Origin of the sequence: Chitinophaga varians (assembly GCF_014529945.1) — a bacterium.
Classification (GTDB): domain Bacteria; phylum Bacteroidota; class Bacteroidia; order Chitinophagales; family Chitinophagaceae; genus Chitinophaga; species Chitinophaga varians.
On sequence record NZ_JACVFB010000006.1, the window covers coordinates 173,015 to 230,685 of the forward strand.

Sequence of the window (57,671 nt, forward strand, 5' to 3'; positions counted from 1 at the left end):
GGGCGTTGCGATGATCAACGCCCAGAAAGCAGACCTGATCCTGTTTACCGGCGATCTGGTCAACGACCGCGCGGATGAAATGACCCAATGGATGGAAGTGTTTAGCCAGATCAAAGCCCCGATGGGCGTATACTCTACGCTGGGCAACCACGACTACGGCGATTATTACCCCTGGCCGGATAAAACGCCCGCCGGTCACAGCGAAATGCAACAGAAAAACCTGGAACGCCTGAAAGCGGTGCACGGTGAGCTGGGCTGGAAGCTGATGATGAACGAAAGCGTAGTGCTGGAAAAAGACGGTGGCCAGATCGCCCTGCTCGGAGTAGAGAACTGGAGCGCGATCAAACGTTTCCCCCGCCATGGCGACCTCCGCCGGGCGTATGACGGGGTGAACCACATCCCCTTCAAAATACTCATGTCGCATGATCCCACCCACTGGGATGCCCAAATCCGTCCTGAATATCCGGACATTGACCTCACCCTCGCCGGCCATACCCATGGTATGCAGTTCGGGGTGGAAATACCGGGCCTCAAATGGAGCCCGGCACAATACTTCTACAAGGAATGGGCTGGGCTGTACAAAGCTGGTGAACAACGCCTGTATGTCAACAGAGGCTTCGGTTTCCTCGGTTATCCGGGCAGGGTAGGCGTATTGCCGGAAATCACGGTGATAGATCTCGTGTAAGGCCCGGTCAGTTTAATCAGGAAGTATTGGAAATCAGGCCGTTTTTTCCGGCCACCAGCGGCCTGGAAGCACTCATCGCCATAAATAGCCCGGTCACCGAATATCCAAATGGGCGAATGTCAAAATATGCTATATTGTGGGCTGTATCTCCTTTTCAATGCGCGTATTCCTGACATGTCTGCTACTGTTTTGCAGTGTTTTCGCTGAGGGCCAGTCCCTGGCGGATCTCGAAAGACAGTTGGATTCACTGTTGAGCAAACAACAGAAGAGTGAAGTAGTGGCGGCGCTGAGTTATGGCAACAATCCTGCTTATGGCAGTAAAACGGTCAACCTGGAGCAGCCTATCGTGATGAAGGCTTACCTTTCCCCGTCGCTGACCTGGTATCACAAAAGCGGCCTGTTCGCGGGCGCCAGCGGTTATTACCTGTTGGATACCGACAAAAATCACTGGTTCGAATGGGACTTCACTGCCGGTTATGACTATACGAAGAAAAGGAACTTCATCACCGGCATTTCGTATACCCGTTACCTTTTTGCCGACTCCACAGATGTTCCGGCCACTCCCATCACCAATGAATTGTTCTCCTATTTTTATTACCGTAAATGGTGGCTGCATATGGGCGTCAGCGTGGATTACGGCTGGGGGAACTATACCAACAACACGCCGCGGCTGAGAGAGCATGTGACCGGCAGTGATTTTAATGTGATTGCCACGGTGAGACATCCTTTTATTTTCGATGGATTGCTTTGTTCCCGTGATGCCTTGCTGTTACAACCTTCTCTGTCGCTGACATTAGGCACAGCTAATTATTACAGTCAGCTGGCGGCTTTCCGTTACCTGACGCGCTCCTCTAAAATGAAACTGGATAAAGTTCGTCCGGGCAAAGTGCTGAATTACGAAGATCATACTGATTTTGAGCCACGTGCCCTCGATTGCACCATCAATACTTCTTACCTGTTCAACCATTTTACTTTTTCTCCTTCCTTCACCATCTTTAAGCCGTTAACCGGCCCGGATACGCAGCTGATGGGCTATTTCACCGCCCGTCTGTCTTACAGTTTCTGATTTCTTTAACAAATAGCACGGAATTTGTATTTAGGGAATCTCCCTGATAAAGTAGGGGTATTTTACTGTTCGGGCGTCTATAATTTTAACCATTACTAACAACAATACAATTATGAAAAAACTGTTTCTCGCCGTTGCAATGCTTGCAATGACCGCTGTTACCACCACTGTTAGTGCGCAAAAATTACTGCGCTTCGGTATTAAGGGTGGCGCCAACCTTGGAAAATTGGATGGTTCCGGATTTCAGGATGGATTTAAATTAGGCTACCACCTGGGTGGTTTCGCACAGTTAAACCTGGTAAAAGGTTTTGGTGTGCAGGGTGAAGTGATCTTCTCTTCTACAAAAACAGAAACCACTGATAATTTCAAAGATATCTACGAAGGCGTAAGCACTTCCGACAACCGTAAAAAAATAAACCTGAACTACCTGAGCATTCCCTTGCTCGCAAATATCGACCTGGGAACTCCCCGTCTCAAACTGCAGGTAGGTCCTCAGTTTGGCGCTATGGTGAGCGACAGAAAAGTTTTTGGTGCTGCCAATACTGCCTTTAAAGGCGGCGAGATTTCCGGTGTGGCCGGCCTGTGGCTGCAGCTGCCTATCGTGAATGTCAGCGCCCGTTACATCATTGGCTTCAATGACGTAAAAGGTCTTAACAGCGTAACCAACACCAGCAACTGGAAAAACCAGAGCATTCAGCTGGGCGTAGGTGTGACCCTGTAATCACGCAAAGACGCAAAGCAGCAAAGACGCAAAGAACATTTAAGCAAAGGAGCGGAGATCACAGCTGGTCTTCGCTCCTTTGCTTTCTTTTTTCTGTTTATTTTCTTTGCGTCTTTGCTGCTTTGCTCCTTTGCGTGAAAGTGACAACTCGTCACTTGGCACCAAACTTGACAAGGTAGATGTGCATAAAAAAACGGAGGCTTCAGCAGCATTTTCTGCCAGAATGTCCTCCGGGCATTAAATATCTCAGATGAACAGATTTTACTTAGGAAATTCGGAAGATGAAATGGAGTTTATGCCTATTATCCCTTTGAATGAAGACGGGGAAGGTCAGGAGGAAGATAATATTCCTGATCAACTGGCATTATTACCATTGCGCAATACCGTCCTGTTTCCCGGTGTGGTTTTACCGATCACCGTGGGAAGGGATAAATCCATAAAGGCAGTTAACGACGCATACAAGGCTGACAAATTGATCGGCGTGGTGGCACAGAAAGACAGTACCATCGAAGATCCCAATGTGGCCGATCTGAGCGAGGTGGGCACCGTGGCCCGCATCGTTAAGCTGATCAAAATGCCGGACGGCGGCACCACCATCATTATTCAGGGCCGCAAGCGCTTCAAAATAAAAGAGATTGTTTCGGAAGATCCATACTTCAAAGCCCAGGTAGAGCTGTTGCAGGATGAAGCCGCGGATGATGACTCCGAATTCGAGGCCTATATCTCCTCTATCAAGGACCTGGCAGGACAGATCATCCAGCTGTCTCCCAATCTGCCTTCGGAGGCGAGCATTATCCTCAAAAACATTGAAAATGCGTCCTTCCTGGTGCATTTTGTGTCATCCAATCTCAACTCCGACCTGAAAGACAAACAGCAACTGCTGGAAATCAACAACCTGCGTACCCGCGCTGAGTTGTTGATGAAACTATTGCAGACAGAACTGCAGCTGGCGGAACTGAAAAATAAAATCACCAATAAGACCAAGGCGGACCTCGATAAGCAGCAGCGGGATTACTTCCTGCAACAGCAGATGAAGTCCATCAAGGAAGAACTGGGTGGCGACGCCAACGACCGTGAGCTGAAAGAAATGAAGCGCAAAGCGGAAGAGAAGAAATGGTCGGCAGCCGCTGCGGAAGCCTTCGCCAAAGGCATCGAGAAACTGGAACGTATGCATCCCAGCACACCGGACTACAGCGTGGTGTACAACCACCTCGACCTGATGCTGGACCTGCCCTGGGGCGAATTCACCACTGACAGCTACGACCTGAAAAAGGCGAAGAAAATACTGGACCATGACCATTATGGCATGGAGAAAATCAAGGAGAGAATACTGGAATACCTGGCCGTACTGAAACTGAAAGGAGATATGAAATCACCTATTCTGTGTTTCGTTGGACCTCCGGGTATCGGTAAAACCTCTCTGGGCCGTTCTATTGCCAATGCGGTTGGCCGTAAGTACGTGCGGTTGAGCCTCGGCGGTTTGCATGATGAAAGTGAGATCAGAGGCCACCGTAAAACCTATATCGGTGCCATGCCTGGCCGGGTGATACAATCTATCCGCAAAATCAAGTCTGCCAATCCTGTCATGATCCTCGATGAAATTGACAAGATCGGCAACGACCTGCGTGGCGATCCAAGTTCAGCGCTGCTGGAGGTGCTGGACCCTGAGCAGAACAGCACTTTCTATGATAACTACCTGGAGCTGGAATTTGACCTGAGCAAGGTGTTATTCATTGCTACTGCCAACAATATCAGTGCTATTCATCCTGCGCTGCGCGACAGGCTGGAGATCATTGACCTGAGCGGTTATTCTATCGAGGAAAAAACCGAGATCGCCAAACGCCACCTGCTGCCCAAACAGAAAGAGGCGCACGGTCTGCAGGATATCAAGTTCAAACTGGGCAACGGTGTCATTGAACATATCATCGCGGACTACACCCGCGAAAGCGGTGTGAGGGAGCTGGACAGGCTTTTCGCGGCGATCATGCGTAACCTGGCCAAAGAAGTGGCCATGGAGCGTAAGGTGCCTGAAAATATCACCGATGCAGATGTAGAGCGGATACTGGGGAGACCCCGCTATTCCAACGAGATCTATAAGGTAGGCAACCCTCCGGGCGTAGCCGTGGGGCTTGCGTGGACATATGTGGGCGGAGAGATCCTGTTTATCGAAAGCAGCCTGAGTGAGGGCAAAGGAGAACTGAAGTTGACCGGTAACCTGGGGAATGTGATGAAAGAATCGGCAGTTACTGCGCTGACCTATATTCAGTCCCATGCTGCTGAGTTGAAGCTGGACCCGAAAATCTTCCATACGAAGAATGTGCACGTGCATATACCGGAAGGCGCCGTGCCGAAAGACGGTCCCAGTGCCGGTATTACCATGCTGACGGCGCTGACTTCGTTATTCACCGGGCGTAAGGTAAGATCATATCTGGCCATGAGCGGAGAGATTACCCTGAGGGGACAGGTGCTGCCGGTGGGTGGTCTGAAAGAAAAAATTCTGGCCGCCAAAAGGGCAGGTATCAAGGAAATCATCTTATGTTGGCAGAATGAGAAGGATATAAAAGAAATAAATCCTTCATATATCAAAGGCATGAAGTTTCATTATGTAAGAGAAATGAACCAAGTGCTGGAAATAGCGTTATTAAAGAAGTAGGGCGGGAAAGGCAGTGACTACTGGTTGGAACTGCCGGCTCCGTTTTTATAAAAACAGACTTATTTTAGTTTTACTATAAAGTCATTTTGTTGCCATTCCTGGCAGCAATTTTTTAAAAGTTCATATCGGTTTTGTTGTGACCCCGGTATGAGCATCATGTTGATTGTTTTAAGGGTTCTTAAAGCCATTCCTCTCAGCGGAATGGCTTTAATATTTTGGCCCCGGGGCTGAAGCCCTGGGCGACGTTTGGAATTCAAATCCGATCATGGTTCAATTATCAATAGAAAAGCCCATAAATCTGATAGCATCAAGCTACGGGATTTATGGGCTTTTATTTTAGTATCTCATGGGAGACAACTGAACACAACGTAGCCCGGGGCTTCAGCCCTGGGAAATTAATTAGTGGTCGGCGAGTTGTCTTTTATAGAGTTGAATGGTGTTTTCGAGGCCATAATACAGGGCATCTGCCACGAGGGCATGACCGATAGACACTTCTTTCAGTTGCGGTATATGCAGTTTGAAGAAGCGGAGATTGTCCAGGTTCAGGTCATGGCCGGCATTCAGTTCCAGTCCGATATTGGTGGCTTCGCGGGCCGTGTTTTTATAGTCGTTGAATAGCTGGAGGTTCTGCGGCTGTGTACGTGCTTTCGTATATTCTTCCGCGTAAGGGCCGGTATACAGTTCGATGCGGTCGGCACCGGCTGTTTTGGCGCCTTCCACCTTATCGGGTTCGGCGTTGAGGAATATAGAAACGCGGATACCGGCATTTTTCAGCTCACTGATCACTTCCTTCAGTTGGGATTGGTGTTGGATGGTGTCCCAGCCGGTGTTGGAGGTGATCGCATCTGGCGGGTCCGGTACCAGGGTGCACTGATGAGGTTTTACGGCCAGTACAAGGTCCATGAAATCTCTGGAAGGGTATCCTTCGATATTAAATTCGGTCGTGACAAGGGGTTTAAGGTCTCTTACGTCCTGGTAGCGGATATGACGCTCGTCCGGGCGGGGGTGGACGGTAATACCGTCAGCGCCGAACCGTTCGCAATCCTGTGCCACTTTAAGAATGTCCGGAAGGTTGCCGCCCCGTGCATTGCGCAGGGTAGCAAACTTGTTGATATTTACGCTCAGCTTTGTCATGCTACAAAAGTACTAATCAATTACGAATTACGGGTTACGAATTACGAAGGGAGAGCGGTTTTATCACAGTGTGCATAAATAATAGCTGCAAATAAAAAGACCTGAGCAAATGTATATTCGCTCAGGTCTTTGCTTTTTTCAATTCGTAATTCGTAATTCGTAATCCGTAATTCGTAATTGAAAATCGACTAGTATCTGTAGTAGTCTGGTTTGAACGGACCTTCTGCAGGAATGCCGAGGTATTCGGATTGAGCAGCAGTGAGTACGTCCAGTTCCACACCGATTTTTTTCAGGTGTAAGCGGGCAACTTTTTCATCCAGGTGTTTAGGCAGTACGTAAACTTTGTTTTCGTACTTGTCTGAATTCAGCCACAGTTCCAGTTGAGCCAGTGTCTGGTTGGTGAAAGAGTTACTCATAACGAAGGAAGGGTGTCCTGTAGCGCAGCCCAGGTTCACCAGACGGCCTTCAGCCAGCAGGATGATGTCTTTACCATCGATGGTGTATTTATCTACCTGAGGTTTGATTTCCACTTTGGTATGACCGTAGTTTTTGTTCAGCCATGCCACATCGATTTCGATATCGAAGTGACCGATATTGGAAACGATGCATTTATCCTTCATCAGTTTGAAGTGTTCGCCGTTGATGATATCGCGGCAACCGGTGGTGGTTACGATGATGTCAGCTTCTTTTACGGCATCGTTCATTTTTTTCACTTCATAACCTTCCATCGCAGCCTGTAAAGCACAGATCGGATCGATTTCGGTAACGATTACACGGGCGCCTGCACCTCTCAGGGATTCAGCAGAACCTTTACCTACGTCACCGAAACCAGCAACAACCGCCACTTTACCGGCGATCATCACGTCAGTAGCGCGACGGATAGCGTCTACGCAGGATTCGCGGCAACCATATTTGTTGTCAAATTTGGATTTGGTAACAGAGTCGTTGATATTGATGGCAGGCATTGGCAAAGTACCGTTTTTCATGCGCTCGTACAGGCGGTGAACACCGGTAGTGGTTTCTTCGCTCAGGCCTTTGATATGCTGGATCAGTTCAGTGTATTTGTCGAATACCATGTTGGTCAGGTCACCACCGTCGTCCAGGATCATGTTCAACGGACGGTCAACGCTACCGAAGAACAGGGTCTGTTCAATGCACCAGTCAAAGTCCTGTTCGTTCAGGCCTTTCCAGGCAAAAACAGGCACACCGGCAGCGGCTACAGCAGCAGCAGCGTGATCTTGTGTAGAGAAGATATTGCAGGAGCTCCAGCGTACTTCCGCACCCAGGTGTACCAGGGTTTCGATCAGTACGGCAGTCTGGATGGTCATGTGCAGACAACCGGCAATACGAGCGCCTTTCAGCGGTTTTTTATCACCATATTCTTCTCTCAATGACATCAGACCGGGCATTTCGGCTTCTGCCAGCTCTATCTCTTTACGACCCCAGGCCGCAAGTGACATATCTTTTACCTTGTAGGGAAGGCTAAAGTCGATGTTGGATTTCGCAATTGTAGACATTAAATAAAGTTTTGTGCAAATCTAGGCTTATTTTAACTTTTAACATAATGACACCCCCCTCTATATCGCAGTGAGCCCCTAAATTTTTGTTAATCATCTCGTTAGAGCGATCTCATCCCCGCTAAAACAAATTAAATTTGATTTAATATAAATTATGTTATAAGTTTGTGAATTAAAATATATGATTTAATATTTAATTGTTTAGTGGTAAAGAACAGTAAGTAGGGTATGAGCAATTATTTACCATCATAGTAAGCGCAATTAGTGTGTCTTATTCTTCCCCGATCCCTGGGTATTGATATCAGATAATTGCCGGCAGCGCAAGGTTTTTCAGCTTCAGCTTATGAAGTATTTAGGTTATAGTTTGCCGGGAGAGCCAATTTACGAGGCATATAGGTTTTACAAAGGACTGTTTTTTACATTTTGAATGAATCTATATGTATAAATAGAAATTTACATACGCATATGTTAGTCCTGTCCCATTCTATGAAAACGAAGCAGCAGCTATTGCCGGAAGGCAAAACCATGCTAAGGCGTTGCGTAACATTACTGCTCCTGTTCCTGCTGATATGCACCGGCACACAGGCCCAGACACCACTCCCCGCTACCCGCGTGATCAATTCCACCGGCGGCAACACAGCCAGCGACGGCCTCCGGCTCGAAATGGACGCTAAAGGCAGAATACAGGTGTTCCGCAATGGTAAAACAGATTCTTACGCAGCCAACGGCGAAAAAGGATACGGCGACTACATCCGGGTGAAACACAGCACCAGTCCCATGACGGACCTGCAAAGCCTCGATACCACCGTTTGTTATATTTCTCCCGTGATCGGAAATGGTACCCCGGCTTCCCCTTACCGGGTTTTCGTATTTAATAGAATATATGATAAGAAGCCAACACCCGACAACCAATTACAAATTGACGTTACCCGCGCTTACACTTATATCGCACCGAATAAATACTTTACAGTTGACTACTCTTTCAACGGGGCTAACTATGGGTATGACCTGATGATTTATCAGGAAGAACGGCTGGCCATGCAACAGGACCCCGGTTTTGTGTATGATCCGGGAAATGACTACCAGGTGGGTATTCCGGGGTATTGTAACATGGGATTCAGAAAGGTCATTGACGTTACTACCCAAACAGCCCAATATGTAGGCGCTTACCATAATCCCGCGAATTGTGGTGTATCGCAGCCTTATACCCATGCATTTATTTCTGCAGAGCCTACAGGATTTATCAGTCATACCTTGTCTCTTCAACCAGACCTTCCGGGAGCGTATCAGGGAACGAGCCCTTTGAATACCTATCCCTACGATAATAAAATCCCCAATCCCTACTTTGATGGATCTGACAGGATGTTGTGTGTGCAGACGGCATTAAGAAATAAAATCACCAACAAGACATTTGGTACCCGCATTGCTGTAGGTTATGGCGATCTTAACGCTACCCCGCCCGCCACTTATCCGGACTACGACGCTATGTCCACCGCCATTCAGGGCGCGACCTCCAATAATAGTACAGCCGTGACCGTAGAATTTGCCGGCGATGCCGGAGACAACGAAGGCAACGCGGGCAACAACCACGCGCCACAAAGCCTGAAACTGAAAGTAACCGGCGGTATCCTCTATACACCTGTGTACGCAGAAATGAAAGTGGTGGCCGTTGCCGGAGAACAACACCCGGCAGTGGAAAACCAGGACTTCACCTATGAGATGGGGTTCATCATTCCGGCTGGCGACTATACAAAAACGGCTAATCAGCTGGTACCGGTCACCAACGTAATCATCAAAGGCAATAATAAACTGGAATACAGCCGCAAGCTCACTCTCCAGCTGCAGAATATCACTTGTAACGCCTCGGTAAACCTGGGTGCCACCCAACAAGCGACCTACACCATCATCGATGATGAAGACCGTACGCTGACCATCAACTTCTCACAAACGACCGTCAAAGAAGGTGATCCTAAACTGGTAGGCACCATCTCCCTGCCGGGCAGTACTACCGTAACAGAAGATACTTATGTAGACCTTTCTGTTCTCAGTGGCAACACCGCTACACCGGACCTGGACTTTACCATGGATAAAAAAGTGCTGATCGCCAACGGTACAGGCAGCGCTAATATTGAGATTGTGGCGAAACCGGACCTGATACTGGAAGCCAGTGAGACGTTCAAAATACAAGGTGACGCCAGTGTGCTGGGCATCGCTAAAACAGCCACCGGACCGGTGATCACTATTACAGACGATACCCGTAATCACGATGAGAATATTACGTTAGGCGTTACCGTTACTCCGGCAGACCCTGATCCGGCCTATCCCGCACTGACATTTAAGGAAGGATACACTAACGGCACATTCAGGATTAGCCTGCCGGCGGGCGTATCTACAGATATACCCATTACCGTTACCCTGGCAAAAAGCGGCACCGCTACCGATAATACTGATTATACGCTTACCGTGCCAGCCAATGTTATCAATGGCAATACGCCCATCAGCGGCACCCTTAACCTGACAGACGATGGCAGGATAGAAGGAGATGAAACCATCGTGCTGACGGCTACTGCCACCGACGGCAGCGCTACCGTGTTTAAGATGACACCGGCCACGATCACTATTAAAGATGCGCAGTTGCCACTCCCGTCACCGGCTACACTCCATCTTTCCACCAATGATATTAATGAAGGCGATCCTACCGGCGCTAACTGCTGGATAGAGCTGCCTGCCGGTATTGTGGCCACCGACATAGCCCTGAATTTCGATATCTCCACCGCTGCCGGCACCACGGCACAAGCGGGTTCCTATTCCGGGTTACCTGTTTCCATGACGATTCTGGCCGGTTCAAAAGCGTCTGTACCGCAGACCATCACCGCCGCTACCAATCTCATACTGGAAGATGACCGCGCGCTGGTGATCCACGCTGCCCCGGCTGCCAGCACCATACCGGGCATTACTACCGGCGCAGATGTGACACTCAATATCCACGATAAAACGGACGCCTCTGGCGTGACCTTAACGGTAGCGCCGGTTACCACTCCGCTGACAGAAGGGCAAGCCACACCGTTTACCATCAAAATGTCCGGCGGATACAGCTCCGCTAAAAGTATCAGGATCGCCCTGGCTGCCAACCCTACGGGTACAGAAGCCAGCGCAACAGATTATACACTCGTTAATGAGATAGAGCTGCCGGCATACACTACCGGTACTTATACCACACCGGCCAATGTGCTGACAGCCGCGACAGATATGGTGATCGAGAAAGACGAAGCGCTGGTGATCACCGGTACTAACGCCATTTATAGTCATATTACCGGTGCTACCGTTACCATCAATGACGCTACCAGAAGGAACACTGACAATACAAAAGTGACCCTTACTGTTCCGCAGACCACCATCGCGGAAAACACTGCTACCACCATCACGGCTACACTGCCGGCCGGTGTCACCACTGAAATTCCTATCAACGTAGACCTGAGCGCCATTACCGGCACGGCTACCGTTGATGACTATACGTTAACCGGACCGCTGCAGATCACCGCCGCTACTCCGGCACCAGTCGCTACCCTGAACATCATCAAGGATGATCTGGTGGAGAATCAGGAAACCCTGACCATCACACCGGCCATCACGGACGCTTATAGCACTTCCTACGGCATCGACCCGGCTACCCTGACCTTCACGATCAATGACCTGGAATATCCGCTGCTGGCCACTCATCCGATCCTACTCAGCAGTACGCCTGCTACCATCAAAGAAGGCGACCTGACCGGCGCCACACTGACAGCCACGCTGCCAAACGGCTGGAAATCAGCCATACCATTGACCGTACAGCTGGTGAAGAACAGCGGCTCCACTGCTACCGACGACCGTCATACTGCTATCCTTAATAAACAACTCATCATCCAGTCCACCGGCACGGCCTCCATGCAGGTGCTGGCTACCGACAACGATGTCCTGGATGACGATGCTGATCTGATTGTTGACGGTAACCCTGGTAACACCACGTTACCTGTTACCAGCACCACTATTCATATCGCAGACGGCACCATCGACAAACCCGATGCCCGGAAAATTACCCTCACCGCCAACAAAACATTGATACCGGAAGGCGAGAAGCTGAGCGTAACCGTGACCCGTCTGTATACCTCCGCCAAAAAAGTAGCGGTACAATTATCAGTAGATCCCGCTTCAGAAGCTAGCCTTGCTAAAAACGACTACGCCATCATCAATACCCTGCTGGAACTGGACAAAACCGATAAAACACACACCTTCGATGTTATCCAGACCCATACAGATCAGATACTGGAGAAAGATGAATCGCTGAAGATGATCGCCACGCTGGCTGGTTATGATGTGAACAACCTGGACCTGCAAATACAGGACCTGACCCGCACCATTGCTGCCAACAGGGTGCTGACGCTTACTCCGTATAAAACACAACATGCCAAAGAAGGCGAGGATGGCAGTGTGCATATCGCGCTACCGGCAGGCGTTACCACAGAAGTGCCTATTAGTCTCACGCTGGCGCAGACCAATGGCGCCGCCGAAGCAGGCGCAGATTACCTCCTGGGCAATGCCTTCTCCTTTAATAACGCCAACGATACTACGGTGGCCCTGAAGATACAGGCGGATAATCTGGTGGAAGGTCCTGAGAAATTTGAGATCACGACTACCGCTACAGACGCTATCAGCACGTATACCACGAATGTTTTTGAAGTGAATATCGACGATGCGCAGTATCCGCTGACAGCACCGATCAAAATTACCCGCTCTCTGGCGGCCATCGATGAAGGCGGCGCCGGAGCAGCTATCGGCGTGGAACTGCCGAATGGCTGGCAGGCCGGTCAACCGATCGTGGTGACCATCAACAAAGATGCAGCGTCTACTGCCGATGCCATCGACTATAAACCGCTGTCCTTCCCGCTTACCATTACCATTCCGAAACTGGCCACCGGAGCTACACATCCGGTACTGCTGGAAGCTGTGAAAGACCTGATCCTGGAAGATGATGAAACGGTTATATTCACTGGTTCCACCGGTGATGTGAACATGCCGGTGAAAGGCGATACTGTGGTGATCCTCGACAGGACCCACGACGACCCCGCTACCGGTTATATCCACATTATTCCGGTAACACCTGGTACGGCTGTGAAAGAAGGCGATACCTATACCGCCAAAGTATCACTGGCGCCTGGCGTTACTTCCAGCAAACCGATCACCGTATCGTTGTATGCCGGCGCCGGCACACAGGCGAAAACAACCGACTACAGCGGGCTGCCGTCACAGGTGACCATCCCGGCACTGCAACCGGACGTAAACTTCACCGTAAAAGCGGAAAGTGATAATATCATCGAGAAAGACGAGCTGTTGCAGCTGGTAGCCGCACCGAAAAATATGAACGGCATGAAGGGTGATACCCTCCCCCTGATCATACAGGATGTGACCCGTCTGGACCCGAACAACCTGAAAGTACAGGTGAAGATTGATTCTACTATCCTGCACGAAGGCAGCACTTCTGCTGTAACAGTAGGATTTGTGAACAGCCTGATTTCCTCCGAAGAAGACATCACGATCAATATCAACCGTGATGCCGCTTCCACCGCAGATGATGCCGATTATAGCGGCGTACCGTCTGCCGTAACACTGCCGGCGCTGACTAACAATAAGGTATATACGTTGCAGATGATCAATGATAATGTGCTGGAAGGAGATGAAACCCTGCAACTGAGCGCCCAGCTGGTGACACCGGGTTATACCCTTATTCAGCCCACCCCGGTATTGATTCCGGAAACCGGTGATATGAGCGTGCACCTGGTAAAAGATAAAGATGCCGCAGAACCAGCCACCAATGGTGGTTATATCATCAAGTTGCCAGGCACCAGCACCGCTGCCGCCGATGTGAAAGTAGTATTCTATGTAAGCAGCATTGCCGGAACTACCAACATTGCACCGATACAGACATCTGCTACCATCTTACAGGGACAAAACAGTGTAACCGTTCCCGTGAACGTGATCGACAACCGCGTGATCGAAGGAGACGAGCAGGTGAAAGCGGCCCTTATGCTGGCACAGATGAAACGGTTCAATAAAAACATCGGATTGGATGTGAATGACCTGGACACGGTACGCCTGACAGTATTCGATGATGAAAGTTATGCTACCGGCCCCAAAGCTACTGCCCGTGAAATGATGGTAGAGAAAACAGCCGATGCGTCTGAACCGAGTACACCAGGTTATTTCAGGGTACATTTCACCGATACGCAACTGACCGCCGTAAAAGACGTGACCGTAACTTATCAGGTGAGTGGTAACGCCACACCGGATGCCCGTTACCGTAAACTCAGCGGTACCACCGTAATTCAGGCCGGTAAAAACTTTGCTGATATTCAGGTGGACCCGATTGACAATACCATTGTGGAAGGCGATGAAAATGTACAGGTACAACTGAAAACCGTTACCGGTAATATCCCGGGCGTCACCTGGCCATTGTCTGCCCAATCTCAGGCCGATGTGCTGATACATGACAACGATACGCTGGTGGTATCTATTATTAACGACGGCCTGCCGGTAGATGAAGGTAAACCGGTTACTTTCAGTATCCGTGCTGTGAACACCGCCGCGCGTGATCTGCCTGTCCGCTTCCAGGTGGAACAGGATGCCGCACGTAGCTTCACCGCTGCCGGCGCCACCGTAAATGGTAATACCATCACGGTGGTGTTACCTGCGCTTCGCACTTCGCAGGACTTTACCCTGACCGCGGTAGATAATGATACCAACGACGATGACGGCTTCCTGAAAGCGACCATCCTGCCATATGTAGGCGGCAGCGGAACACCGATCTACAAAGCAGGGGCTAACGCTTCCGCACAAACGGTTATCCACGACAACGACCCGCTGACACTGGCCTTTGCCGCAGAAAAATTCAGTGTGAAAGAAGGAAACAAAGGCGAGAACACGCCACTCAAATTTGTGGTGAAAATGAACCGCAGAAGCTCCAGGGATATCACCATTAACTATGATTTTGAAGAATCCACGGAGGGCGTAAGTTACCCTTACCTGGACTTCAAAGCCACGCCTGGGACAGACTTCGACAATACGGTTAAACAGGCGAAAATACCTGCGTTCCAGTCAGAAGGAGCCGTGGTAGTGAACATCATCGGGGATGATGCATTTGAGCAGAACGAAACGTTTATCGTGAAGATGCAGACCGTGTCTGTGGCTTCCGGTCAGAATACACCAGTGATGGGTGATCCGGTTAAAGCCACCGGTGTAATCCTTAACGATGATCCGATGTGTAAAACCTGTGATACGGACGGCGATGGCCTGACAGATGAACAGGAAGACATCAACGGCAACGGTGATCCGTTTGACGACGATACCGATGGCGATGGTATCCCCAACTTCCTGGACCTTGATTCTGATGGCGATGGTGTTCCGGATTCCGTGAGCCGCTTCCATCTCGACAACAACCGGAAGATCGACTACCTCGACGGGCGTGACGGTAAGATCAAAGTGCATCCGGCCATCTCTCCGAACAACGACGGACAGGGCAATGACCTGATGTATGTCCAGAACATTGAGAAGTTCCCGAAAAACGAAGTAGTGGTATTTAATCGTTGGGGCGGTACCGTGTATAAGACAAGTAATTACGATAATAAATCCAATAGTTTCAAAGGCAAGTCCAATACCGGCGGCCAGTCAGGCGCCGATGTGCCGGATGGCTCTTACTTCTACCAGATCCAGATCTGGGTAGATGGCAGGGTAGAACGGTATACCGGATTTATTGTCATCAAACGTTGAGATCATTATTGGTAAAAATATTCAAGCTGATACCTATGAACAAGCGACTTATGAAAGCTTTAGGGATTGCTGTACTTTGCTGTTGCTGCTGCCTGAAAGGGTGGGCGCAGCAACAGCCGATCTACTCCCAGTATATGTTTAACGGGATGATCATTAACCCGGCATACCCTTCCATGGATGAATCCTCCAGCCTTACGGCGGTGGGCCGCAACCAGTGGGTGGGTGTGAATGGCGCGCCTAAAACAGCCACCGCCTCTTTTTATACGCCGCTGAAAGCTACCAATACCAGCCTGGGTGTGTCGCTGATGAATGAGAAGATTACCGTTAACTCTCAGACAGGGGTGCATTTCAACGTGTCCCAACGGGTAAAGCTAAACGAAAAGCTCTACCTCGCTATGGGTATCAAGGCCGGTATGTCTCAATTCCGGGAAGACAATGCCTCTCTGTCTACCTCCGATCCGGTATTTGCCCAGAACCAGAGTTACTGGAAAACAGATGTGGGCTTCGGCTTCATGCTGTTCACCGATCACTTCTTTGTAGGCTTGTCTTCTCCCACTTTTAAAAGTTTTGACCTAGGTAACAGTGTCAACAAAGTGGTGGTGCAATCACATTACTTTATTCAATCCGGATACCTTCTGACCATTAACGACAACGTAAAACTCAAACCCAATGTGCTATTGAGGATCGTAAAAGGCACCGGCGTGCAGTACGACCTCAATGCAAATATTCTCTTAAAAAATCTGGTATGGCTGGGCGCATCCTGGCGTTCCGAAAAAACGATGACCGGTCTTGTACAAGTGCAGCTGAACAAGAACCTGCAGCTGGGTTATTCTTACGATACCCCGATGCAGTCAAACCTGAAAGGCGCACAAACAGTTTCCCACGAAGTAATGATCAATTATCGTTTTTCCTGGTCCAAATGGAAAGTGGTGGCCCCGCGGTACTTCTAAAAAAAATGTTATGAAAACCCGATTCACGGAACGATTGCGAAATGACCAGGTTGGCCGCCTGGCATTTTTCCTGGGTATGCTGATCATGACTGGCTCCTGCTCTTTTGTTAAAGACCATACTTCCGGTAGTATGGGCAGCATGTCTAAAGTAAGAAGGGCAGAACGGTCATTCAAAAGACAGGAATATGAAAGGGCGATATCACTCTGCAATGATGTGATTAACAATGGTGGCAATGACGATGCCCGCAGGCAGGCAAAATTTCAGTTGGCCCGCATTTATTTTGAGACGCGGCAGTTTGAAAAAACGGTTAGCCTTTATGATGAACTGCTCTATAAACCCAGCGACGATGTGCTGGTAACTGATGTGACCACTTATATAGACCTGCTGAAACGTACGGGCAGAGTGGAAAAAGCCCGCCAGATCAGTGAAGTGTATGCTAAAAACTATAAAAACAACGCCCGCTTCACCAACCTCCAGGAATCACTGGTGAATTATTATACCTTCTTTAACCGCGATTCCCTCCGGAATGTAAAGGTAGACAGCCTCCGGCTTAGCCTGCCCGGATATCAGTACGGACTGGCCCTGTACAAAGACAATATTGTTTTTCTTTCCAATGATTTTAAGAAGAATGAAGCGCAGTCTTTCTACACCAATTCCAAACTGTACATGATTTCGGAGGATGGTATTGAGCCGTTCAACAATAGCCTGAAAGGCATCTTACAGGTAGGGCCGGCATCTTTCTACGACCAGGGAAACAGGGTGATTTACACCTCCAACCGGTTTACCGACGTAAAAAACGATAAAAATTCTTTCATCAATTATAATAACGGCACACAGCTGTTGTCTGCCACCTATCAGGAAAACCACGATGCGTGGAGCAAGCCGGTGCCGGTAAAACTGGGTAAATCTTCAGAATCATCGTCTTTCCTGCATCCATCAGTTGCTTCAAACGGTAAACGTTTGTACTTTGCGTCCGATATGCCTGGCGGTCAGGGTGGTACAGATATCTACTATGCTGACTGGGACAAAGCGGAAAAACGCTGGAAAGCGCCTGTGAACATGGGCCCGAAGGTAAATACCAACGGCAACGAACTCTATCCGTTTATTGTGGGAGACAAATTGTTCTTTGCTTCCAACGGTTTACGGGGTTTCGGCGGACTGGACATATTCATGATCGACCTGAAGAAGCCTGATGAAGGGCCGGTACACCTGCCTTATCCTGTGAATACACAGTTCGACGATCTGAATGCGGTGCTGGACGAATCCAAATTGTTATTATACTTTACATCAGATCGTTCCGGTGTACATGATAATGACCATATCTATGTGCTGAATCTGAAGAAGAATCCTTTGAAACAACTGGGACTGCCTTATCCCGGCAAGCCGGTAAATGACGAAGACAAAGTGCCTTATACCATGACGCAGACGGACAACCGTCAACAGCTGACTTTAGTAGGGAATAAATCCTATGATAACCTGGCTCCCGTTGTAAAAGCGGAAGACAAGCCTGCTGCACCCGCAGTAGCCAGTACAGCCGTTCCCGTTAGTGTGCCTGCCCGTGAGGTAAAAGACTATACCGAGCAGGTGGTGGACAGTTCTCCCGAGATGATACCCTGGCAGAACCTGGCCCATCCCGCGCCTGCTGTAACGCCTGCCAATGCAACGGCCACAGTGGCCACCGCGCCTAACTACGGACAAAAGACCGTTGGCGGCCAGCCGGAGCAGCTTAACTGGCAGTCGTCAGCTGCTGCGCAGCGGCATCCTTCATCTCCCGAAAAGAATAACGTGCAAACAGACAGTGCGGTCATTCACGTGAGCGCCTATACGTTATCTACTGATAGTGCCAGCGGGGCACATGCATCGCTGTGGAGAGTGCCCGGAGCCGTTTATTTTGATCTTAATTCCTATATACCGCAGGATAAGGAATGGAGAAAGCTCGATTCCATCTTCTATATCTGGAGGGCTCAGCCTAAGCGGATGATCATCGTGAATGGACACGCAGATATTATTGGCACGGAAAAATACAACCTTGCCCTGTCCAAAAACCGGGCGGTGTATATCCAGGAATGCCTGCTCAGTCGTGGTGTGGAAGCCGGTCGTATCCGTATCAACTATTTCGGGTCTACCCGGCCGGTACTGGTTGCCAGTCAGTATAAGCTGGATGCAGACCGGGAGAAGTTTATCCTGCAACAGGGGGTAAACAGACGGTGTGAGATCACCATACAGTAAACCGATTTTTTTATTGCGTATATCAAACTAACAAAATGAACAAGATTGCATCACTAATGCTGTTACTGGGAATAGGCTCACAGGCCTTTGCCCAGGAAATGCCAGTTGTGTTCAACAAAAGCATGGGTGCTCCCAGGAACCAGTATCGTAAGCTGGCCATTGCGGAGAACAATGCCATTGTTGCTATCGGCGGTGGATTGGATAACGGATGTATCACCAAATTATCCTCCACGGGAAATCCTATTTACAATACCCGTTTGAACAAAGGCGGGCTGGTAGCGTACCAGGACTTATTACTGCTGCCTAAAAATGAGCTGGTGGCAGTGGGTGGCGGCACTATTGCTTATGGCAATGCCCGTATCACCAAACTGAGCGCCACGGGAGAAGTGGTATTTGATAAGAGCATTGGCAACGGCCAGGGTGGCTACTTCACCAAAATCATTGCCGACCGTCACGGTAACTACATCACGGTAGGCGTAGACGGCAGCAAGCCTGCACAGGCCCGCATCACCAAAATGAGTGCTGATGGAAAGATCGAGTTTGACAAAGGTTTTGGCGCACACAACGTATTTACAAACGTATTGATCGACGAAGACGAAAATATTGTGGCTGTTGGTGGAGACGTAGGAGATGGCCAGGGTAAAGCCTTTATGGTAAAAGTAGACGGTAAAGGGGAAAAACAATTTGACCTCAGCTTCGGTAAACCCGGCGCCGTATTTGAAAAAATGCTACTGCTGGAAGACGGTTCTATTCTGGCGATGGGCGGTGGTGCCTACGGCACCGGCAATGCCAGCCGTATTGCTAAAGTAAACGCCGAAGGCCAGGTAGTATTCGATAAAGAATACAGCACCGTAGATGGTAAGTTCAACGCCATGAAAGTGAATGATCTGGGCCAGATCTTTGCCTGCGCGGAAGAAAAAGACAAAGGCCGTATCGTAAAACTGCGTCCGGATGGTACTGAGCTGTTCAACAAAGAAGTGGACGCGGCGCTCTATGCCCTGGAAGTGGGTAAAAACGGCAAAGTAGTGGCTGCTGGTGGTAACATTGGCATGAACACCGGCAAAATCGTGAAATTACTGCCCGACGGTACACAGGTTGTCAACAAAAACCTGGGTACAGTGTTCCAGCACCTGTTGCTTACCGAAGATGACGAAATGTGCGTGGTGACCAAAGAAGGATACCGCCTCATTAAACTGACACCTGATGGTGAACTGATGTTTGACAAACAACTGGGCAAATACGATACTAAAACCACGCTTGCTTCCCTGCTGATGAGCCCTTCCGGTGAAATCCTGGCAGCCGGCGGTGGCGATGAAGACGGCAACCGTATCATTAAAATCAGCCATGGAGTATCTGTTAATGATATCGCAGTATCTGAGCCGCTCAACGGCCTGTCTAACGCTTCACTGACCATTACGCTCTCCGGCTTCCTCAGAAGCAACGGTGTTCGTACCCCGGTGAATGTGCATTACAAAACCATTCCGCATAAAGACGGCGCCGGTCAGGGTGACTTCGACATCACAGAAGGTACGATCTCTTTTGTGCCGTCCGAATTCGCTGCAGGCGCTATTATCTCCAAAACCATCCAGATACCCGTGAAAAGCGACAACCTGCTGGAAGGCAAAGAGTCTTTCCACGTGGAAATCATGGATGCGTCGGACCTGCACCTTACCAAGGCGAAAGGCGAAGTGACCATCCTCGATCAGCCGGCCATGGTGAAGTTCATTGGCGGCACCAATGGTGCGGAGCCTAATACCGATGTGGTATTCTCTGCAGGACTGTTCAAACGCGACAATACGCCGCTGGTAAATGCCACAGGCAAACCGGTGAAGCTGACCTACAAATTCGGTAACGGCACTGCTTTGCCAGGCGCTGATTTCGTCAGCAGCATCAAAGCGCCGTTTGTGATCGACAATGGCGCCAGCACCGCCAGCCTGTCTGTGAAGGTTAAAGATGATAATCGTTTTGAACTGGCCGAGACGGTAGTACTGGTACTCAGCGAAATCAAAGCGGAAAACGAAGCGATCGTAGGGTATAATGGTGATGTGACTTCTATTTCTGCCTCCCAGTATATTCAGGACCAGGCAGCGCATATCACGCTGGTAAAACTGACCGATGCCAACGAGTCAGCTACCGCGCCGGTAAGCATGTTTAAATGTATCCTTGTAAAAGCTGCTGATGGCACTGTACAGACCAACTGCACCGGCAGCGATATCAATATCTACTTTGGAGTGGATTCCGTGAGTGCAGCCGCTTATGGCCGCAAGTTCGTGATCATGAATGGTGACATGGTGAAAATCACCGGTGACTGCGCTTTCAGCGAAACAGACATCCAGGTGGCCGTGGTAAACGACCGTATCAAAGAGTCTGATGCTGTTGTAGCCGTGAAACTGCGTGATGTGACTACCGCCAATAATGCCGGTATGCTGAAAATCTCTCCTGAGCTGAAGCTGAATAAGGCCATAGCTGTCATCCATGATGATGATAATGACGAAGGAACCGTGTTGACAGCCACCAAGTAAACCCGGCTTGAATCAATAACCGATATACGCTGTTTCAGGCAACACCTACATTCCCGCATAGATTACTATGCGGGAATTTTCTTTAATAAACTTAAAAGCAGCATCATTTATATTAAAATATAAAAGATGCTGCTTTTTTTACTATTTGTAAATCCACGATAATCCGTTTATCGTAGGTAATGATAGAAACAGTAATAAAATAACTCAAAATAAAAGAGTTGTGTCTTTTAATGGTTAACTTGGGAATAGCCTGGTATGTCCTTACCGGGCTCTTTTTTTATAATGATTTCCTCATTACATAGTCTTCCATCAGATAACCATTACCGATATCGGTATCTTTCTCTGTATAGGTGGAGAATCCCATTTTCTCGTAGAAAAAGCGGGCTTTATTGTAGCGGTTTACATCCAGTTCCAGGATGGTGGCGCCCAGTTTTTTTACCTGGCGGATAACCGTGTCCAGCAGGAAACGGCCTACGCCCTTACCCTGATAGTTCAAATCGAGGTAGATTTTATGCAGTTTATAGACACCTTCCGTATCGGTGGTGCTATAAGATGCGAAGCCGATAGGTCTTTTATCGTCCTGCAGGATGATGAACTTGTGGTTTAATTCCGCGATCTGTTTAGTGAGGGCGGCAGTGCTGTACATCATATCGATCATATAGTCGATCTGTGCAGGTTCGAGGATGCGTTGGTAAGTTGGTTTCCAGATTCTCTCAGTCAACTCCTGTATAACGGGAATGTCGGCTACTGTTGTTGATTTTACGCGATACATGGTTTGTGTATTATAAACGGTTACTTTCCTCAATAATATTATCGACTGTTTGCTGCAGCCGGTCGAGTGGTGTGTATCCTCTTGCGCAGAGGTACAATTGTTTGCCTGTGTCCAGAATAGCGGCGGGAAAGCCGGTAATGCCCCAGTTCTGCACCAGTTGAAACTCCTGATTGGTTTCATATCGCAGGTGCTCATTGTGCAGCCGGTCAATAAATTCATCTTCCGGCAGGCTGTATTTCCGGATCAGTTTCCGGTAAGTGGTGTCAAGGTTAAGGCTTAAGCCATCGTAGTTAAGCGCATGTTGCATATCATGCGCAAAAGAGATGGCGTTTTCAGGCTGATAAGCCTTAAAAACAGTGAGGGCGACTGACGGTTTTTCTGAATCCATCATTTCCTCAGAAGGCAGTAGCTTTTCCAGAAAAGCGTTACCAAATTTCACCCCTGTCATCTCTTCCACATTGGTATGTTCCCGTTGGATATAGGCCGCCATCGTAGAGAACGGGTGGCGATTGTCTCCCACGATCATACCACCGGAGAGGATATCAAATTCCATGGCACCGCTGTGCAACTGCTGAAACTGCATGACTACCGGTGTAAACCCGTAGCACCATCCACAAAGCGGATCATAGACATATATAAAGCGCATAAACAGGCATTTAGCTTTTCGCGGTTAGCTGTGCTTAGCCGTTGGAAAAAGTGCAAGTTGCTGCAAAGATAACTAATCTACAGGTTGATTTGACCCCTTATATGAGGTCAATTGTAATTATGGGAACAATGTTTTATAGTAAATCGTCTTCTTCCACTTCATCCGGCAGGAGCGGAGAAGGTCCTTCCGCGTCTTTATCAAAATGCCGGTGAAACAGCTTTTTCGACAGCATCATGTCTTTCCGGGTAGCCCTGTAAGATAATCTGGCGGCGATGATCAGCGTAAAAACCGCCGCTCCCAGCGCCAGGATGTTATTGCCGGAGAACAGGAAGAAGTCGAAGGAGCCGTGGAAAAATACCGCGATCAATAGGCCTTTCAGCAGGAGCATATTACGCTGCGCCGGCATAAATTTGGCCAGTCCCACATAGTATCCCATCAGGATGGCAAACGTGGCGTGGGCAGGCACCGACAGGAACATGCGGGCCACACCGGTGCCCAATCCGAACTGACCAACATAAGCGATATTCTCCAGCGTGGCAAAGCCCATTCCAATCATCACCGCATACACAATACCATCCAGGGGTTCATTGAATGCTTTTTTGGGATAGGCATAAAAGCGCAGCACCAGAAACTTGGCGAATTCTTCGGAGAGGCCTACGATGCCATAGGCAAAGAAGGCGGTATCAAAGAGACTGTTGTTGGTTTCCCGGAAGCCGTACATGGAGGCGAGCACCTGAAACAGCAATGGCATGACCACGCAGGCCATGCCAAGGAGGAAACTTTTTATCAGCAGGCCAACCGGTTCCGGATCGTATTTATCGACTATAAACATCAGGAGGCAGATAGCCAGTCCCGGGGCTACGGCCAGCGCCAATAACATCATGGGAGGATATTTTTTTGTTTTTTGCGTTCCTGCAGGAAACTATCGAGCATGTCAACGCTAAAGCTGCTCAGATTGTTGGCTTTGGTGACACCACCTTTTTGAGCTGCCAGCGTACCGTAATGCACATCGCGGTATCCCTGAATACTATGGGCATCCGGATCGATGGATATCAGCACTTTTTTCTCCAATGCAGCAGACAGCCAGGTCCAGTCGATATCCAGGCGGCGCGGGTGTGCATTGAGCTCAATCACCACATTATTGGCCGCGCAGGCATCTATTACCGCTTTATGATTGACCGGATAGCCGTTGCGGCTCAGCAGCAGTCGGCCGGTCATATGCCCGAGGATTGTCGTATAGGGGTTCTCGATGGCTTTGAGGATCCTGGCCATCGCTTTCTCTTCCGTCATTTTCAGGTTGGAGTGCACGGAAGCGATGACGAGGTCGAAGCGCGCCAGCACCTCATCGGGGTAGTCGAGCGTACCGTCGTTGAGGATATCCGCTTCAATACTTTTGAAGATACGGAAGGGGGCCAGTTTTTTATTCAGTTCATCGATCTGCTCGTGTTGTGCTATCACCCTTTCGATGCTCAGGCCGTTGGCATAAAATGCGGAGCGGGAGTGGTCGCTGATGACGAGGTATTCGAAGCCCTGGTTTTTAGCGGCGGTGGCCATTTCTTCGAGGGAATCCACGCCGTCGCTCCACTGGCTGTGGGAGTGGATGATGCCTTTAATGTCTGCCCGTGTGATGAGGGTGGGCAGTTGTTGCTGGCGGGCCAGTTCAATCTCGTGTTGTCCTTCGCGGAGGCAGGGCGGTATATAAGCCATGCCTGCGCCGCTGAAGATAGCTTCTTCGGAGGGCGCTTTGCGGATATGGGACGCGCCGCCGGCAGCATTGAATTTATCGATAAAAGCAGGAGCGCCGGTAGTGCAGAAAAGGGTACTGTGGAAGTCGTCCGCTTCGCAGGCGTGCGTTACTATATTGAGTTTATCATTGTATTTCCATACCTGATCGGGGCCGTTGGCATCGCCGGGAGTGAAGCCGGGCAGGGTAGCGATGCGTTCCCGCAGCGTTTCCGGCGTGGCGGCGATCACGAATTCCAATTCATCGATGATCACCTCCTGACGGCGGAAAGCGCCGGTAAGCGTCACCGGTGCAGGTGCCAGCAGTTCCTTCAGCTGTTTCTCCAGATCTGTCGCGATGGTTTCCACTTCCGCGAAGAGGTAGCGGTTACGGTTGGACAGGTAGAATTCTATATTCTGACGGACGTTTTCCTGTGTTTTTTCGCCGAAGCCTTTGAGCAGCAGGAGACGGTTTTCGTTACAGGCATATAATAGTTCGCCCATGGACTCTATCTCCAGTTCTTTCCAGATGGTCGCTATTTTTTTCGGTCCCAGTCCTTTGATCTTCATGATTTCGAGGATACCGGGCGGCGTGACGTTCAGGTAGTTGGTGAGCAGGGAAAAGCTGCTCGTATCGAGCATTTCGAGGATACTTTTTCCGGTAGACTCCCCGATGCCTTTAATACGGAATATCTCATCGCGCGGGGTGTCTTTGAGTTGTGCCGGCAGTTTTTCGATGGTAAAGGCTGCAGAGGCGAAGGATTTGGCTTTAAAGCTGTTTTCCCCGTGGATGTCCATTAGTTTGGACAACAGGGAAAAATTATCGGCTATTGAATTATTGTCCATGTGGTAAAAATACGAATTCCATGCATTTGGTGGTTTGGTGGTTTGGTTTGTATGATTTCATGGGATTTCGCGTTTTGCGGACATTTTTGAGCGATTGAGGATTTTGTAGGAAGGTGGTTTTTCTGGATTTTTCATGTTTTCAGGTGTTTTCGGGCGTTTTTAATCGATTTCGGGATTTGTAGGAGGGTCAATTTTTGAGATTTTTCACGTTTTTAGGTGTTTTCGGACGTTTTCGATTGATTCGGGATAGGTAGGAGGACAAGTTTTTCGGTTTTTTCACGTTTTTCGGTGTTTTTGGGCATTTTTGGACGATTTCGAGCATGTCTGGCTTTTCGGAATTCATGTTTTCACGTGGTGTTACCATTTTCCCCAGGGTTGGAGCCCTGGGCTATGTTTGTTTTTCAGGCTGTTTTCAGGTAAAGGTTTATCAGGGGTGATGTGAAAATGAGGTTGCGCAGGGGAGGTGTACCAACATTGTGGATGGCATTTGGTAGAGGTGCGAAATAGTGTCTAGGGTGATTTATGGATATAAAAGGAGTCCAATACCTGAGAATTAAATCGATAATGGTGTTGACAATAATGTATAGGAACAGGCTTTAATCTCCAGAGATTGGAATGGAAGTGGGGGTATGTGTTATGTATGGGTATAAAATCTTCCGCTGCGATAGTAGGTGAGGTATAAAAAGAATTCAACTCCCGACGACATTCCTTATCGCGGGCAATAAGGTATATGGCAATATTGAACCTGAAAAATAAACGTGGCCCGGGGTTTCACTCCTGGGAGCCTGGGGCCGGGACATAAAAAAGATCCCGGCGTAGAAGCCGGGACCTTTATAACTACATTTTGTAAATCCGATCTTAGTTTGCCGGAGCAGCTGGTGCTTGAGGAGCAGCTGGTGCTTTTTTAGCAGGAGCTTTCTTCTTAGCAGCAGGTTTTTTAGCAGCAGCTTTCTTTTTAGGAGCAGCTTTTTTAGCAGCGGCTTTCTTTTTAGGAGCGGCTTTCTTAGCAGCGGCTTTCTTTTTAGGAGCAGCTTTCTTAGCAGCAGCTTTTTTAGGAGCAGCTTTCTTAGCAGCGGCTTTCTTTTTAGGAGCAGCTTTCTTAGCAGCAGCTTTCTTTTTAGGAGCGGCTTTCTTAGCAGCAGCTTTTTTAGGAGCAGCTTTCTTAGCAGCAGCTTTCTTTTTAGGAGCAGCTTTCTTAGCAGCAGCTTTTTTAGGCGCAGCTTTCTTAGCAGCTGCTTTTTTAATTGTTGCCATTGTTTTTTGAATTTGGGTTAGTAAAAAAATATTGGGTATAAAAAAACTTTATGGCTAACACTGATTAGGCTTCTGCCTGAGCAGTGGTGTCAAATGCTTTAACAGAAACGTAAGTCTTGTTTTCGCGACCTTTTCTGAATTCAACCACACCATCTGCCAATGCGAAAATGGTAAAATCTTTACCAACGCCTACGTTTTGACCGGGATGATAAACGGTGCCTCTCTGACGAACGATGATGTTACCAGAAATAGCAGGTTGACCACCGAAGATTTTTACTCCGAGCCTTTTGCTCTGGGAGTCGCGGCCGTTCTTTACACTACCTTCACCTTTTTTATGTGCCATTGTATAATTACTTTAATAATAATGTGTCTAAATAAAATAACAAGCTTAAAATGAATTAAGCTATTTCATTGATCCGGATCTTCGTGAAATGGGTACGGTGTCCAACTTTCTTTCTGAAGCCTTTTCTTCTCTTCATTTTGAAAGCGATCACTTTGTCACCCTGTACATGGCTCAGGATCTCTGCCTTTACTACTGATTTTACATCAGTGCCTACGGTCAGTGCACCAGCATTGTCTGTTAACAGTACTTCGGAAAACTCCACTTTGTCTCCAACTTTTCCTTGTAACTGCTGTACAAAAATTTCCTGGTCTTTTTCTACTTTAAATTGCTGACCTGCGATTTTTACAACTGCAAACATAATTATCCAAAATATAATTTCCGCAAAAGTATCAATTGTTTTCCAATTGAACAAAGATTTCCGGCTTTTTTTAATTCATATATGTAAATACGTATTAAAAGCCGGATAAAAACTTAATCTTTTCAAAGATACGTACTTTCCTGAATTTTAAATTTTTTTAACAAATTCCGGGCCATGCCGCCTGGCTTTCCTATGGGATATGACAAAGCCGTAAAAACAGTTATTTTGCTGCACAAACCAACACAATTTTATATACTTTTGAATTTTGGAATGTTGGAATTTTTGATCGACAGATTTATTGACAAATGCAGGGAATCCTCCAAAATCAAAAAATCAATACATCAGAAATCAAAAAAATGAACGTATACTCTCAATTATAAAATAAAGGGCATGAAGTTTAAATCACTGCTAGCCAAACCATTTGCTTCTATTGTGCACAACAAAATCAAGAAGGAAATGCTCAGGGCGGTGGAAGACCAGGAGGCAATCCTGGAGGAACTGATAAAGACAGGCAAAAAGACGGAGTTCGGAAATGACCATAAGCTGGATGCAGTACGTACCCACGAAGAGTTCAGACAAGCTGTGCCAATAAGGGACTACGAACAGTTCAAACCTTATATTGAGCGGATCAAAGAGGGCAAACAGAATGTACTGTGGAGAGGACAGCCTATTTATCTGGCTAAAACTTCCGGTACCACCAGTGGTGTTAAATACATCCCCATTTCCAAAGATTCTATTTCTAATCATATTGATACTGCCCGTAATGCCCTCCTTAATTATATGGGCGAAACCGGCAATACCGCATTCGCTGACGGGAAAATGATCTTCCTGTCCGGCTCCCCTGAGCTGGAAAGGGTAGGTGGTATTCCTACCGGCCGCCTCAGCGGTATCGTGAATCACCATATTCCCCGGTATCTGCGTACTAATCAACTACCTTCGTATGAGACAAATTGTATAGACGACTGGGAAACCAAGCTCGACCGGATCGTAGAGGAAACCATCAACCAGGATATGACCCTGATCAGCGGCATACCGCCATGGGTGCAGATGTATTTCGACCGCCTGATGGAGCGTACAGATGGTAAAAAGATCAAAGAGATATTTAAAAATTTTGATGTGATGGTGTATGGCGGGGTCAACTTTGAACCTTACCGCGCCAAACTGATGGCTTCTATCGGTCAACCGATCCATACCGTGGAAACATTTCCGGCCTCTGAAGGCTTTTTCGCCTTCCAGGATTCACAGGAGCAGGAAGGTCTGCTGCTGAATACCAACTCCGGTATCTTCTATGAGTTTATTCCGGCACAGGAAATTTTTAATGAAAATCCGACCCGACTGTCACTCAAAGATGTGCAAACCGGTGTAAATTACGCCATGATCATCAACAACAACGCCGGATTATGGGGGTACAACCTCGGTGATACCGTGAAGTTTGTTTCCACTAATCCCTATCGTTTGCTGGTGACCGGCAGGATCAAACACTTTATTTCCGCCTTCGGCGAACACGTGATCGGGGAAGAAGTGGAATACAGTCTGATGAAAGCCGCTGCTGAAGAAAATGTGCATATCACCGAATTTACAGTAGCCCCGATGGTGCAGACAAGCGGCGAACTGCCTTATCACGAATGGTTTGTGGAGTTTGAAAACGAGCCTAAAGACCTGAAGGCATTTGCCATGAAGGTAGACCAGCACCTGCGTCAGAAAAATATTTATTATAATGACCTTTTGACCGGCAATATTTTACAACCCCTGAAAATAAGAACCGTACGCAAACAAGGCTTCATAGACTATATGAAGGCGATTGGAAAACTGGGAGGCCAGAATAAAGTGCCCCGTCTCAGCAATGACAGAAAGCTGGCTGATGAACTGACTAAATACGTGCAGCCGTAATGTAAGGTGTGACGACTGTAGCAGCGTTCACATCACTGTGAAAGATTAATAAAGTAAATCACCGTAATGAATAAACGAAAAATTGCCATTTTCGGGTCCACCGGATCCATTGGTATACAGGCACTGGAGGTGATAGCAGCGCACCCCGACAGATTTAGTGTTGAAGTGTTGACTGCACAACAGAATGCCGATCTCCTGATTGAACAGGCGTTGAAATTCAAGCCCAACGCAGTTGTGATAGGCAGCGAGGAAAAATATAAGCAGGTTAAAGACGTATTGTTTGACAAAGGCATTAAGGTATTTGCCGGTGCGAAAGCCATGGTGGAAGTAGCTTCCTGGAGCTCTATCGACATGGTGCTGGCAGCCATTATGGGTTTTGCGGGACTGGCGCCTACCTTGTCCGCTATCGAACAGGGCACGCCTGTAGCGCTGGCCAACAAGGAAACGCTGGTAGTAGCCGGTGATATTGTGATGGCCACTGCCCGCAGGAAAAATGTACCTGTCATTCCGGTTGATTCCGAGCACTCCGCTATTTTCCAGTGTCTGGTAGGAGAGCCCTTCAGCAAAGTGGAAAAAGTGATCCTGACTGCTTCCGGTGGTCCGTTCCTCGGCAAAAAGCCTAATTTCCTCATCAACGTAAAGAAAGATCACGCCCTGCAACACCCTAACTGGCGGATGGGCGCTAAAATAACCATCGATTGTGCCACCCTGATGAACAAAGGGTTGGAAATGATCGAAGCCCGCTGGATGTTTGGCTTACATCCGGAAAACATTGAAGTAGTGATACATCCGCAGTCCATTATCCACTCCATGGTGCAGTTTGTGGATGGCTCCCTGAAAGCCCAGATGGGCCTGCCCGACATGAAGCTGCCTATTCAGTACGCACTCGGATATCCTGACCGTCTGGCCAATGATTTCCCACGGTTTTCTTTCCGGAACTATTCATCTCTCACGTTTGAACAGCCGGATACCAAGACTTTCCGCAACCTGGCCATCGCTATTGATGCCATGCACAAAGGGGGCAACACCGCTTGTGTGATGAACGCAGCCAATGAGGAAGTGGTGCATGCTTTCCTGCGCAACAGGATCGGGTTCTTACAGATGACGGAAGTAATTGAGGAAACAATTGCGAAAATTCCGTTTATTGAAGCGCCAACGCTGCATGATTATTACGAATGCGATCAGGCTGCACGTGAACACGCTGCAACCCTTATCAATGCTATCGTTATCTAAAATAACCGTTGAAAATTAACAAATAGTTTTGCCGGAATATCTGTGAAATCCGATATCTTGGGCAGATTAAAGCAGAAACAAGTAAATGACAACAGAGGTAATATTGGTGAAAGCCGGGCAGTTGTTGCTGTCACTCTCTATACTGGTCGTATTGCACGAGTTAGGCCACTTTATCCCCGCCAAATTGTTTAAAACAAAGGTAGAGAAGTTCTACCTGTTCTTCGACCCCTGGTTTTCTCTCTTTAAAATCAAAAAAGGGGAAACGGAATATGGTATCGGGTGGTTGCCCCTTGGCGGATATGTGAAAATATCCGGCATGATCGACGAAAGTATGGACAAGGAAGCGATGTCCTTACCCCCGCAACCTTATGAATTCAGGTCGAAACCAGCATGGCAGCGGCTGATCATTATGATCGGCGGCGTGACCGTGAACATCATACTGGCCTTCTTTATCTACGCTATGATCCTGTGGCACTGGGGTGAGAAATACCTGCCCACAGATGCCGTGAAATACGGTGTAACCGTGGATTCTCTTGGTCAGAGCATCGGTCTGCGTGACGGTGATAAAATCGTCAGCGTAAACCATAAGAAAGTAGAGCAGTTTGGTGCGATCACCGGACAGGTTATCCTGCATGAGGCGAAAAGCATAGAAGTGATCCGTGACGGACAGGAACTGAGCATTCCTATCCCTGAAGGTTTTATTCGCTCCCTGCTGAAGCAGAAAGAGCCGTTTGCCTACATCCGGTTTCCGTATTACATAGACCGGTTTGAAAAAGGTTCCCTGGCTGAAAAAAGCGGCCTCTTTAAACCCGGCGACCAGATGGTGTCTATCAACGGTCAGATGGTGCCTTATTTCACGGACTTCGCCAAGGAAATGCGCAAGCATAAAAACGAAGCAGTGAACATCGGCATCGTCAGAGGTAAGGATTCTATGGTTATTCCCGTGAAGCTGGATGAAACAGGTAAGCTGGGTATTTATCCGCAGGACCCTGAGAAGTTCTTTGCATACAAGACCAAAACGTACACGCTGCTGGAGGCCATTCCGGCCGGTTTCAGCATGAGTGTGGACAAACTGGTGAAATATGTGCAGCAGCTGCGTCTGATCTTCGTTTCCAAAGAAGTGAAGGTGAGCGAGTCGCTGGGTGGTTTCATGAGTATCGGTAACCTGTTCCCCGAAGCGTGGGACTGGCTGACCTTCTGGGAGATGACCGCTTTCCTGTCCATCATCCTGGCGTTTATGAACATCCTGCCTATCCCTGCGCTGGATGGCGGGCACGTCTTATTCCTGCTGTATGAAATCATTACCGGTCGCAAGCCCAGTGAGAAATTCCTGGAATACGCGCAGATCGCCGGTATGATCGTGCTGTTTGGCCTGCTGTTGCTGGCCAACGGGCTGGATTTCTGGCGGAACATTATCAGTAAATGGTTCTAAATCATATGATTTTATAAAGGATATGGATTACGGGATTTCCGTAATCCATATTTTTTTTGTATATTTGTGTTCTGAAATCGGGGATGCCTGGTTTTGACAGCATAGGTCTTTGAAAGTGTAAGCATGTCGTGCGTTGGATAATTAGCACGTTAATCTGAATATTCAAACTTTAATTGGCGAATCTAACTACGCCATGGCTGCCTAATCAGCGATTAGACACCCATTATAGCCGCCTGGAGTTGTCGCCTTATGCGACTCCCGCCGCTGAATCATCAAACCCATAGGGATAGGTGCTCATGGTTTCTGTGAGTGAGCACTGAAGCTAAACGGATAAGGACAAGGTTGGTTCGTTGTGCCCCTGCCAAGTCCCGACAAATCAATGCATAAATAAGCATGTAGAAAGCTTTTGAGGAATATGTTTGGACGCGGGTTCGATTCCCGCCATCTCCACCGATAAATAGAAAAGCCGCTCCCAGAGCGGCTTTTCTATTTTGTTGTTTATTATAGTAAGATAATTCCCCACTACGCCTCCGCCGGTATTGCTTGTATAGCAACTGCTTCCACTATTTCTTCTCTCTCCTCCCTCTCTTCTTTCTCTTTCCATTTCGTTCTCACCAAAAACAGGAAGGTAATAACCGCTACGATGCCATAAGCCATTCCCAGCGTTACCTGATTCGTAATAGAGATGGTATTTACCATCGTTGAGCTCATGATAGACGTCACTACAGCAAACCCGCCGCCTGTTAAGCCGCTGGCTTTGCCTGCATATTGAGGGAAGCGGATCAAACAATAGGACATGAGGTTATTGAAGATAAACCCGGACGTGCTGTGCAGGAGGAAGACGTATATCAACAACGTGTATAGATTGTGGTAGTAGCGTGTCAGCGGTATCATCAGGGCGACCACCAATAGCTGCGCGATGCTGGCTACCATCAGTTTTTTGCCCAATGGTTTGCTTACGAGCATTCTGGATAGTGTTCCGCCGATCATCACGGATACGCCGGAGAATAATGAACAATAGCCTGTTACGGCGGCTGAGAAATGCAACTGCTGCTCAATCAAAAATGGGCTGCACATACCGTACAATAGTATCATTCCATAGGCTAGTCCGAGTATTACCAGGCCTGAACTAAAATCCGGTGTTTTGAGCATATGACCATATGTTCGTGTCATTGACTGTACACTGAATGGCTGTGCTGCTTTCATCGATTCACCGCCGATGAACAGTTCCACTAAAAAGAACGCTAATCCAAAGTATCCGAGGAACATGAAATTGGAAGACCAGCCCCAGGTGGTCTGAAAGAATCCACCCAGGAAAGGCGCTACGATGGGCGCGATAGCCCAGATCACAGAGAACATGCTCGTGTATTTCTTTAATGCTTCTCCTTTATAGAGGTCTATAAAAAAGGCGCGTTTGCTGATGGCAATCACGGCTACGGTAAATCCCTGCAGTATACGCATGGCATAGATCAGCTGCAGATTGGTGGTGTAGGCAATGATGAAGCTGGCTGCGCTGAATACCAGTATGGATATCATATTGGGGACATAGCGGCCATAGGTGTCAATCAGTCCGCCTACGATCAGTTGTGAAACGCCGTAACTGATAATGAAGAGTGAAAGTGTAAGTTGAATGGAGGCTGGTGAAGTATGTAATTGCACCGCCATATCGGGCAGGGAGGGGATGAATATGTCCATGGCGAAACCTGATAACGGTATCAGGCATAACGACATGACAGTATTCCAGCCTGCCCTTGATTCTTTGATCCTTCTCATATTGGTTGCTTTAAAATAGTACTGTAAAGGTAGGGCGGCAGGTGGCTATGGCGATTACACGTTTCAAAGGGATGATTATACAAATCAAAGGCGGTTGATAAATCAAGGTAACTTCCCGGATACGGCTGTTTTTGTTCCCAGGCGAAACTCCACCGGTGTGCGGTTGGTCTGCTGTTTGAAGTATTTATTGAAGTGGGAAGGATATTCAAAGCCCAGTGCATAGGCAATCTCGGAGATGTTCCAGTTGGTGTTGCGCAGCAGTGTTTTTGCTTCGGTGATCACCCGTTCATGAATAATTTCGCGTGTGGTTTTATGGGTGTGTTTTTTTACTACGCTGTTCAGATGGTTTACATGCACATGCAGCAGGCCGGCGAAATGGGCTGGTGTCAATAGTTTCAGCGGAGACTCAGGAGAGTCTATCGGGAACTGTTGGTTCAGTAGGGTGAAGAAATCTTTCACGAGCCGGTCGCGCACCATGGTAGCCGGTAACTCGCGGCTTTGTTGTAAACGGATGCCTTCGTGAATCACCAGTTGCAGCAGGTGGCGTATCATGTCCCATTTAAAAGGATAGTCGGTTTCCTGCAGCATTTGCATTTGGGTAAAGTAGGTGCTTAACCGTTGTCTGTCTTCTTTGGTGAGCGGTATTACCGGCATCAGCGAGGGGTTAAATAACGGGCTGGCGTATTGTATGTCAGCGGGGATACATCCTTCGATGAAGGGTGCGTTGAATAAACAATAGAAGCGGTTGAACGGTATGTTCACCTCTATGGAAGTGGGCACCGCCGGATTGGTAAAAATCAGGCAGCATTGATTGATGGGTATCTCTTGTTCATTATACAGTAGTATGCCACTGGCTTTTGCCGGAGTTTGGCTCAGGCATATTTTGAAATAGTCACGGCGGTTGAAAGGTGTTTTGCGGGTGCACGTCAGGGCTTCGCGGACATTAAAATGTGCTTTGCCGGATTCACGGAGCAGGTCTGATGGAACGTCCTGACCGATACGTGTGTAAAACTGCACCAGCGATTCAGTGGGAATGAGTTTGTCTGTCATAGCCTTTTGACTTATATAATTCAAAGGTATGTATTTAATGTATGTGATCCGCATACTGCGGGTGACAGCTATTAAACAGGAACTGCAACGACATTACCGTTATAAGCTGTAGTTTCAGTGAAGCAATTGCTTTTTATTATTTAACCCAATTATTTAACCCAAAATCTGCGTAGCATGAAACACCCTCATGGACACCACATTGGTGCTGCATTCTGTATTGCAGCCTTCACCATTCTCTTTTTTTCCTGTTCAAAAAACGACAAAGACCTGAAAGACCCTTCACCGGTTCCCAATGCAAAAGAAGAAATGATCAGTTACCTGGCCAGTCAGGGATTTGATCAGCAACACATTGTCTTTGATCAGGACCGTGTTGTGATTGAAGACGATATTATCATCTCCCTTCCTGAACTCAAACAACGGGTAGCCGATTGGAAAGCAGAACAAAAGTCTGGCGTACCGCAAACAGAACAACGGAGAGGTACCTACATTGTAGGGAATGCTTACAATACCGACATTAAGTTCTATATCGATCCTGCCGTACCCACCGTGTGGAGAACTGCGATCCAGGGAGCAGTGAACAATTGGAATGCCGTAAATGGCACCCGCCTGGGAATGTCTATTGTCACCAATCAGGCAAGTGCGAACACCCGGGTTTTTATGGGATATGAAAACTCAAACTGGATCGCAAGGGCCTATCTGCCAGGATCAGATAGCAAGCCAGGGGTAACCGTTGAAATTAATTCCAAATACAATACCCTTTCCGCCACCCAGCAACTGTTTGCCATCACCCATGAATTTGGTCACACAATAGGGTTTCACCATACCAACCAGACTACTGGTACATGGATATCCGGAACGCCTACCACGGATCCAAATTCTGTGATGAATTCAACTGTACTTCCCTGGAATGGATTTACAGCCGGAGATATCAAGGCAACACAGATACTATATCCACAATAACCGGGGTCGTAAGAAGGTCTTTGAGGCTGGCTGAAAATATTTTCAGCCAGCCTTTTTTGATGGGGGATAAACCGTTTACTTCACACTTTTAAAAAACGTGTCCACTTCTCCCGCCCATATTTCCGGTGCTTCCAGTGCTGCAAAGTGACCGCCTTTTTCTATTACCGTGAACCGTTTCACATTGGCCTTTCTTTCTGCCCATTCTTTTGGGGTGGGAGCGTCGCCGGAGAATACTGCCACACCGGTGGGCGTGTTTACCTTTTGACCTGAAGCCAGCTGCTGAAAGCTACCTACAGCGTATGTACGCATGGAGGAATGGATGGTCTGGCTAACCCAATAGATCATGACGTTGGTCAGCAGTTCGTCTTTGGTGAAATGATCGTCTATAACGCCACCGGGTGTACGCCAGGTGTTGAATTTTTCAATGATCCATGCAGCCAGTCCCACGGGTGAGTCGTTCAGGCCATATGCCTGTGTTTGGGGTTTGGTAGCGTGTAACATGGCATAAGCGCCCTCTTTGAACCACCATTGCTGTATAAACTGTCCGAATGCCTGTTCTGCCGGTGACATCGTGCTCCAGTCTTCAGATCCGTTGGGGTATCCCACGTCTGTCAGGTGGATAGCGGCCACGTTTTCAGGATACAGATTAGCGATTGATTTGACAATACCGCTGCCTACATCACCACCGGCGGCGAAGAAGGTGTTATAACCGAGCACATCCTTCATTAGCGTAGCAAAGACTTTAGCGGAGCCATCATCGGTCATGGCTACACGACTGGAGAAGCCGAAGCCGGGAATGGAGGGGACCACAAGATCATAGTCCTTTGTTAACAGCGGAATGACTTTGTGAAAACGATAGAAACAATCAGGCCATCCGTGTACCAACAGCAGGGGTTTTGCATGCGCATTGGGGCTTTTGATGTGCAGGAAATGAATGGTAGTACCTTCTATCTCCACTGTAAACTGAGGAAATTTGTTGAGTGCGGCCTCCTGTTTACGCCAGTCGTAACCGTTTTGCCAGTAGGTGACCAGGCTTTGCAGAAATACGGGGTCCGTACCATATTGCCAGCCGGCGTTGTCGGGGGCGTCAGGCCAGCGGGTCTGGCGGAGGCGGTTGCTAAGATCGTCCAGTACAGATGGTTGTACGTCAATTTTGAAAGGTTTCACGGTAAACATACGGTCTTTTTTTGTAGGTTGTGAAAATGCGGTGATGGCTAAAACAGTGACAGTGAACAAAAGAACGACTTGTTTCATGGAGTGTATTTTTAATAAAACAAAGTTCTAAGGGGGAGATGACAACCTTATGTCAGCAGTAAATCGATTTCAAAAAATAAAGAATATTTTTAGAAAAGTCAGGTGTCAGAACAAAGTTTTGTTATCTGTATAATAAATTTCCGGGGACCTCTGTTGGTTTCCCATAATTTCCGTAATTTAAGGTCCTGTTTGTTAGCTTAACCCTGCTTGCCCTTTGACCGTTAATCCTTGTCAGGCAGGGAGCTATACCATATCAAACCGCAATCTATGGCCTTGTATACCGTAACCACCGTATCTATTGAAGACGAACAATTTCGGCAGTTCCACTCTTTCCGCCTTGAGCAGACTATTTCCGGGCATCATCAATTTGAATTAAAAATAGGCTATGAATGGCTTTCCAAGTCAGGCAATAACCCTATTTCAGCCGGGAAATCCCTGTTAGGCAAGGAGATACGCATCTCCGTTCAACCGGTAGAAGCAGCCGGAGGTTTTCGTCCAATGCTGTTTAACGGCATTATCACCGCCGTCAGTGCCGGCAAAGAAGATGACGGCACCAATGGCAGCGTTGTTTTCAAGGGCAGCGGCCCTTCCGTTTTGCTGGATGCGGACCCGCATATCCGTGCTTATGAGCAGCAGGACCTTTCCGCCATCGTGAACACGGTGTTGAAAGCCTGTACGCCTTTTGCCAGCCGCCCGGAGGTAAAGCCCGCCGCAAGCAGGCAGCTGAAATACATCGTGCAGTACAAGGAAACCGGTTTCGATTTCCTGCACCGCCTGTCGCAGCGATACGGAGAATGGTTCTTCTACAACGGCCAGCAGCTCATCTTCGGGCAGTATACGCCACAGAAAACCACGCTGGTACATCAGGTCGACCTGCTTAGCTTCGACCTGGAGCTGCAGATAAAGCCCAATAATCAGGCTACTAACGGGTACGACTATCGTCAGTACCAGATAGTGGAAGATGGCACCCAGCAAAAGACCGCGGGTAAGTCAGACCCATATACCGAACATGCACAGTCACTGAGCGAAAGGCTGTTTCACCAGGCTTCGCTGTATAAAATACCGTTTGCGTTTACCAGCAATGCCAAAGCCGAAATGGATGAGCTCACCCTGCGCCGTAAAAAAGCCAGGATGGCACAGATGGTGCGCATCAAAGGACGCAGCAAAAACACCAGCCTGCGGCTGGGCGACACCATTGAAATACAGGAAAGCGTGTTGTCCACCGCAACGCACGGGGAGTTTATGATCACCTCCCTGGAGCATTACTGCAATGGCAACGGCGACTATTACAACCTGTTTGAGGGCATCCCTGCTGCTGCGGCCGCTCCTGACCTGGAACTGGGACATGTGCCTTATTGCGAGTCCCAGAGCGCGGTGGTAACGGACAACTTCGATCCTAAAGGCCTGGGCCGTATCAGAGTACGGTTCAACTGGCAAAAGGGACAGACACCCTGGATACGCCTCATGCAGCCGCACGGCGGCCCTGATAAAGGGTTCTACTTCATCCCTGAAGTGGGAGAGGAGGTATGGGTGGACTTTGAAAACGGCAACGCAGAAGCGCCCTACGCTATCGCCGCGGCCTATAACGGCAACGCCAAAACGGGATACGGTGACGCGCAGAACAACCTCAAAGTCATCAAAACACGCAGCGGCCACACCATCCGGTTGGACGATACCGCCGGACAGGAAAGCATCACTATCCTCGACAAGGGCGGTAATATCGTGGTGCTGGACACCAACGGCAGAAACATCACCATCACGGCCCCTGAAAATATTAAGATCAACGCACGTAACATCATCATGGATGCCCGGGAGCGGGTTGACGTAAACGCAGGCACCAATATGACACACGTGGCAGGTATGAACATGAGCCAGATCGCCGGTATGAACATCCTTCACAATGCCGGTGATTCCATGAACCAGTTCTCCGTGAATGACTATAAACTCACGGCTACCAATATCACCAAAATAGCCATGGAAGGGATGGACGTACAGGCAAAGAAAATCGAAAAGACAGCCGAACAAATAAAAGTGGAAAGTTCAAAAGATGAGATGACCTTTAATTCCGGTAAATCCGTAGAGGTGAAAAGCGCAGAGAAATCAAAATTGTTCTGATATCCCATCCATCCATCTTTAAATTGAAAACCAATGGGAGAGAAAAATTCAGGGAACATCATCCTGATCTCCAAAAAATATACGGAAAACGGCGAAGGCGTGCGCTGGAACAGCAGCGCGGAAACTACGCTCAACGCCGCCAAACACGTGAAAATGCACGGCCAGGAGTCGGGTGTACGCTTCGGTACCTACGAAGCCACGCAGAAAAACACGCTGCTGGTGAAAAAAGTCGAAGGCCCGTTCGATGAAGACGGCAAACTTGTCACCGTTATGTACAAAGAAAAGTGGTATACCTTTAAAGCCTCACAATTCAGCCGTAAGCCTACCGATAAAGAACTGCAGCAGGTGCAGTGGGCGAAACAGCTGGACGATCAGCCTGTTGCGCATATCCACACCGGAGGAACCGTCAAAGACGGGACGGTGCAGATACAGTATAAAGTCAACGCACCTACGCAGGTGCAGCAGACGAAGATATTTGCCTATTTCCAGCGACCAACGAAGACAGTGAGCGTAACGGCTACGGTTAAAGAAACGGAGCCGGTGATATTGTTCGTGAATGGATATTGGAATAAGGATATACCATATGCAGGCCCTGACTCAGGGAAGCTTTACTGGCCTGACAGATTTATAGCCGCTGCTCAAAAGTACTTTAAGGGCCAGAAAAATCTTTTCATTAACGGAGCTAATACTATGTTTTCTTCCGGTAGTCTGCGGTATAATGAAGGGAAAAAGATAGCGCAGGAACGGTTTAATAATCCTAAATCAACTTTTCATCAGTTGATATTTAAGGAAAAAGGAGCCGATGATAAATACCTTACACCAGTATTTGTGGTGACCCATAGTATGGGTGCTGCTTATGGAGAGGGTATTATATCGGTATTGAAAGAAAAAGGTGTAATGGTGAGAAAGGTGGTACATTTCTCACCGGCAGATGTAAGCGATTTTTCCGTTACACTTCCGGCTTGCACTTTCCAGGTGGATATCAATGTGGACCCGGTACTGACATTTAAGAATATGAACGACGGTCGTTTTATAAAAGGCATCCAGGCGGCTGGTGAAGTAAATAACCCTTCTAACGACGAATATGGTCATATGTATACGAAGTCCGAGCCGTTCGTCTGGAATTGGCTGGAAGACCTGGAAAGCATCCAGTTGGTCCCTGGTGGTGAAATCGAGGTGACGGAATCTGTCTCCAGCATGGGTGGTGGAGGCTTTGCGGTGATACACAGGAAGAAGAAATTGTTTCATGCTTCCGGGATAAAAAAAGGTACGCAATTCAGACAGCTAAAAAAGAATGGGGGCGTTTATAAGCATTATCAGGGAAATGATTATGTAAATTGGTAACTTATTGATTGATATTTGGTTTTTATAAAAAAATAGGAATAATGGCCCTCCGTAAAAAGCATAAAGTACTGATTTTCGTTATTGCCCTCATATTGGTAATTATTGGCTTGTTGTATTATTACGGCTTTGCTATTGTATTGTGGATGTTCACTCCGCCGGTAAGTAAATTGCAGCCAAAAGAGAAACATTATATTGATTCACTGCGAGCTGTTTATAGCTGTCAGTCTATTTGGAGAGAACCCAGGTATTTCATGAATGATACTTCCAGGAAAGAGGAATATACAATCATCATGATATTTAATAAAAGCCCGGCCGGATTGGAAACGGACAGTCTTAAGCAAGACAGTCTCAGAAAGAACGCTTTTAAAATCGCACGTTACGCATATCTAAACGTGGTAGAAAAAAGCCCGAAATTTCCGGAGTACGTGGTGACTTTCACCTATGAAGATCTATTCAGAGATTATCGGTTTGCTTTTAAACCGAAAGAACTGGAAGACACTTCCGATAACCATATCGGTCATTAATACCGTAAAAAAGTATGGCCTTTTTCTCTTTTAAAAAACCATTGGCTGATAGCCCAACCTGGCAACTAACGCCAGCCCAGCCCCCCTGTATCCATACTGTCACCATTGTCTTTGAAACGGCGCAGCCGCAGACGGTCCGGTATAATACTACCGTACAGCGGATGGACCATCCCAAGGACACGTCGCAGGTTTTCTTCAGTATCACGCGAACGGACATACTGATCAACGGAGCGCCGGCAGATGATTATATGGCCGGAGACCTGGCCGCCCAATGCGGCAGCGTGATTTATCCGCTCCAGGTGAAACTGGAGAATGGCGGCCGCATTGCTGCTGTGGCTAACTACGCCGAGATACTGCAACGATGGACCGCTAAAAAGGAAAAGCTGGAACAGTACTATACCGGGGAGATCGCGGAATCCTATATACAACATACCGACATTACCCTGCGCGATCCGGAAGCTTTCCGGAGGACCCTGTCCGGAGATATTTTCCTGGGGCTGTATTTTCCCTTGTTGTTTTCCAGTTATAAGACACAACGGGAGATGGAGTACCCGGTGATTCCTTTTGCCGCCCCGATCATGTTCGATGTACAACAGGAACGAACCCCGTTTGGCAGTGCATCCGATGTGATGGTACAGAAAGGTATTTTGTCTGCCAGCGCATCGCCGGCGTATAGCCGGGGACTAATCGATATCTCCTGCACGCTGACGCCTACACGTAACTACGTGCAGCAGTTACAGGGGAAATGGTCGATCAGCGAAGGCGATCAACATCATCAGATATCCGTCAGTATTGTTTGTCTCGAAGAGCATACTGTTAACAGGAAATAAAATTGTTTGTAATTAATCAGGTAGTAACATGGCTGATAAACATTTTGTGGTGCAGGGAGCGACATGTCGTTGTAAGTTTGGAAGCGCCGTCGACAAACTGAAAGTGACCGGCAACGAGAAAGACTATATCAACGACAACGATGGTAACTCCAAACCTATTGCCAGCACCAAAGACCTGGGTAAACCATTTGAGGCCGGAACTTTCGGCAACTGCTCCATCACAAAAGGAGCTTGTAGTCCCGGCGTTACCGCCTGGCAGGATTTTTACCAGAAAGTAACCCTTACCAACGGTGGTAAAATCCTGACAGAGAGCAGTACCGCAGCTTGCGCCACCGGCGGCCCCGGTTCCATTACCATTGAACATCACGGACAACAAGCGGCCGTATCGCAGGCGCACTTCGACAAGGTAGAAGTGGAAAGCCTGTCGGTACTGAATCCGATGGCCCCTAAGCCCGATACCAAAAAAGAAAAGCCGCAGGTAAAACAGATCAAGGTAAAGCTGGAGAAGCGCATACCTCCCGAGTTGATGAGCGCTTCCGGGAAATCGCAGCCGGTGCCTGTGTTGAGGACAAGGCCCAATGAATCGCTGAAATTTGAAGTAGTCAGCTATTATAATGCTGCAAAAGCGGATAAAGACAAGGTGGGCTGGAAAGTGAGTGGCGGCAGTTCGCAGGTGTTTGAAGAAGTGGGTCCTTCCTTCAGCATGAACTTCGATGAAACGGGTAGCTACCGCGTGATGGCTTTTGGCAACCCGGAAGCACAGGAGGATGTCCGTTGTGCTATCGATGTGTCGGTGGTGAACAACCAGCTGAAAGAGGAACTTGATCTGGGTGCGGGCATGGGACGCGTCATTCCCGGTTTGCCCGGAAAGAACCCCAAGCCTGAACAATATCGCGTACGGAGGGGCGTGCCCGTTACCGTCAGCGCAACATACGATATGTCGCCCGCCACGGACGAAGAGAAAAAGCGTGTATTCATGAAGGTGACCGATGCGGCCGGAAATATGATAGCAGGACCTACCGAACCGGGCACAGATACGATCACCTTCACGCCGGCTAACACCGCCGCCACTTATACGGTGACCGCCACCATGCTGCCTGCCACAGAGGGAGGTAGTCCTCAGGAAGTAAGCAAAGAGATGGTGTCGGAAGCGAACAGCGTGGTGAGCGTGACCAATGACCAGGGCACACATGTAGTGCGTCCCGGCACTACCATGAGCTTTAAGGTAAGCAAGATGTCCTATTCCACGCCGGCGCAGGACTTTGAGCAGGCAGCCATTAAATGGCAGCTCAATGGTAAAGTGGTGGGAAGCGGCGCTTCGCTGTCGCTGGATGGCAGTACCTATTTCGCTGTTCCCGGCAGTTACGTGGTGGAGGCCTATGTAGCCCATGCCGATGCATGGGACAACAAGAAAGGCAAGGCCAGCGCGGCCGCGGCCAAATCGGAGGATGACTGGTGTTTTGAAGTAAAGCATAATGAAATAGCCAGTCTGCGGGTGAAAGACGGAAATACCCAATGGGTAGTCGGAAAACATTATACGTTGATCGCGGACCTGTTGATGCCTTACAAACCGGAGCTGGACGGTCCTATCACCTGGGTGCCTGCCGGTGGAAGCGGCACTACGCGGGAGAACGTTTTCGCGCCGGCGAAAGGGAAGTTCGTGGTGTCTGCACAGCTGCGCGGTACTGTCAAAAAACTTGATCTCAATGCGGACCTGGCGGAAGTAACCCGCTGGTGTTTTACAGATGCGGAGAACAAATATAAAACCAAAGCCGGTTGGAACGAAACCATCAAAGCAGTGATCGTGAGCCCTCAGGCAACCGGCGAATCGGTGAATCTGCATGTGCTGGAATACGACGGTGACGATGATATCAACTATATCAAAGACCTCGGCAATGTTGTATTTGACGCCAAAGGAGAAGCCCGGTTGGATGTGAAAACCAATGATCTCAAAGAAAAGCTGAATGCACTATGGTTCCAGGGCGACTACTACAGGGTGTTCTTTGGCGTGCTTCAAAAGCCCACCGGTCTGCAGTTCCAGGGGATGAAAACAGTTATCTCCGACGGGAAGAAATTCTGGTTCCCGGCAAAGCCCAGTCATCTCACGGAAAATGAAAAAGGGAATTTTATTTATGTCAGCAAAAAGCCGGAGATCGTCAGTGTATCTTTCCTGGACAGCACCAACTACCCGGCGTATAAAGTATATCCTTATGGGGAGAAAATAAGAATCCATATACAAACCAAAAATCTGGGTGGAGAAGAGCTGATATTCCAACTTTGGGAAAACAGGTACAAGGCAGAAGATAAACTGGTGCAGAACAGTAAGTTCAAAGTAAAAGAGAACGAGACCCTGCTGATTGACCTGGATACGGCTAAACTAAAGACAGGCGTGGTAGCGCTGGATAATGTGCTGCGCAGCTTTTATGTAGTGTTGAGACATGAAAAAAGCAAAGACAATGAAACGGTGGTCAACTACATGTACCCGGAAAAAGTGGCGGATGCCAATGCGTATAATGCGTCTGACGTTAACTTCTACCACCATATCAAGCTGTCTGCCGCACTGGCAGATAAGCTGAACAATGCTACCAGGCCAATAGCGCCTGCCGTATTGGGCGAACCGATGGAAAGGGCCACCACCGAATGCCTCTGCCAGAAATATGATCTGGTGTGGGGAAATAAAGTAAGCTGTGAATTCCGCAAAAAAGTGGTGCAGATCGCTGCTAAGCTGGGCCTGCCCACCAAAGACAATGAAGGCGCCAACTGGCTCATGACCGTGATGGCGCTGGAAACGGGGCGGACTTTCGACCCTACGTGCGGCACCTTTGCCAAACACAAGGACGACTCCAAAAACGGTTATGTGGGACTGGTGCAAATCGGTAAGGCAGCAGCACAGGACCTCGGCGTACTGCGCTCTGAGCTGATCAAATTAACCGCAGAGCAGCAGCTGGACTATGTAGAGAAATTCCTGACCAAAAATAAAAGTAAGTTCAAATCCAAAACGGACCTTTACCTGGCCATCAACTACCCTGCGGCCTGTGGGCATGGAGATGAACCGGATTATGTGGTGTATGACAGCAGTAATGCGGCCTACGACGACAACCCTTTATTCAAACGGGAACCTTCCGAATATTGGACAGACAAAAAAGGGAAGAAGCACTATTATACCGGTCAGCAGGGTTCTTCCAAAGTGTGGGAGTTTGAAGCGGCCATCAATGATATCTACAACGAAGGGAAAGCACAAAAGGCCACAGACTTCAGTTGCCAGCAGAAAGCCAGTGCTTTTGAAGCGAAGGAGATCATTACCTATCACATCTTTGCAGATGGCCGGCTGGAAAGGCATGTGCCCAAAGAGATCAAAGAGGAGTACAAGAAAAAGTACAAATATGTTTATCACGATAAAAATTCCAAAGAACATATGCTGGGATTATTTAACTTTAAAACCATTGACAACAATTACGGCGCCACTTATGGTGGAAAAACCGTTGATTTGATTGACATCCGGGAACTGAAAGATTATGCCAGCGGTGAGGTGAAATTCAAATTAACGTTAAACACCGTACGTAATTTTGTGAATGATAAAACCCTTGGCAGCCTGCTGGGGGCCTTGCTGGAATGTGGTTATGAAGACTATACCTTCAACGGTTTCAGTCATGCAGATGGTAGCTCCGCGCCCAGCGTATCGCATAAGAACGGATACAATGGCGACCTGCGTTATCTTCGTACCGACAAAGCCATTGACAAGCTGAATCTGTTTTCTGATTCCGAAACAGAAGGCTGGAAGGCGATGGACACAGACCGGCAAAATAAATTCAACGATGCGCTGTATAAGTTCGGCTGGAAGAGCATGTTGTCGCAGACATATAACACGAACAAGATTTTGAATCATTGTTCCCCTGATCCGGACGAGCATCATAATGACCATTTACACGTACAAGGGTACAGCCCTAATTATAAAGAAATCAAAGAATGAGAAAGTTACTATCGCTTCTAATTTTCCTGTATGCCTGCAATGGAGCAGTGCAAAATAAAGCAGCTACTGACAGTACGGCCGTAACCGTGAAAACCGACAGTACGGCTGCTGTGGCGGCTCCTGTTGCTAAACAGTTGACCGTGGAAGTGGCGAGTATTACCCGGCAGGAATTTGATCAATACAGGAGCGCTTACCATAATCAGATAGAACGTGATTCACTAAAGTTTCCGGTGGTAAATGATCAGCTAACCATCACTACCGATGGCGGAAAGGTGGTATTGAAAAATAACGCAGGCGTACCGCATGATGAAGACCGGTTGGTGTATCAGTACGCAGGCTATTTAAAACCATTAAACAAATACCTGGTAGAAGTTTTCGGGTACGAACATGGTTATTGTCTCGCTATCGACAAAGCCACCGGAAAGCAGGATACGCTAAGCAATATTCCGGTGATATCGCCGGATGGCAGGCTGATATTATGCAGTAAGTCCAACCCGTACGAGGAGTATGAGAATATCCCTCCGCCCACACAGGATATTAGCATCTATACCATTGAAAACAATGTTATTAAAAAGACTTTTCTGCATCCTTACCGTTGGCTGGAGAAGGAGTTGTACTGGAAAGATAATCATACTGTGTATGTGAAGACCACCCGCGGTGAAGCAGAAAATGCCCCTGTAGATTACCTGCAGCTGGTGATAACAACCGGAACGGATACGCACCCCACTGGTGCCGCAGTCAGTGCCGCCTGGAAAGGAACCTATGCCACCGTACTGGATAAAGACAGCAAAGATTCCCGAGACCACATCAATGTTGAATTTAAAGTAGAAGGCGATTCCGTGATCTATACAGAAAGCGGTTTTCAGGTATACAGCAAATATGCGCTTACAGCGGCAGAGAAAAACGGATTGTTGTCATTCTCCTTTAAAAAAGTGCTGGATGGCGGGAGTGCCGTACTGGAAAAGGAAGAACGGTTTGGGTATATCCGGAAAGAAAACGGAAAATACTATCTGGAATGCCCCTATCTGGATGTAAGGACCGGCGCCGGTAAAAAAGAAGTGTATCCGTTGGATAAGAAATAATGGGCATCAGCATAAGATGATGGTGAAAGGGATAAAGCATGTAAATATTCCTTATATTTACTTTATCCTTTTCAACCAAAATGACAGCCTCTTATGTTACCCTGTAATGCCTTCCTCAGAACACTGCTATTAGTTGTTTTTAATGCACCTGTCTGTGCGTTTGCACAGCAACGTGATACAGTCAGGTACTCTCTCATTTTAACAGGAAACATCAAGGGTGAAAAGAAGGTGATAGAGACATCGCCCGGCACTTTTGAAACCTGGTACCAGTATAACGACCGTGGCAGGGGTGACAGCCTGCATACTATCTACCGTCAGGATAAGGACGGATTTGCTACCTATGTTCATGCGATAGGGAAAGACTATTACAAAAAACCGATATCGGAAGATTTCGAGCTGACAGGCGGTGTGGCCAAATGGAAAAATACCGCCGAAAACGAAACCAGGACCATTGCCGGGAAGGCGTTCTATACCTGCCTGAATGGAGAGAGCGGCAATATCATCAAAGCCCTGAAATCCAGCCAAAATAAAATTAAACTATTACCCTTTGGCGAAGCCACGCTGGAGGTGGTGTTGCAACGCAAAGCGGGCGACCGCCAGCTGCAGCTGTGCCGGATTTCCGGCATGTATTACACTCCTGAGTATATCTGGGCTGATGACCAGGATGAAACATTTGGGTATTTGGGCGATTGGTTTTCGATGGTCCGTAAGGGTTATGAACCTTATGTAAAGGAGCTGTACGCGGAGCAGAAAAAGCTGGAGCGGCAGCATGATAATCAGCTGGCGAAGGAGATCCCTGAAAAAGTGACGGGCGATGTCCTGATCCGCAATGTCACCCTTTTTGATGCAGAAAAGGCCACGCTTTTGCCTCATACAGATGTGTTGATAGGCGCAGGGAAAATCAAAGCCGTGTCTGTAGGAAAGCCCATCACTGCAAAGGCGGACAGGATAGTGGATGGCAGCGGCCAAACATTGTTGCCCGGTTTCTGGGACATGCACGTACACATGGGTGACGGTCCTGAAGGCATCATGCACATCGCCGCTGGTGTAACGCATGTGCGGGACATGGGTAATGATACCACTTTACCTGACCTCAGAAAAGAAATTGATAACGGAGAACTGATCGGACCGCATCTGGAAGTCATCAGCGGATTGATTGACGGTGCGGGACCGATGGCGGCGCCTACGGGCGCATTGATCCACAATGTGGAAGAAGGCAAACAGTTTGTCCGCATGTTTGCTGCTAAAGGATATGATCAGATCAAGTTGTATAGTTCCGTTAAGCCGGAATGGGTAAAGCCACTGATCGCCGAAGCGAAGCAATACCATATGCGGGTATGTGGCCATATCCCTGCGTTCATGACCGCCACACAGGCCATAGAAGCCGGTTATAATGAAGTGACGCATATGAACATGCTGTTGCTGAACTTCTTCGGTGATACCATTGATACCCGTACGCCCCAACGTTTTGCTATTCCGGCGCAAAGAGCCGCTTCCCTGGACCTGAACAGTCCGCAGGTGAAACAGTTCATCGCTCTGATGAAAGCCCGTAATATCGCCTCAGATCCTACACTGGTGGCATTTGAGCCGATGCTGACCGGCAGGGAAGGGGTGCTGGAGGAAAAGAACAAAGACATCATCACACATTTCCCGTCGCAGGTACAGCGCGGCATGCGCGCAGGAGGCCAGGGGATACCTATCCCGCCGGGAATGGATTCCACCTACATTCGGTCGTTCGATGCGTTTTTGAAACTGACCAAACTGTTGTATGATAACGGTATCCGAATTGTTGCCGGTACGGATGGCACGGCGGGATTTGACTATCACCGGGAGCTGGAGCTGTATGTAAAAGCTGGTATCCCGGCGGCGAAAGTGCTGCAGCTGGCTACCTTCGGTACGGCGGAATACACCGGCAAAAGTAAAGACCTGGGAAGTATCAAAGTGGGAAAAGTAGCGGATATGGTGTTGGTAGCAGGTGATCCGGTTCAGCATATCAGTAACGTCCGGAAAACAAAACTGGTCATTAAAAATGGTGTGATCTACGATCCGGCCAGGTTGTACAGGGCTATTTCGGTGGTGCCGTTTTAGTAGGTATGTGAATCGATAGGTTCGGTGTTGATAATAATCAGTTCGATTATCATCAGGGACACCGGAGGTCCACGTTAAGAGCGTCTCCTTGATGAGGCTTATCCCATCGTTGACAAGTATTGTTCATCCCCTAAAAATAGATCCGAATGAGAAACTCCTTTTCAGCTTCAGCCAAAAGTATGGCAATGATAGCCCTGAGCGCTATCCTGTTTGCATCCTGTCAGAAAAGTATGATCAAACCGGACGATAGCGTCTTCGATAAAAAGCAGTCTGACGGCAAACCCGTTCACGGTTCTACACCCGGCACCATCAACTTCAGCGGCTATACGTGGACCGTGCGTTCTACCTCCTCCGGCACCCAGGGGCCTGGGCCTAATTACTGGAACAGCAATAATGTGTGGCTGGATGCAGACGGCCACCTTCACCTTAAAATGCAGAAAGATGCGAAGGGACGCTGGAGCTGCGCCGAAGTGACCAGCAATAACAACTTTGGTTATGGTACCTACCAGTGGAAAATTGAATGTGATCTGAACATTATTGACAGGAACATCGTACTGGGATTGTTTAACTACTCCGGACAGGATGGTTACGACGAACAGGATGTAGAGCTTTCCCGCTGGGGCAATCCGTCTGCCGGACAGTTTAATTACACCGTATATCCGGCACAATCCGGTGTACGTTACAATAATGTTCATTGGGAATCACCCAATATTACGATGAGCGGCACTTACAGCACGCACCGGTTCACACGTTACAGGACAGATAGTATCGTGTATGAAAGCCAGCACGGGCACTACGATACAGGCAGCACTATTGCCAGGAAAATATTCACGTCTTCAGATATTACACTATCGGCACTGAATATGCCTATACTCATGAACCTCTGGTTGATGAACGGTGCTGCGCCTGTCAATGGCCAGTCCTATGAAGTGATCATTCACGAATTTAAATTCACGCCTCTTCCCTGATATAGTGATTTAATGCAAAGGAGCTGCCTCAAATTACTTTTGAGGCAGCTCCTTTGCTTTTAAACGTCTCTTTTTTGAGACGTCCCCTGTTTATTTTATGGCTTCAGCATCCACATCACGTCGTTTCGGGTATCAGACCCGCCAAACTGCCGTTTCAGTGCATCCTGCAGATTGGCTTTGTTGTTCTGGTATTCGGATTGCGAATAGGTGAACCGTGTCGGTATTTTTCCGCCATTCTGGTTGGACGGGCCTACCGAGAAAACGGGCACGCCTGTACGACGATAGTTATAGTAAGCCTGCCATCCGGCGTTGTTAAAGAAGGCCACATATTTCTGTGTGAGCACCTGCTTCAGGCCTGTATCGTTGTTGCCGGCATATTGCATCAGCGGTTGGGCGAGGAAAGTGGCGATATCTGCATCGTTGACGCCGTAGAACTTCATAGAGGCGGTGATGCCGTCTTTGTAGTGCTGCGCAGCATCGCCGCCGGTCCAGCCGCGGATGATAGCTTCCGCGATCAGGAAATGCGTTTCAGCTGCGCCCAGCTGGATGTTGGGCACACCGGCGGGACTGCTCAGCCAGTAGCTGATATTGAACGTGCTGTATTTGCCTTTGTTGATATCGATATAGATCTGGTCCTGCCGATCGCCTGTATTGGCGCCTTTGTAGCGGGCAAAAGGATTGCCGGGAACGGCGGGCAGTGAATCGGCAGGCGCCGCCACGATGAATACACGCGGGTCGCGCAGAGAATCGAGGATATTGATATAGGTACTGCCGAGTGCATTTCTTTTGGCAGACAAGATACCTACTTCCATCGGGTACAACGGATAGTTGTTGCTTTTCTGCGAGGCGTTGTAGTTCATCTGGAGATTGTCCGCGTTCTCCAGTATCAGCGGATATTTCTCCGGATTGCTGAGGATGCGGTTAAAGCGTCCTTTCAGGTCGAGGGAAGGATCGTTCTCTTTAATGCTCAGGTTCATCAGCTCGCGTAGATAGCAGGTATTGATGGCTTTTCTCCATTTCAGCAGGTTGCCGGCGTAGAAGATATCACCATCCACCGTGGCTTTGGCGTTGCGTTGCGTGATAGCCGCCAGGGAGTCGTTGGCCTCTTCCATCCATTTGAAGCATTGCAGAAACACGTCTTTCTGTGCATCGTAGTGGGGTGCGTAAATACCGTCGGTAGCGCCTTTGATGGCTTCAGACATGGGGATGTCACCCATCTGCGAAGTCATGGACAGGAAGTAGAACGTGCGGATGAACTTATTGACGGCGTAATAGGGCGCTGCCAGTGCGGGGCCTTGTTTGGCGGCTTCAATGTCGAGTTGTGCGGCGTTACGGAGACTGCCATAGTAGCTGGCGCCGTTGTCCCAGGAATAGTCCTGGCTGCCGTAGTAGTCGTGGCCGAGTACGAGGAACTGGTTGCTCATATGGGTATAGTTCCAGGGGCTGTTGCTCATATCGCCGCTGAGGTCACTGCCGGAGCTGAAGCCACTTTTGGCGGAGCCCTGTCCGCCGATCATATCCATTTCCAGGCCTGTCAGCAATAGTTTGGGGGTACCTACCACAGACACGTTGGGGTTTACCCGCAGGTCATCAAAGTTTTTACAGCCTGTCATCGCCAGTGGCAGCAGGCAGGCGGTTAGTATGTTTCTGGTTGTACGGTTCATGTCTGATTTTTTAGAAAACAAGGTTAATGTTGAAACCTACGCTGCGGGTGGAAGGCATCTCCAGTCCTGCGTTCTGGTCTATCCATTGGTCTACGTCGATGTCTCTCACCCCTTTATGGGCCAGATAGTACAGGTTGCGTCCTACCACGGAAATGCTGGCCCTGTTGATTATTTTGGCGCGCTTCAGCAAAGGGGAGGGCACGTTATAGGTCAGCACCACTTCCCTTATTTTCAGGTAAGAACGATCATACAGGTTGGTGATGGCGTTGCCATAGTAGTTTTTAGACCATGTTTGCCACAGCACGGGTGTGGTGTTGGGAGCAAACTTGCGGGTGTCGGAAATCACGTTGCCGTCGCCGTCTACCTGCAGGGAGCCACCGGTCACCTGCATGCCGTCGGGAACAAAGGTGCCTTTGTAACCGGCAGTGTTGCGGTTTTCCCAGTCGGCCTGGCGGTACTGGTTGGCGGAAAGCGGATGGTTGCCGCCCTGCCACATTTTCTGATCGAGGTAGTTGATGATCTTACCACCATAACGGCCATCAACCTGTATTCTCAGGGAGAGATTTTTATAGGAGAAGGTGTTGATGATACTGGCTACCCATTTATCGTTGGCATATCCCACCATAGAAACATAGGAATTAGAGCGGGGCTGACCGTTGGAACCCAATACCAGTTTGCCATCGGGCGTACGCTGTAAATCGGTCATGAAGATCTGGTCCATGCGTTCGCCGATTTTCACGCGGTTGTATACATTGAGCGTGTCGTATACTTTGTTGAGATATTTTTGGTAGGTCGACCAGTTGACGAGCACGTCCCAGTTAAAGCCGTTCGCGGAACGTATAGGCGATGCATTTAGTGATATTTCGATGCCTTTGCGCATGGTGACCAGCCCGTTCATCTGGCGGGTCTTAAAGCCGGAGCCTTCGGAGATGGCCGGGTAGAATATCTGCGGGCCATCCAGTGTTTTGTAGACAGATACGTCGAAACCGAGGCGGTTATTGAGCAGGCGGATATCGGTACCTACTTCATATGATTTGCTGAACGCTGGTTTGATATTGGGATTATAAAGAATATCGCCAAACACTTCGGCCGGATTGCCATCCCAGCGGCTACCTACGGAGTAGCTGGGGTAGAGGTTGTATTTGGCGGTACCATCGTCGTTCACCATGTCGCCGCCTACGTTGGCATAGGAGGCACGCAGTTTCCAGAAGGAAATAGCTTTAGGCAGGTGCAGGATGTCTGACATCACGGCGCTCAGTGAAACGGAGGGATAGAAATAAGCGTTCTTGTTAGCCGGTAAAGTGCTGGACTGGTCCATGCGGCCGGTCATTCCCAGAAAGAGATAATCGCGGAAAGAGAAGTCCACAGAGGCATAGGCGCTTTTTACCTGACGGCTGTTTTTAACAGAAGTGGCACCTGGCGGGTCCACGCTGTTGTCTACGGTCCACAGCTGAGGCAGCAGTAAACCATTGTTGGTATGGGCATACAGGCGGCTGTACTTCACAGTGCGGAGGTTGCCGCCGGCAGAAGCTTTCACATCGAAAGACTTACCGATTTTGTTGTTATAGCTCAACAGCATATCGGTGTTGTTATCCCAGTAGGTCTCACCTGACTCGTTATAACCTCCTTTGATGAAATAGCCACCATCGCCGGAACGGTAGGAGCCGGAGATCGGATAACGTTTGTTTTCGGAGAGGTCGTATGAGCTCACATTGGTGCGGAAGTAACCGCTCCAGTGATCGTTGAAGGTATAGTTCAGTTTGATGTGTCCGTACAGGTCATTTTTGTAATAACCATGCAGCGCCTCGTATGCGGTGAGGTATGGGTTGGTATATTGATACGACTCAAAGTTACGCTGTTGTATGCCTTCTTTACCGGGCATCCAGTAGTTTTTGAGATCGCGGATATCATAATCGGCGCCGCTCCACAGCATCAGCGTGTAAATGGGGCTGGACGGCTGATAGGTGGCATCGGGATAGTTAGGCGTATACTGCTTGTCATAGTTGATAGCTGTAGACAGCGTCATTTTTTTGCTGACGTTCAGCGTACCGGAGAAGTTGACGTTGGTGCCACCCAGTTTGGTGTTAGGTACGGCGCCTTTCTGATACAGCTGCGTTACCGACATGCGCATATTGCCTTTATCGTTATTGGCAGAGATGGCGATGTTGTTGGATGACAGCAGTCCTTTACGCAGGAAGTTGCGGAGGTTGTCGTGCCCGCGGCGCTGCCACGGAATAGGCACTAGTTTGCCCGTCTGCGGGTCTATGGGGCTGTTATATTGCGGAATGGGCTGTCCTTCAAATTTAGGGCCCCAGATGTCGTAGTCGGCGTCGTTGGTACCGCCGCCCATGCCATCTACATATTCATACTGGAAGTTGGAGCCGGGACCGTATTCCTCCTGTTTGGTAGGGATGGCGAGGAAGCCCATCTGGAACTGGGTGCTGGAGTTCAGTTCTACCGAGATGCCTCTTTTATCGGTGGTGCCTTTTTTAGTGGTGATGAGGATGGCGCCGTTCTGTCCCTGAGAACCATAGAGTGCTGCGGCGTTAGGGCCTTTGAGCACACTGTAGGATTCAATATCATCTGCGCTGAGGTTCCAGGAATCGGAGTTGATGGGCACGCCATCTACTACGATGAGTGGTTTTACGCCTCTCAGGTAGATGCCCGGATTTTGGAACAGGCGTGTAGGCGTGGTGATGACCAGGCCAGATACTTTACCGGCGAGGGAGTTGACGGCATTCGGTTCACGGGCTTTCACCGCTGTTTCCCCTTTCACTTCCTGTACTGCATAACCGAGGGCTTTTTTCTCTTTCTTAATGCCGAGGGCTGTTACCACTACTTCATCCAGTTTTTTCTGGTCAGTCTGTAGCTGTACATGTACGGTAGCGCTGCCTTTGATGGCTACTTCACGGGGTTCATAGCCGATGAAGCTGATGAGCAGGACGGCATTTTTATCGCTTACTGCGAGGCGGAAACGACCATTTTCATCGGTGCTGGTGCCGTTGTGGGTACCTTTTTCCAGTACCGTTACGCCAGGCAGTCCGTTGGTACCGTCTGTGACATTACCGGTGATGACAAATTTTTCCTGTGCGGTATTGCTACTGCTGTTACCGTTGCTGGTAGTGGTTTTGGTGTTGCGAACGGAGATGATCACCTGATCGCCTTTGACGGTGTACTCAAACCTGTCGGCAGGGAAAAGTTTGGTCAGTACTTCTTTCAGGGGTTGGGCATCGATGTTCAGGTTGATTTCCCGCGGGGGAAGCATGCTGACGTCATAGGCGAAAGACAGGTGTGTTTGTTTTTCGATCTGTGAGATCACTTCTGCCATACTGGCTCTGGTCATATGAAGGGACACCCTTGGATTTTCGGGGTCCTGCTGCCGGGCCGTGGCACCGGCATACGCCAGGTGATGCCATGCCAGCAGGGAGCCGGTCAGTAACAGGCAAAGGAGTTTCCTGCCTCCGCGACGGCGCGGTTGCATGCTTAGTAGCACTCTTTTCATTAGAGCTGATTTTTAAGTGAATAAGGTTCCATCAGATGCCTTGTTAGTGCATCAGCAATGGCTTGGATGACAATTTAAATGGTTGTTGATGTTGATGCCGGATAGCAGGACTTTGTTCACTGTGCGTTGCTTCGGCTGTCGTTTTGGTTGCGTTTTTTACTGATGGAATTCAAGTGTTTTATGCTTTTTGGTAATGTTGACATTTAATGCTTTTCCGATTACGTCCAATACTTCATCCAGTGGTTTATTGTTAAAAGTGGCCTGTAGCACTTTGTTGGATACGATACTGTCTGTCACCACCACGTCCAGCTGGTAGTAGTTGGCCAGTACTACGGCTACTTCGCTGAGACGCATCTGGTTAAACACGAGGCGGTTGGTTTTCCAGGCCAGCACATTGGCCGTGGGTGCTGACACTGGTTTGATGTCCGGTGTTTTATCCGACGAGGTGGCCTGTGCGCCGGCATGCAGCACCATGCTTTTCCCGCTTTTGTTTTCCGCTTTCACGCTGCCGCTGGTAACGAACACGTCTACCTGTCCATTGGCGGAGCGGTGTACATTAAAGGCTGTTCCCAGTACTTTAATGTCTACCGCTGCGGCATGTACCGTAAACGGATTGTTTTGCTGCGCTGCTACTTCGAAATAGGCTTCTCCGTTGTCCAGTATCAGTTCCCGGCTGCCTTTACCATAGTTGCGTGCATAACGCAGGGTGGTATTGGCATTCAGAAATACGCGGGAGCCGTCCGGCAGTAGCAGACTGTCTTTCGTGCTGGTAGTGGCCAACGTTTTCCAGGTGTTGTGCAGCCACCAGTTATAGGATAACAGTCCTGTTACCAGGATGGCCGCGGCCCATCCGGTGCGGATTAACAAACGACGGATGCCGGTGCGGGAGGTGGCGGGCGCGTCATCTATATGCGGCTGCAGCTGTTGCCAGCCGTGCATACGCATCTCATCTGCTGTTGCTTTCATCTCGGGGGCAAGCTGTAGTGCATCGACAACGAGTATGGTTTTCAACAGCTCAGGGTACTGGTCCAAAAGGGCCTGTAACTCCTGTTCTTCCGCTTCGGAGGCTTCTCCGGACTGAATCCGGGCCACTAATTCCCAAATATTTTCAGGCAACATATCCTTGGTTCTGATAGCTCTGTCAAAAAGATGCCTCTGTGTATAAGGCAACCTGTTTATTCAAAAACCCCTAAAAGGAGTCAAAATTTTTTTTAGCTGTTTTTAGGCACGGTCATATCATGCAGCTGCTCGTGCAGTTTTTTGATGGCGATGGCCATCTGGGCTTCTACTGTTTTTACAGAGATGTCCAGTATTTCCGCCACTTCCCGGTATTTCAGACCATCTTCCCGGATCAGTTTGAAGACCAGGCGACAACGGCCGGGCAGGGCGTTGACGGCCTGCTCTATCTTCCTGACTGCTTCGATGGAAAGGTGTAACTGCTCGGGGGAGGGAGAAAACTGCAACAGTTCCGGCTGGATATCGTCCAGCGGATCAGTGGTGCTGCGTGCATTTTTTTTCAGGTAGTTATAGGCAGTATTTCTGGTAGCGGTATAGAGGTATACGCTTACTTTTTCCACTGCCGGCAGGGTATGCCTGTTTTTCCAGGTCCAGAGCATGACATCATTCACCACTTCCTCTGCCTGCTCCCTCACGCCCAGCAAGGTGCTGGCGAAGTGGAGAAGGCGGCTGGCATAGTGATGATAAAAATTTGCAAAGGCATACTGATCCCCCCCGGCCTTCATCTTTTCCCATAACTCTTTCCCTCGGTCGTCCGGGAAATCACGATTTGGTTTTGGCATCTGGAGCTCCATTTCACAAAGCCAAAATAGGAATTTTAGTTAACAGGTGTCTTTTTTTTGAAGGGGGCGGGGGAAAACAAATGCTGTAAAAACAGCAGCGGCGCCTGTTCCCGGGCGCCGCTTGCTTTTTTAGTATCCCTCGTTGTTGGGAGCGAGGTTCGGGTTTTTCTGTATCTCGATGGCTGGTATCGGGTACAGTACATGAAAATCCTGCATGTTGTTGGCGATATAGGTGTCTTCTGTGGCAGCAGCTGTTTTCACGGCAGATACCAGTTTGCCCCAGCGGACCAGGTCCAGGCGGCGTTGTCCTTCTCCATATAGTTCTACGGCCCGCTCTCTGAACAGATAGTTGCGCATCTCCTGTTGCGCCAGTACGGCGGTAAATGCGCCGGTGGCGCCGAAGGCGCGCTTGCGTACTTCGTTGACGGCCCAGAGGGCTTTGTCAGCATCACCGTTTTCATTGGCTGCTTCTGCCAGCATCAACAGCACATCGGCATAGCGGAACACGTACATGTCCAGTCCTCCGTCGTTGTCCTGCTGGGTGTTGAGCCGCCAGAACTTCGGTCCGCTCCATACTTTGATCTGCTCTACGGGATCTACCAGGAAGGGCTGATTGTTGTAGCTGGTGGCGATAATGGATGCACGGCGCTTGTCGTTGGCTTCGATGGTGTTCACAAAAGTGGTGTATGGAATATAGGTGCCATACCAGGAGCGGCTCACAAAAGGACTCACGCCTACCTGCTTCTGCGGCTGGTACCAGGCGGAATGGTCATGGCCGTTCAGTACCGGCTCAAAGTCTACCTCAAAAATAATTTCAGGACCAAACTCGTTGGTCTCGGTAAAAATGTCGGCATAGTTGGCCTGCAGTACATAGGTTTTGCTGTCTACGATGTCCTGTGCTTTTTTCTGGGCGAGGTCCCATTTCTTTTGCCAGAGATAAATTTTCGTGAGCAATGTCTGTGCGGCGCCTT

The 57,671-nt window shown here is 48.7% G+C and carries 37 protein-coding genes and 1 other RNA gene (2 of these 38 running past the window's edge); 21 read left to right on the forward strand and 17 right to left on the reverse strand.

What is annotated here, in order from left to right; genetic code table 11:
- The 4 genes from ICL55_RS27155 to lon form a co-directional block, all read left to right on the forward strand.
- Positions 1-685 carry the 3' portion of a metallophosphoesterase gene (locus ICL55_RS27155; RefSeq protein WP_188103527.1) on the forward strand. It extends 584 nt beyond the left edge of the window, so the window shows 685 of its 1,269 coding nt (coding positions 585-1,269); its start codon lies beyond the left edge, outside the window; the stop codon is at positions 683-685.
- Positions 686-842: 157 nt separating this feature from the next.
- The gene (locus ICL55_RS27160; RefSeq protein WP_188103529.1) at positions 843-1,751 is read left to right on the forward strand and encodes a hypothetical protein; all 909 of its coding nucleotides are present in this window, start codon (positions 843-845) and stop codon (positions 1,749-1,751) included.
- A gap of 112 nt (positions 1,752-1,863) precedes the next feature.
- Positions 1,864-2,472, forward strand: a complete 609-nt coding sequence (locus ICL55_RS27165) for a porin family protein (protein ID WP_188103531.1) — start codon at positions 1,864-1,866, stop codon at positions 2,470-2,472.
- Positions 2,473-2,722: 250 nt separating this feature from the next.
- On the forward strand, positions 2,723-5,125 hold the full coding sequence (gene lon / locus ICL55_RS27170) for an endopeptidase La (RefSeq protein ID WP_188103533.1): 2,403 nt from the start codon (positions 2,723-2,725) through the stop codon (positions 5,123-5,125).
- Positions 5,126-5,524: 399 nt separating this feature from the next.
- Here the strand turns inward: lon and ICL55_RS27175 are convergent, their stop codons facing one another.
- Entirely contained in the window at positions 5,525-6,259 is a 735-nt protein-coding gene (locus ICL55_RS27175; RefSeq protein WP_188103535.1) for a pyridoxine 5'-phosphate synthase, read from the reverse strand.
- Between the two features lie 188 nt (positions 6,260-6,447).
- On the reverse strand, positions 6,448-7,776 hold the full coding sequence (gene ahcY, locus ICL55_RS27180; RefSeq protein ID WP_188103537.1) for an adenosylhomocysteinase: 1,329 nt from the start codon (positions 7,774-7,776) through the stop codon (positions 6,448-6,450).
- 486 nt (positions 7,777-8,262) lie between these two features.
- Between ahcY and ICL55_RS27185 the strand changes: the two genes are divergently transcribed.
- The 4 genes from ICL55_RS27185 to ICL55_RS27200 are packed head-to-tail and all read left to right on the forward strand — an operon-like array spanning position 8,263 to position 21,281.
- Positions 8,263-15,579, forward strand: a complete 7,317-nt coding sequence (locus tag ICL55_RS27185; RefSeq protein ID WP_188103539.1) for a Calx-beta domain-containing protein — start codon at positions 8,263-8,265, stop codon at positions 15,577-15,579.
- Positions 15,580-15,614: 35 nt separating this feature from the next.
- A complete protein-coding gene (locus ICL55_RS27190; protein ID WP_188103541.1) occupies positions 15,615-16,529 on the forward strand; it encodes a PorP/SprF family type IX secretion system membrane protein in 915 nt (304 codons plus the stop codon).
- Between the two features lie 10 nt (positions 16,530-16,539).
- Positions 16,540-18,759 (forward strand): OmpA family protein, encoded by a 2,220-nt coding sequence (locus tag ICL55_RS27195; RefSeq protein WP_188103543.1) that lies wholly within the window; start codon positions 16,540-16,542, stop codon positions 18,757-18,759.
- A 35-nt stretch (positions 18,760-18,794) separates the two neighbouring features.
- Entirely contained in the window at positions 18,795-21,281 is a 2,487-nt protein-coding gene (locus ICL55_RS27200) for a Calx-beta domain-containing protein (RefSeq protein WP_188103545.1), read from the forward strand.
- Positions 21,282-21,558: 277 nt separating this feature from the next.
- On the opposite strand, the gene ICL55_RS27205 is transcribed toward ICL55_RS27200, so the two are convergent.
- From ICL55_RS27205 to rplU, 7 genes are all read right to left on the reverse strand, one after another.
- Positions 21,559-22,053, reverse strand: coding sequence for a GNAT family N-acetyltransferase (locus tag ICL55_RS27205; RefSeq protein ID WP_188103547.1), 495 nt, complete (start codon positions 22,051-22,053; stop codon positions 21,559-21,561).
- Positions 22,054-22,063: 10 nt separating this feature from the next.
- Entirely contained in the window at positions 22,064-22,699 is a 636-nt protein-coding gene (locus ICL55_RS27210) for a DsbA family protein (RefSeq protein ID WP_188103549.1), read from the reverse strand.
- A 133-nt stretch (positions 22,700-22,832) separates the two neighbouring features.
- Positions 22,833-23,582, reverse strand: coding sequence for a PrsW family intramembrane metalloprotease (locus tag ICL55_RS27215; RefSeq protein WP_188103551.1), 750 nt, complete (start codon positions 23,580-23,582; stop codon positions 22,833-22,835).
- Positions 23,579-25,267, reverse strand: coding sequence for a helix-hairpin-helix domain-containing protein (locus ICL55_RS27220; protein WP_188103553.1), 1,689 nt, complete (start codon positions 25,265-25,267; stop codon positions 23,579-23,581). The genes ICL55_RS27215 and ICL55_RS27220 overlap by 4 nt, the downstream gene beginning before the upstream one ends.
- Positions 25,268-26,125: 858 nt before the next feature.
- On the reverse strand, positions 26,126-26,521 hold the full coding sequence (locus tag ICL55_RS27225; protein WP_188103555.1) for a hypothetical protein: 396 nt from the start codon (positions 26,519-26,521) through the stop codon (positions 26,126-26,128).
- A gap of 64 nt (positions 26,522-26,585) precedes the next feature.
- Positions 26,586-26,864, reverse strand: a complete 279-nt coding sequence (gene rpmA / locus ICL55_RS27230) for a 50S ribosomal protein L27 (RefSeq protein ID WP_078672044.1) — start codon at positions 26,862-26,864, stop codon at positions 26,586-26,588.
- Between the two features lie 55 nt (positions 26,865-26,919).
- Positions 26,920-27,222, reverse strand: coding sequence for a 50S ribosomal protein L21 (gene rplU, locus ICL55_RS27235; protein ID WP_168811125.1), 303 nt, complete (start codon positions 27,220-27,222; stop codon positions 26,920-26,922).
- A 390-nt stretch (positions 27,223-27,612) separates the two neighbouring features.
- Between rplU and ICL55_RS27240 the strand changes: the two genes are divergently transcribed.
- From ICL55_RS27240 to ssrA, 4 genes are all read left to right on the forward strand, one after another.
- Entirely contained in the window at positions 27,613-29,112 is a 1,500-nt protein-coding gene (locus ICL55_RS27240) for a GH3 auxin-responsive promoter family protein (RefSeq protein ID WP_188103557.1), read from the forward strand.
- 66 nt (positions 29,113-29,178) lie between these two features.
- Positions 29,179-30,345, forward strand: a complete 1,167-nt coding sequence (locus ICL55_RS27245; protein WP_188103559.1) for a 1-deoxy-D-xylulose-5-phosphate reductoisomerase — start codon at positions 29,179-29,181, stop codon at positions 30,343-30,345.
- 85 nt (positions 30,346-30,430) lie between these two features.
- Positions 30,431-31,777 (forward strand): RIP metalloprotease RseP, encoded by a 1,347-nt coding sequence (rseP, locus tag ICL55_RS27250; RefSeq protein WP_188103561.1) that lies wholly within the window; start codon positions 30,431-30,433, stop codon positions 31,775-31,777.
- Between the two features lie 79 nt (positions 31,778-31,856).
- Positions 31,857-32,230: a transfer-messenger RNA gene (gene ssrA / locus ICL55_RS27255) on the forward strand.
- 69 nt (positions 32,231-32,299) lie between these two features.
- On the opposite strand, the gene ICL55_RS27260 is transcribed toward ssrA, so the two are convergent.
- Complete coding sequence (locus ICL55_RS27260) at positions 32,300-33,550, reverse strand: MFS transporter (protein ID WP_188103563.1); 1,251 nt, start codon at positions 33,548-33,550, stop codon at positions 32,300-32,302.
- 102 nt (positions 33,551-33,652) lie between these two features.
- Positions 33,653-34,600 (reverse strand): helix-turn-helix domain-containing protein, encoded by a 948-nt coding sequence (locus ICL55_RS27265; protein ID WP_188103565.1) that lies wholly within the window; start codon positions 34,598-34,600, stop codon positions 33,653-33,655.
- A gap of 174 nt (positions 34,601-34,774) precedes the next feature.
- Between ICL55_RS27265 and ICL55_RS27270 the strand changes: the two genes are divergently transcribed.
- The gene (locus tag ICL55_RS27270) at positions 34,775-35,560 is read left to right on the forward strand and encodes a M57 family metalloprotease (protein ID WP_188103567.1); all 786 of its coding nucleotides are present in this window, start codon (positions 34,775-34,777) and stop codon (positions 35,558-35,560) included.
- A gap of 75 nt (positions 35,561-35,635) precedes the next feature.
- Here the strand turns inward: ICL55_RS27270 and ICL55_RS27275 are convergent, their stop codons facing one another.
- Positions 35,636-36,814: an epoxide hydrolase family protein gene (locus tag ICL55_RS27275; protein WP_246496651.1), complete on the reverse strand. Its 1,179-nt coding sequence runs from the start codon at positions 36,812-36,814 to the stop codon at positions 35,636-35,638.
- 267 nt (positions 36,815-37,081) lie between these two features.
- Between ICL55_RS27275 and ICL55_RS27280 the strand changes: the two genes are divergently transcribed.
- The 8 genes from ICL55_RS27280 (at position 37,082) to ICL55_RS27315 (ending at position 49,735) form a co-directional block, all read left to right on the forward strand.
- Positions 37,082-38,929, forward strand: a complete 1,848-nt coding sequence (locus ICL55_RS27280; RefSeq protein WP_188103569.1) for a type VI secretion system Vgr family protein — start codon at positions 37,082-37,084, stop codon at positions 38,927-38,929.
- A 33-nt stretch (positions 38,930-38,962) separates the two neighbouring features.
- On the forward strand, positions 38,963-40,273 hold the full coding sequence (locus ICL55_RS27285; RefSeq protein WP_188103571.1) for a hypothetical protein: 1,311 nt from the start codon (positions 38,963-38,965) through the stop codon (positions 40,271-40,273).
- 41 nt (positions 40,274-40,314) lie between these two features.
- Entirely contained in the window at positions 40,315-40,797 is a 483-nt protein-coding gene (locus tag ICL55_RS27290; RefSeq protein ID WP_188103573.1) for a hypothetical protein, read from the forward strand.
- Between the two features lie 14 nt (positions 40,798-40,811).
- A complete protein-coding gene (locus ICL55_RS27295; RefSeq protein WP_188103576.1) occupies positions 40,812-41,627 on the forward strand; it encodes a hypothetical protein in 816 nt (271 codons plus the stop codon).
- Positions 41,628-41,655: 28 nt separating this feature from the next.
- A complete protein-coding gene (locus tag ICL55_RS27300) occupies positions 41,656-45,597 on the forward strand; it encodes a DUF4280 domain-containing protein (RefSeq protein ID WP_188103578.1) in 3,942 nt (1,313 codons plus the stop codon).
- Positions 45,594-46,679 (forward strand): hypothetical protein, encoded by a 1,086-nt coding sequence (locus tag ICL55_RS27305; protein ID WP_188103580.1) that lies wholly within the window; start codon positions 45,594-45,596, stop codon positions 46,677-46,679. Before ICL55_RS27300 ends, ICL55_RS27305 begins: the two co-directional genes overlap by 4 nt.
- A 93-nt stretch (positions 46,680-46,772) precedes the next feature.
- The gene (locus tag ICL55_RS27310; protein ID WP_188103582.1) at positions 46,773-48,767 is read left to right on the forward strand and encodes an amidohydrolase family protein; all 1,995 of its coding nucleotides are present in this window, start codon (positions 46,773-46,775) and stop codon (positions 48,765-48,767) included.
- Positions 48,768-48,913: 146 nt separating this feature from the next.
- The gene (locus ICL55_RS27315) at positions 48,914-49,735 is read left to right on the forward strand and encodes a glycoside hydrolase family 16 protein (protein ID WP_223151620.1); all 822 of its coding nucleotides are present in this window, start codon (positions 48,914-48,916) and stop codon (positions 49,733-49,735) included.
- 95 nt (positions 49,736-49,830) lie between these two features.
- Here the strand turns inward: ICL55_RS27315 and ICL55_RS27320 are convergent, their stop codons facing one another.
- The 5 genes from ICL55_RS27320 to ICL55_RS27340 form a co-directional block, all read right to left on the reverse strand.
- Positions 49,831-51,399: a SusD/RagB family nutrient-binding outer membrane lipoprotein gene (locus tag ICL55_RS27320; RefSeq protein WP_188103586.1), complete on the reverse strand. Its 1,569-nt coding sequence runs from the start codon at positions 51,397-51,399 to the stop codon at positions 49,831-49,833.
- Positions 51,400-51,409: 10 nt separating this feature from the next.
- Positions 51,410-54,901, reverse strand: coding sequence for a SusC/RagA family TonB-linked outer membrane protein (locus ICL55_RS27325; protein WP_188103588.1), 3,492 nt, complete (start codon positions 54,899-54,901; stop codon positions 51,410-51,412).
- 156 nt (positions 54,902-55,057) lie between these two features.
- Entirely contained in the window at positions 55,058-55,993 is a 936-nt protein-coding gene (locus ICL55_RS27330; RefSeq protein WP_188103590.1) for a FecR domain-containing protein, read from the reverse strand.
- 119 nt (positions 55,994-56,112) lie between these two features.
- Entirely contained in the window at positions 56,113-56,700 is a 588-nt protein-coding gene (locus ICL55_RS27335) for an RNA polymerase sigma-70 factor (protein WP_188103593.1), read from the reverse strand.
- A 129-nt stretch (positions 56,701-56,829) separates the two neighbouring features.
- On the reverse strand, positions 56,830-57,671 hold the 3' portion of the coding sequence (locus ICL55_RS27340; protein WP_188103595.1) for a RagB/SusD family nutrient uptake outer membrane protein. It continues 619 nt past the right edge of the window; 842 of the gene's 1,461 nt are visible here — the last part of the coding sequence; its start codon lies beyond the right edge, outside the window; its stop codon occupies positions 56,830-56,832.

Bases quoted from the DNA above. Each gene is read 5' to 3' on its own strand.
- ICL55_RS27160 (WP_188103529.1), top strand. From the start codon at position 843: ATGCGCGTATTCCTGACATGTCTGCTACTGTTTTGCAGTGTTTTCGCT.
- ICL55_RS27165 (WP_188103531.1), top strand. From the start codon at position 1,864: ATGAAAAAACTGTTTCTCGCCGTTGCAATGCTTGCAATGACCGCTGTT.
- lon (WP_188103533.1), top strand. From the start codon at position 2,723: ATGAACAGATTTTACTTAGGAAATTCGGAAGATGAAATGGAGTTTATG.
- ICL55_RS27175 (WP_188103535.1), bottom strand. From the start codon at position 6,259: ATGACAAAGCTGAGCGTAAATATCAACAAGTTTGCTACCCTGCGCAAT.
- ahcY (WP_188103537.1), bottom strand. From the start codon at position 7,776: ATGTCTACAATTGCGAAATCCAACATCGACTTTAGCCTTCCCTACAAG.
- ICL55_RS27185 (WP_188103539.1), top strand. From the start codon at position 8,263: ATGAAAACGAAGCAGCAGCTATTGCCGGAAGGCAAAACCATGCTAAGG.
- ICL55_RS27190 (WP_188103541.1), top strand. From the start codon at position 15,615: ATGAACAAGCGACTTATGAAAGCTTTAGGGATTGCTGTACTTTGCTGT.
- ICL55_RS27195 (WP_188103543.1), top strand. From the start codon at position 16,540: ATGAAAACCCGATTCACGGAACGATTGCGAAATGACCAGGTTGGCCGC.
- ICL55_RS27200 (WP_188103545.1), top strand. From the start codon at position 18,795: ATGAACAAGATTGCATCACTAATGCTGTTACTGGGAATAGGCTCACAG.
- ICL55_RS27205 (WP_188103547.1), bottom strand. From the start codon at position 22,053: ATGTATCGCGTAAAATCAACAACAGTAGCCGACATTCCCGTTATACAG.
- ICL55_RS27210 (WP_188103549.1), bottom strand. From the start codon at position 22,699: ATGCGCTTTATATATGTCTATGATCCGCTTTGTGGATGGTGCTACGGG.
- ICL55_RS27215 (WP_188103551.1), bottom strand. From the start codon at position 23,582: ATGATGTTATTGGCGCTGGCCGTAGCCCCGGGACTGGCTATCTGCCTC.
- ICL55_RS27220 (WP_188103553.1), bottom strand. From the start codon at position 25,267: ATGGACAATAATTCAATAGCCGATAATTTTTCCCTGTTGTCCAAACTA.
- ICL55_RS27225 (WP_188103555.1), bottom strand. From the start codon at position 26,521: ATGGCAACAATTAAAAAAGCAGCTGCTAAGAAAGCTGCGCCTAAAAAA.
- rpmA (WP_078672044.1), bottom strand. From the start codon at position 26,864: ATGGCACATAAAAAAGGTGAAGGTAGTGTAAAGAACGGCCGCGACTCC.
- rplU (WP_168811125.1), bottom strand. From the start codon at position 27,222: ATGTTTGCAGTTGTAAAAATCGCAGGTCAGCAATTTAAAGTAGAAAAA.
- ICL55_RS27240 (WP_188103557.1), top strand. From the start codon at position 27,613: ATGAAGTTTAAATCACTGCTAGCCAAACCATTTGCTTCTATTGTGCAC.
- ICL55_RS27245 (WP_188103559.1), top strand. From the start codon at position 29,179: ATGAATAAACGAAAAATTGCCATTTTCGGGTCCACCGGATCCATTGGT.
- rseP (WP_188103561.1), top strand. From the start codon at position 30,431: ATGACAACAGAGGTAATATTGGTGAAAGCCGGGCAGTTGTTGCTGTCA.
- ICL55_RS27260 (WP_188103563.1), bottom strand. From the start codon at position 33,550: ATGAGAAGGATCAAAGAATCAAGGGCAGGCTGGAATACTGTCATGTCG.
- ICL55_RS27265 (WP_188103565.1), bottom strand. From the start codon at position 34,600: ATGACAGACAAACTCATTCCCACTGAATCGCTGGTGCAGTTTTACACA.
- ICL55_RS27270 (WP_188103567.1), top strand. From the start codon at position 34,775: ATGAAACACCCTCATGGACACCACATTGGTGCTGCATTCTGTATTGCA.
- ICL55_RS27275 (WP_246496651.1), bottom strand. From the start codon at position 36,814: ATGAAACAAGTCGTTCTTTTGTTCACTGTCACTGTTTTAGCCATCACC.
- ICL55_RS27280 (WP_188103569.1), top strand. From the start codon at position 37,082: ATGGCCTTGTATACCGTAACCACCGTATCTATTGAAGACGAACAATTT.
- ICL55_RS27285 (WP_188103571.1), top strand. From the start codon at position 38,963: ATGGGAGAGAAAAATTCAGGGAACATCATCCTGATCTCCAAAAAATAT.
- ICL55_RS27290 (WP_188103573.1), top strand. From the start codon at position 40,315: ATGGCCCTCCGTAAAAAGCATAAAGTACTGATTTTCGTTATTGCCCTC.
- ICL55_RS27295 (WP_188103576.1), top strand. From the start codon at position 40,812: ATGGCCTTTTTCTCTTTTAAAAAACCATTGGCTGATAGCCCAACCTGG.
- ICL55_RS27300 (WP_188103578.1), top strand. From the start codon at position 41,656: ATGGCTGATAAACATTTTGTGGTGCAGGGAGCGACATGTCGTTGTAAG.
- ICL55_RS27305 (WP_188103580.1), top strand. From the start codon at position 45,594: ATGAGAAAGTTACTATCGCTTCTAATTTTCCTGTATGCCTGCAATGGA.
- ICL55_RS27310 (WP_188103582.1), top strand. From the start codon at position 46,773: ATGTTACCCTGTAATGCCTTCCTCAGAACACTGCTATTAGTTGTTTTT.
- ICL55_RS27315 (WP_223151620.1), top strand. From the start codon at position 48,914: ATGAGAAACTCCTTTTCAGCTTCAGCCAAAAGTATGGCAATGATAGCC.
- ICL55_RS27320 (WP_188103586.1), bottom strand. From the start codon at position 51,399: ATGAACCGTACAACCAGAAACATACTAACCGCCTGCCTGCTGCCACTG.
- ICL55_RS27325 (WP_188103588.1), bottom strand. From the start codon at position 54,901: ATGAAAAGAGTGCTACTAAGCATGCAACCGCGCCGTCGCGGAGGCAGG.
- ICL55_RS27335 (WP_188103593.1), bottom strand. From the start codon at position 56,700: ATGCCAAAACCAAATCGTGATTTCCCGGACGACCGAGGGAAAGAGTTA.